This is a genomic window from Mesorhizobium sp. AR10 (assembly GCF_024746795.1).
Classification (GTDB): domain Bacteria; phylum Pseudomonadota; class Alphaproteobacteria; order Rhizobiales; family Rhizobiaceae; genus Mesorhizobium.
In genome coordinates this window covers 4,045,136-4,100,813 of the sequence record NZ_CP080524.1, presented here as the reverse complement: position 1 = coordinate 4,100,813, position 55,678 = coordinate 4,045,136, and the positions used below count along the sequence as shown (strand labels likewise).

Annotated in this window: 54 protein-coding genes and 2 pseudogenes (2 of these 56 cut by a window edge); 17 read left to right on the top strand and 39 right to left on the bottom strand. The window is 61.9% G+C overall.

Features of this window, described 5'->3' with window-relative positions; all coding sequences use genetic code 11:
• The 7 genes from LHFGNBLO_RS23410 to LHFGNBLO_RS23380 form a co-directional block, all read left to right on the top strand.
• On the top strand, positions 1–924 hold the 3' portion of the coding sequence (locus LHFGNBLO_RS23410) for a septal ring lytic transglycosylase RlpA family protein (protein WP_258601684.1). 318 nt of this gene lie to the left of the window's left edge; the window shows 924 of its 1,242 coding nt (coding positions 319–1,242); the start codon falls outside the window, past its left edge; its stop codon occupies positions 922–924.
• Positions 925–1,036: 112 nt separating this feature from the next.
• The gene (locus tag LHFGNBLO_RS23405; RefSeq protein WP_258601683.1) at positions 1,037–2,203 is read left to right on the top strand and encodes a D-alanyl-D-alanine carboxypeptidase family protein; all 1,167 of its coding nucleotides are present in this window, start codon (positions 1,037–1,039) and stop codon (positions 2,201–2,203) included.
• A 68-nt stretch (positions 2,204–2,271) separates the two neighbouring features.
• A complete protein-coding gene (gene tmk / locus LHFGNBLO_RS23400) occupies positions 2,272–2,946 on the top strand; it encodes a dTMP kinase (RefSeq protein ID WP_258609859.1) in 675 nt (224 codons plus the stop codon).
• The gene (locus tag LHFGNBLO_RS23395) at positions 2,943–3,998 is read left to right on the top strand and encodes a DNA polymerase III subunit delta' (RefSeq protein WP_258601682.1); all 1,056 of its coding nucleotides are present in this window, start codon (positions 2,943–2,945) and stop codon (positions 3,996–3,998) included. The genes tmk and LHFGNBLO_RS23395 overlap by 4 nt, the downstream gene beginning before the upstream one ends.
• A 139-nt stretch (positions 3,999–4,137) precedes the next feature.
• A complete protein-coding gene (gene metG, locus LHFGNBLO_RS23390; RefSeq protein ID WP_258601681.1) occupies positions 4,138–5,688 on the top strand; it encodes a methionine--tRNA ligase in 1,551 nt (516 codons plus the stop codon).
• Positions 5,688–6,482, top strand: a complete 795-nt coding sequence (locus LHFGNBLO_RS23385) for a TatD family hydrolase (RefSeq protein WP_258601680.1) — start codon at positions 5,688–5,690, stop codon at positions 6,480–6,482. Before metG ends, LHFGNBLO_RS23385 begins: the two co-directional genes overlap by 1 nt.
• Positions 6,483–6,485: 3 nt before the next feature.
• Positions 6,486–7,304: an MBL fold metallo-hydrolase gene (locus LHFGNBLO_RS23380; RefSeq protein WP_258601679.1), complete on the top strand. Its 819-nt coding sequence runs from the start codon at positions 6,486–6,488 to the stop codon at positions 7,302–7,304.
• On the opposite strand, the gene LHFGNBLO_RS23375 is transcribed toward LHFGNBLO_RS23380, so the two are convergent.
• Complete coding sequence (locus LHFGNBLO_RS23375) at positions 7,296–8,078, bottom strand: GNAT family N-acetyltransferase (protein WP_258601678.1); 783 nt, start codon at positions 8,076–8,078, stop codon at positions 7,296–7,298. The two genes, LHFGNBLO_RS23380 and LHFGNBLO_RS23375, sit on opposite strands and share 9 nt — an antisense overlap.
• 297 nt (positions 8,079–8,375) lie before the next feature.
• Positions 8,376–8,864, bottom strand: a complete 489-nt coding sequence (locus tag LHFGNBLO_RS23370) for a RidA family protein (protein ID WP_258601677.1) — start codon at positions 8,862–8,864, stop codon at positions 8,376–8,378.
• Positions 8,865–9,058: 194 nt separating this feature from the next.
• Here LHFGNBLO_RS23370 and LHFGNBLO_RS23365 point away from each other — a divergent pair, with 194 nt between their 5' ends.
• Positions 9,059–9,754, top strand: coding sequence for a TetR/AcrR family transcriptional regulator (locus LHFGNBLO_RS23365; protein ID WP_258601676.1), 696 nt, complete (start codon positions 9,059–9,061; stop codon positions 9,752–9,754).
• 159 nt (positions 9,755–9,913) lie between these two features.
• Here LHFGNBLO_RS23365 and LHFGNBLO_RS23360 read toward each other — a convergent pair whose 3' ends face one another.
• From LHFGNBLO_RS23360 to LHFGNBLO_RS23335, 6 genes are all read right to left on the bottom strand, one after another.
• Positions 9,914–10,597 (bottom strand): Type 1 glutamine amidotransferase-like domain-containing protein, encoded by a 684-nt coding sequence (locus LHFGNBLO_RS23360; RefSeq protein ID WP_413774729.1) that lies wholly within the window; start codon positions 10,595–10,597, stop codon positions 9,914–9,916.
• 77 nt (positions 10,598–10,674) lie between these two features.
• The gene (locus LHFGNBLO_RS23355; protein ID WP_258601674.1) at positions 10,675–11,862 is read right to left on the bottom strand and encodes a M20 aminoacylase family protein; all 1,188 of its coding nucleotides are present in this window, start codon (positions 11,860–11,862) and stop codon (positions 10,675–10,677) included.
• Positions 11,863–11,897: 35 nt separating this feature from the next.
• Positions 11,898–12,680, bottom strand: coding sequence for an amino acid ABC transporter ATP-binding protein (locus tag LHFGNBLO_RS23350; protein WP_258601673.1), 783 nt, complete (start codon positions 12,678–12,680; stop codon positions 11,898–11,900).
• Positions 12,677–13,624 carry an amino acid ABC transporter permease gene (locus LHFGNBLO_RS23345; RefSeq protein WP_413774642.1) on the bottom strand — a complete coding sequence of 316 codons (948 nt, stop codon included), beginning with the start codon at positions 13,622–13,624 and terminating at the stop codon, positions 12,677–12,679. The genes LHFGNBLO_RS23350 and LHFGNBLO_RS23345 overlap by 4 nt, the downstream gene beginning before the upstream one ends.
• Before the next feature lie 7 nt (positions 13,625–13,631).
• Positions 13,632–14,501, bottom strand: a complete 870-nt coding sequence (locus tag LHFGNBLO_RS23340) for an ABC transporter substrate-binding protein (protein WP_258601672.1) — start codon at positions 14,499–14,501, stop codon at positions 13,632–13,634.
• Between the two features lie 79 nt (positions 14,502–14,580).
• Positions 14,581–15,555, bottom strand: a complete 975-nt coding sequence (locus tag LHFGNBLO_RS23335) for a nitrate ABC transporter substrate-binding protein (protein ID WP_258601671.1) — start codon at positions 15,553–15,555, stop codon at positions 14,581–14,583.
• A gap of 99 nt (positions 15,556–15,654) precedes the next feature.
• Here LHFGNBLO_RS23335 and LHFGNBLO_RS23330 point away from each other — a divergent pair, with 99 nt between their 5' ends.
• From LHFGNBLO_RS23330 to mazG, 3 genes are all read left to right on the top strand, one after another.
• Positions 15,655–16,992 carry a PLP-dependent aminotransferase family protein gene (locus LHFGNBLO_RS23330; protein ID WP_258609857.1) on the top strand — a complete coding sequence of 446 codons (1,338 nt, stop codon included), beginning with the start codon at positions 15,655–15,657 and terminating at the stop codon, positions 16,990–16,992.
• Positions 16,993–17,098: 106 nt separating this feature from the next.
• Entirely contained in the window at positions 17,099–18,283 is a 1,185-nt protein-coding gene (locus LHFGNBLO_RS23325) for an aromatic amino acid transaminase (RefSeq protein WP_258601670.1), read from the top strand.
• An 88-nt stretch (positions 18,284–18,371) separates the two neighbouring features.
• Positions 18,372–19,196 (top strand): nucleoside triphosphate pyrophosphohydrolase, encoded by an 825-nt coding sequence (gene mazG, locus LHFGNBLO_RS23320; protein WP_258601669.1) that lies wholly within the window; start codon positions 18,372–18,374, stop codon positions 19,194–19,196.
• A gap of 6 nt (positions 19,197–19,202) precedes the next feature.
• On the opposite strand, the gene hflX is transcribed toward mazG, so the two are convergent.
• The 8 genes from hflX to dusB all read right to left on the bottom strand — a co-directional run bounded on the left by hflX (position 19,203) and on the right by dusB (position 29,345).
• Positions 19,203–20,594, bottom strand: a complete 1,392-nt coding sequence (hflX, locus tag LHFGNBLO_RS23315) for a GTPase HflX (protein WP_258601668.1) — start codon at positions 20,592–20,594, stop codon at positions 19,203–19,205.
• Positions 20,595–20,840: an RNA chaperone Hfq gene (gene hfq / locus LHFGNBLO_RS23310; protein ID WP_006202172.1), complete on the bottom strand. Its 246-nt coding sequence runs from the start codon at positions 20,838–20,840 to the stop codon at positions 20,595–20,597.
• Between the two features lie 145 nt (positions 20,841–20,985).
• On the bottom strand, positions 20,986–21,846 hold the full coding sequence (locus LHFGNBLO_RS23305) for a D-amino-acid transaminase (RefSeq protein ID WP_258601667.1): 861 nt from the start codon (positions 21,844–21,846) through the stop codon (positions 20,986–20,988).
• 90 nt (positions 21,847–21,936) lie between these two features.
• Positions 21,937–23,298: a sigma-54-dependent transcriptional regulator gene (locus LHFGNBLO_RS23300; RefSeq protein WP_258601666.1), complete on the bottom strand. Its 1,362-nt coding sequence runs from the start codon at positions 23,296–23,298 to the stop codon at positions 21,937–21,939.
• Entirely contained in the window at positions 23,288–25,579 is a 2,292-nt protein-coding gene (locus LHFGNBLO_RS23295) for a sensor histidine kinase NtrY-like (RefSeq protein ID WP_258601665.1), read from the bottom strand. Before LHFGNBLO_RS23295 ends, LHFGNBLO_RS23300 begins: the two co-directional genes overlap by 11 nt.
• A 144-nt stretch (positions 25,580–25,723) precedes the next feature.
• Positions 25,724–27,181: a nitrogen regulation protein NR(I) gene (gene ntrC, locus LHFGNBLO_RS23290; RefSeq protein ID WP_258601664.1), complete on the bottom strand. Its 1,458-nt coding sequence runs from the start codon at positions 27,179–27,181 to the stop codon at positions 25,724–25,726.
• On the bottom strand, positions 27,178–28,323 hold the full coding sequence (locus LHFGNBLO_RS23285; RefSeq protein ID WP_258601663.1) for a two-component system sensor histidine kinase NtrB: 1,146 nt from the start codon (positions 28,321–28,323) through the stop codon (positions 27,178–27,180). Before LHFGNBLO_RS23285 ends, ntrC begins: the two co-directional genes overlap by 4 nt.
• Complete coding sequence (dusB, locus tag LHFGNBLO_RS23280; RefSeq protein ID WP_258601662.1) at positions 28,320–29,345, bottom strand: tRNA dihydrouridine synthase DusB; 1,026 nt, start codon at positions 29,343–29,345, stop codon at positions 28,320–28,322. The genes LHFGNBLO_RS23285 and dusB overlap by 4 nt, the downstream gene beginning before the upstream one ends.
• Positions 29,346–29,484: 139 nt before the next feature.
• Between dusB and LHFGNBLO_RS23275 the strand changes: the two genes are divergently transcribed.
• Together LHFGNBLO_RS23275 and LHFGNBLO_RS23270 are read left to right on the top strand one after the other, a co-directional pair.
• Entirely contained in the window at positions 29,485–30,711 is a 1,227-nt protein-coding gene (locus LHFGNBLO_RS23275; protein ID WP_258601661.1) for a bifunctional 2-C-methyl-D-erythritol 4-phosphate cytidylyltransferase/2-C-methyl-D-erythritol 2,4-cyclodiphosphate synthase, read from the top strand.
• Positions 30,708–31,217, top strand: coding sequence for a CinA family protein (locus tag LHFGNBLO_RS23270; protein WP_258601660.1), 510 nt, complete (start codon positions 30,708–30,710; stop codon positions 31,215–31,217). Before LHFGNBLO_RS23275 ends, LHFGNBLO_RS23270 begins: the two co-directional genes overlap by 4 nt.
• Here the strand turns inward: LHFGNBLO_RS23270 and LHFGNBLO_RS23265 are convergent.
• From LHFGNBLO_RS23265 to LHFGNBLO_RS23185, 17 genes are all read right to left on the bottom strand, one after another.
• The gene (locus LHFGNBLO_RS23265) at positions 31,193–31,651 is read right to left on the bottom strand and encodes a type II toxin-antitoxin system RatA family toxin (protein WP_258601659.1); all 459 of its coding nucleotides are present in this window, start codon (positions 31,649–31,651) and stop codon (positions 31,193–31,195) included. The genes LHFGNBLO_RS23270 and LHFGNBLO_RS23265 overlap by 25 nt on opposite strands.
• A 12-nt stretch (positions 31,652–31,663) precedes the next feature.
• The gene (gene lipA / locus LHFGNBLO_RS23260; protein WP_258601658.1) at positions 31,664–32,629 is read right to left on the bottom strand and encodes a lipoyl synthase; all 966 of its coding nucleotides are present in this window, start codon (positions 32,627–32,629) and stop codon (positions 31,664–31,666) included.
• Between the two features lie 137 nt (positions 32,630–32,766).
• Positions 32,767–33,024, bottom strand: coding sequence for a GlsB/YeaQ/YmgE family stress response membrane protein (locus LHFGNBLO_RS23255; RefSeq protein ID WP_258601657.1), 258 nt, complete (start codon positions 33,022–33,024; stop codon positions 32,767–32,769).
• A 102-nt stretch (positions 33,025–33,126) separates the two neighbouring features.
• The gene (gene lpdA, locus LHFGNBLO_RS23250; protein WP_258601656.1) at positions 33,127–34,572 is read right to left on the bottom strand and encodes a dihydrolipoyl dehydrogenase; all 1,446 of its coding nucleotides are present in this window, start codon (positions 34,570–34,572) and stop codon (positions 33,127–33,129) included.
• A gap of 19 nt (positions 34,573–34,591) precedes the next feature.
• Complete coding sequence (locus LHFGNBLO_RS23245) at positions 34,592–35,230, bottom strand: SGNH/GDSL hydrolase family protein (protein ID WP_258601655.1); 639 nt, start codon at positions 35,228–35,230, stop codon at positions 34,592–34,594.
• A complete protein-coding gene (locus tag LHFGNBLO_RS23240) occupies positions 35,227–35,643 on the bottom strand; it encodes a hypothetical protein (RefSeq protein ID WP_258601654.1) in 417 nt (138 codons plus the stop codon). The genes LHFGNBLO_RS23245 and LHFGNBLO_RS23240 overlap by 4 nt, the downstream gene beginning before the upstream one ends.
• A 14-nt stretch (positions 35,644–35,657) precedes the next feature.
• On the bottom strand, positions 35,658–37,037 hold the full coding sequence (locus LHFGNBLO_RS23235; protein WP_258601653.1) for a pyruvate dehydrogenase complex dihydrolipoamide acetyltransferase: 1,380 nt from the start codon (positions 37,035–37,037) through the stop codon (positions 35,658–35,660).
• Positions 37,038–37,058: 21 nt separating this feature from the next.
• Positions 37,059–38,444, bottom strand: a complete 1,386-nt coding sequence (locus tag LHFGNBLO_RS23230; protein ID WP_258601652.1) for a pyruvate dehydrogenase complex E1 component subunit beta — start codon at positions 38,442–38,444, stop codon at positions 37,059–37,061.
• A 15-nt stretch (positions 38,445–38,459) separates the two neighbouring features.
• Positions 38,460–39,491 (bottom strand): pyruvate dehydrogenase (acetyl-transferring) E1 component subunit alpha, encoded by a 1,032-nt coding sequence (pdhA, locus tag LHFGNBLO_RS23225; RefSeq protein ID WP_258601651.1) that lies wholly within the window; start codon positions 39,489–39,491, stop codon positions 38,460–38,462.
• A 195-nt stretch (positions 39,492–39,686) separates the two neighbouring features.
• Positions 39,687–40,010 carry an FtsB family cell division protein gene (locus tag LHFGNBLO_RS23220; RefSeq protein ID WP_258601650.1) on the bottom strand — a complete coding sequence of 108 codons (324 nt, stop codon included), beginning with the start codon at positions 40,008–40,010 and terminating at the stop codon, positions 39,687–39,689.
• 135 nt (positions 40,011–40,145) lie between these two features.
• Entirely contained in the window at positions 40,146–41,420 is a 1,275-nt protein-coding gene (gene eno / locus LHFGNBLO_RS23215; RefSeq protein ID WP_258601649.1) for a phosphopyruvate hydratase, read from the bottom strand.
• A 393-nt stretch (positions 41,421–41,813) separates the two neighbouring features.
• Positions 41,814–42,179, bottom strand: coding sequence for a PRC-barrel domain-containing protein (locus LHFGNBLO_RS23210; RefSeq protein ID WP_258601648.1), 366 nt, complete (start codon positions 42,177–42,179; stop codon positions 41,814–41,816).
• An 85-nt stretch (positions 42,180–42,264) separates the two neighbouring features.
• On the bottom strand, positions 42,265–42,468 hold the full coding sequence (locus tag LHFGNBLO_RS23205; RefSeq protein ID WP_258601647.1) for a dodecin family protein: 204 nt from the start codon (positions 42,466–42,468) through the stop codon (positions 42,265–42,267).
• 158 nt (positions 42,469–42,626) lie between these two features.
• Entirely contained in the window at positions 42,627–43,463 is an 837-nt protein-coding gene (kdsA, locus tag LHFGNBLO_RS23200; RefSeq protein WP_258601646.1) for a 3-deoxy-8-phosphooctulonate synthase, read from the bottom strand.
• Positions 43,460–44,338, bottom strand: a complete 879-nt coding sequence (locus LHFGNBLO_RS23195; RefSeq protein WP_258601645.1) for a VOC family protein — start codon at positions 44,336–44,338, stop codon at positions 43,460–43,462. Before LHFGNBLO_RS23195 ends, kdsA begins: the two co-directional genes overlap by 4 nt.
• Before the next feature lie 160 nt (positions 44,339–44,498).
• Complete coding sequence (locus tag LHFGNBLO_RS23190; RefSeq protein ID WP_258601644.1) at positions 44,499–44,789, bottom strand: Dabb family protein; 291 nt, start codon at positions 44,787–44,789, stop codon at positions 44,499–44,501.
• 118 nt (positions 44,790–44,907) lie between these two features.
• Positions 44,908–45,042 (bottom strand): hypothetical protein, encoded by a 135-nt coding sequence (locus tag LHFGNBLO_RS23185; protein WP_258601643.1) that lies wholly within the window; start codon positions 45,040–45,042, stop codon positions 44,908–44,910.
• Positions 45,043–45,413: 371 nt separating this feature from the next.
• Here LHFGNBLO_RS23185 and LHFGNBLO_RS23180 point away from each other — a divergent pair, with 371 nt between their 5' ends.
• Positions 45,414–46,679 (top strand): SAM-dependent methyltransferase, encoded by a 1,266-nt coding sequence (locus LHFGNBLO_RS23180; protein WP_258601642.1) that lies wholly within the window; start codon positions 45,414–45,416, stop codon positions 46,677–46,679.
• A gap of 130 nt (positions 46,680–46,809) precedes the next feature.
• Here the strand turns inward: LHFGNBLO_RS23180 and LHFGNBLO_RS23175 are convergent.
• Positions 46,810–48,790: pseudogene (locus tag LHFGNBLO_RS23175) on the bottom strand (bifunctional 2',3'-cyclic-nucleotide 2'-phosphodiesterase/3'-nucleotidase).
• Positions 48,791–48,937: 147 nt separating this feature from the next.
• Complete coding sequence (locus tag LHFGNBLO_RS23170) at positions 48,938–50,203, bottom strand: NAD(P)/FAD-dependent oxidoreductase (protein WP_258601641.1); 1,266 nt, start codon at positions 50,201–50,203, stop codon at positions 48,938–48,940.
• A 175-nt stretch (positions 50,204–50,378) separates the two neighbouring features.
• Here LHFGNBLO_RS23170 and LHFGNBLO_RS23165 point away from each other — a divergent pair, with 175 nt between their 5' ends.
• The gene (locus LHFGNBLO_RS23165) at positions 50,379–51,038 is read left to right on the top strand and encodes a 5-formyltetrahydrofolate cyclo-ligase (RefSeq protein ID WP_258601640.1); all 660 of its coding nucleotides are present in this window, start codon (positions 50,379–50,381) and stop codon (positions 51,036–51,038) included.
• On the opposite strand, the gene LHFGNBLO_RS23160 is transcribed toward LHFGNBLO_RS23165, so the two are convergent.
• Positions 51,035–51,508, bottom strand: coding sequence for an Lrp/AsnC family transcriptional regulator (locus tag LHFGNBLO_RS23160; protein WP_127851891.1), 474 nt, complete (start codon positions 51,506–51,508; stop codon positions 51,035–51,037). The genes LHFGNBLO_RS23165 and LHFGNBLO_RS23160 overlap by 4 nt on opposite strands.
• A gap of 156 nt (positions 51,509–51,664) precedes the next feature.
• Here LHFGNBLO_RS23160 and ald point away from each other — a divergent pair, with 156 nt between their 5' ends.
• Together ald and LHFGNBLO_RS23150 are read left to right on the top strand one after the other, a co-directional pair.
• Complete coding sequence (ald, locus tag LHFGNBLO_RS23155; protein ID WP_258601639.1) at positions 51,665–52,780, top strand: alanine dehydrogenase; 1,116 nt, start codon at positions 51,665–51,667, stop codon at positions 52,778–52,780.
• Between the two features lie 211 nt (positions 52,781–52,991).
• On the top strand, positions 52,992–54,278 hold the full coding sequence (locus LHFGNBLO_RS23150; protein ID WP_258601638.1) for an outer membrane protein: 1,287 nt from the start codon (positions 52,992–52,994) through the stop codon (positions 54,276–54,278).
• 230 nt (positions 54,279–54,508) lie between these two features.
• Here LHFGNBLO_RS23150 and LHFGNBLO_RS23145 read toward each other — a convergent pair whose 3' ends face one another.
• From LHFGNBLO_RS23145 to LHFGNBLO_RS23135, 3 genes and pseudogenes are all read right to left on the bottom strand, one after another.
• Complete coding sequence (locus LHFGNBLO_RS23145) at positions 54,509–54,976, bottom strand: DUF1203 domain-containing protein (RefSeq protein ID WP_258601637.1); 468 nt, start codon at positions 54,974–54,976, stop codon at positions 54,509–54,511.
• Between the two features lie 78 nt (positions 54,977–55,054).
• Positions 55,055–55,189, bottom strand: a pseudogene (locus LHFGNBLO_RS23140) (4-hydroxy-tetrahydrodipicolinate reductase); the annotation flags it as partial.
• Positions 55,190–55,267: 78 nt separating this feature from the next.
• On the bottom strand, positions 55,268–55,678 hold the 3' portion of the coding sequence (locus tag LHFGNBLO_RS23135; protein WP_258601636.1) for an OmpA family protein. 147 nt of this gene lie beyond the right edge of the window; 411 of the gene's 558 nt are visible here — the last part of the coding sequence; its start codon lies off the right edge, out of view; its stop codon occupies positions 55,268–55,270.

Sequence of the window (55,678 nt, the reverse complement as noted above, 5' to 3'; positions counted from 1 at the left end):
GACGCCTTCCACGGCCGGCTGACCGCCAATGGCGAAGTCTACGACATGACGCACCTGACGGCCGCACATCCGACGATGCCGCTGCCAAGCTACGCGCGGGTCACCAATCTCAACACCGGCAGTTCGGTCATCGTGCGGGTCAACGATCGCGGTCCCTATCATGATGGCCGCATCATCGACGTGTCCAAGCGCGCCGCCGAAATGCTCGACTATGCCAACATCGGCACGGCTCGGGTGAAGGTCGAATATGTCGGCCGCGCACCGCTCGACGGCAATGACGACCAGTATCTGATGGCCTCCTATCATCCCGGCAACAGGGCGCCGGATCCGTCGGACGGCCTGCCTAGCGGTGTCATGATCGCCATGAATGGACCGTCGCCGAGCCTGCCGGTGGTCGCCACAGCCGTAGCGTTTCCCGGTCAGTTGACGGACTCCGGACAAGGATTCGAAGCCCAGCCCGCCATGTCGGCGCAGGCGCCGGCTTTTGGCGATATCGTGCTGCCGGATTTCGGCCCGATCGTGCCGGAGCGTCCGGAAATCGGCCTGCCGCGCCAATCGCCGTTTGCCGTGGCGTCGCTCTCTTATGCGGACGACCGCGTGCACCGCGCTTCCGACGTGTTCGCCGCGCTGGGTGGCGACGGCATGTCGCCCGCCGACGTCCTGCAGTCATGGAAGCGGCAAGCACCGTCGGCTGGTTCGCCGACGGAGTACGTCGCGGCGGGGTCATTCGAGGATGCAGCCGAGGCCAAGCGGGTGGCGGCTGAGCTTTCCGGCTTCGGCAAGACCGAGATCCAGCGCTCCGCGCTCGACGGCAAGGACTGGTACTCGGTCAACCTGTATCCCGACGGTCATGGCAGCCTGGACGACCTGCTGCAGGCGGCATGGTCGCATGGCGCACCGGACGCGCTCGTGGTGCGCAACTGATCCGGCAATGCCGAAAGCCTGCCAGCTTCCCGATCGGCGGTTGATCCGCCGGGAAAAAGCCTGATAGCTTTGCAAAGGTTGGCATCACGCCGGCTAACGGGTCGAACCTCTCATGCGATTTCGCATTTTCCAGCCTCTTGCCGGGCTTTTGGGTCTTGGTCTGTTGCTGTTGTCATTGGCCCCGGTCAACGCGCAGCTCTTCGAGACCAAGGCCGCGCAGGCCTTCATGATCGACGCCGAGACCGGCACGGTGCTGTTTGCCAAGGATGCTGACAAATCGATCCCTCCGGCGTCGATGGCCAAGCTGATGACCATGGAGGTGGTTTTCAATGCCATCAAGTCCGGGCGCCTGAAGCTCGACGATACATTCGTGGTTAGCGAGAACGCCTGGCGCAAGGGCGGCGCTCCCTCGGGGACATCGACGATGTTCGCGAAACTCAAGTCCTCCATCCGGGTCGAGGACCTGATCCAGGGCGTGACGGTGCAGGCTGCCAATGATGGCTGCATGGTGATCGCAGAAGGCATGGCCGGATCGGACGAGAATTTCGCGGTGCAGATGACAGAACGCGCCCGCCAGATCGGCCTGCAGAAATCGACCTTCGTAAACTCGACCGGCCTGCCGGCCGACGGCCAGCAGACGACCGTTCGCGAACTTACGCTGCTCGCCCTGCACATCTGGCGCGATTACCCCGATCTCTACCGCTACTACGGCTTGAAGGATTTTACCTGGAACAAGATCTCGCAGAGGAATCGCAACCCGCTGCTGACAATGGATGTCGGCGCCGACGGCTTGGCGGTCGGCATGAGCGAGGCAGCCGGTTTCGGCATCATCGGCACGGTCAACCAGAATGGCACCCGGGTGATCGCGGCGTTGAGCGGACTGGCAAGCGATCGCGAGCGCGCCGAGGAAGCGCGAAAGCTGCTCGACTGGGGTGTGCGCTCCTTCGAGAAGACCGAGATTTTCGCCAGGGACGAAGTGGTCGGCGAGGCCCAGGTTTTCGGTGGCGCCAAATCCGGCGTGGCGCTGAGGGCAAAGGGGCCGGTGGACATTTTTCTACTCATCACCAACCGCGACAAGCTGACGGCGAAGATCGTCTATGAAGGACCGGTTGCCGCACCGATCGAGGAGGGGCAACCGGTGGGCACCCTGCGCGTCTGGATCGGCGATACGCTGAGCCAGGAAACACCGCTTTTTGCGGCCGAGTCGGTGGGCGTGGGCACGCTGCCGCAACGTGCCTTCGATGCCGCCAGGGAACTGGCCGTCGGCTGGCTGCGTTAGCAGCGGCGTAGACCTTTTCTCGAGCCCGGACTATTACAGTCGCGCAAAGCATGGACAAAGGTTTTCGATTGGCGCGCGGATTTTTCATCACCTTCGAAGGCGGCGAAGGAGCAGGCAAGTCGACGCAGATCGAGCGGCTGGCCAGGAAGATGCGCGCCAAGAAATACGATGTCCTGGTCACACGCGAACCGGGCGGCTCGCCGGGCGCGGAGGCGGTCAGGCATGTCCTGCTTTCCGGCGCCGCCGAACCGTTCGGCCCCAAAATGGAGGCACTGCTTTTCGCCGCGGCGCGCTCCGATCATGTCGAGCAGGTCATCCGGCCGGCGGTCGAGCGCGGCTCCATCGTGCTTTGCGACCGCTTCATGGATTCCTCGCGCGTCTATCAGGGCGTCACCGGCGGTCTCGATCCAGCGTTCATGGATGCGCTTGAGCAGGTCGCCATCAACGGCATGGTGCCCGACATGACGCTGATCTTCGATATCGACCCGGCTGAGGGCCTGAGGCGCGCCACCGCGCGGCGTGGCACCGACACAGGCCCCGACCGCTTCGAAAAGGAAACCCTTGATATCCACCAGCGCCGCCGCGAGGCCTTTCTGGTGATCGCCGCGGCCGAGCCGGAGCGCTGCATCGTCGTCGATGCCTCCGCCGATCCCGATGCAGTGGAGAATATCGTCACATCAGCCGTGTTCGCCGCCCTGGAGACAATGACGCCCGCACATGAGAGACAGGCGGCGCCGGCATGATCTTCGAACGCATCGCCCCTGAGCAGCACGACACGCTGGACGGCGTGCCGGAGCCGTCGGAAACGCCCCGTCTGGTCGGCCATTTGCAGGTGGCCAACATGCTCGCAGCCGCCTACCGTTCCGGCAAGCTGCCGCATGCGCTGATCTTTGCCGGGCCGGTCGGCATCGGCAAGGCAACGCTCGCCTTTCACCTGGCGCATCATCTGTTGAAGCATCCGGCGTTCGAACAGGCGCCGGAGGTCTTTGCCGTTCCCGATCCTGCCTCGTCGCTGTTTCGCCAGATCGCCATCGGCGCGCATCCTTCGGTGCTGCATCTGACACGGCCGGCGAATGACAAGACGAAGAGCTTCAAGACGGTCGTCACCGTCGACGAGATCCGCAAGGTCAGCCGTTTCCTGTCGCTGACCTCGCATGATGGCAGCTATCGCGTGGTGATCGTCGACCCGGCTGACGACATGAACACCAACGCTGCCAATGCCTTGCTGAAGAATCTTGAGGAGCCGCCGGCACGCACTTTGTTCATCCTCATCGTCCATGCACCAGGCAGCCTGCTGCCGACGATCCGTTCTCGCTGCCAGATGGTGCGGCTGGCTCCGCTTGGCGCCGAGGACCTGATGACCGTGCTGGAAGGCGTCGAACCGCCGCCACCTGAGGATCCAGCAGCGCGCGCGGCACTGGCCGAGCGGGCAGGGGGCAGCGCACGCAACGCGATCCTGTTGACGCAGTATGGCGGACTGGAAATCGCCGGCACCCTCGACGCCCTGGTGGCGGCGAGAAAGAGCGATGTCGCCGGCGCCTATCGCCTTGCCGAAGCGGTTGCCGGCCGCGACCAGGCGATCCAGTTCGACATCTTCAACCGCCGTGCGCTCGACCTGCTTTCGGCAGGCGCCAGCGAGGCAGCACTGGCTGGCGATCTGGCACGGGCGAAAACGCTTTCGGATACTTGGCACGAGGCCTTGAACGCTATATCTGAGACCGAGACCTACAATCTCGACAAGAAGCAGCACGCCTTGACCATGATCGACCGCCTGAATTCTGCAATGCGAATGTGACGGTTTCCTTGATGCATGCCGGGGCCCCAAAACCGGGGCCACTTTTGGGCGGCATGCATTGGCCTCGGGATGGCAATCGCTGTCTCGATGCGATATCCACCGCCACAACTGCCATTTCAGACTTCATGACGGTCCATTCATGTCACGCGAAAAATTCTATCTGACGACGCCGATTTTCTATCCGAACGGCAAGCCGCATATCGGCCACGCCTACACCGTTATCGCGAGCGATGCGCTGGCTCGCTTCCAGCGCCTGGACGGCAAGGACGTATTCTTCCTGTCCGGCACCGACGAACACGGCCTCAAGATGCAGCAGACGGCTGAGAAGGAAGGTATCACGCCTCTGGCGCTTGCCGACCGCAATTCAGCGATCTTCCGTTCGATGACCGAGGCGGTGGGTGGCTCGAATGACGAGTACATCCGCACGACGGAACCACGCCACTACGCGTCCTGCCAGGCGATCTGGAAGGCGATGGCCGCCAATGGCGACATCTATCTCGACCGCTATAGCGGCTGGTATTCGGTCCGCCAGGAAGCCTATTTCGACGAGGGCGAAACCACGGTCGGCGACGACGGCGTGCGGCGCGAACCGCTTGGCTCGCCTGTCGAATGGACCGAGGAAGAGAGCTATTTCTTCCGGCTGTCAGCCTATCAGGACAAATTGCTGGCACTTTATGAGAACCAGCCCGACTTCGTCGGCCCGGTCGAGCGCCGCAACGAGGTGCTCAGCTTCGTCAAGTCCGGACTGAAGGATCTGTCGATCTCGCGCACGACCTTCAAATGGGGCGTGCCGGTGCCCGGTGACGACAAGCATGTGATGTATGTCTGGGTCGATGCCTTGACCAACTACCTCACCGCCGCCGGCTATCCGGACACAAAGTCCGAGCAATGGCGCTACTGGCCGGCCACGCACATCATCGGCAAGGACATCGTCCGCTTCCATGCGGTCTACTGGCCGGCTTTCCTGATGTCCGCCGGCATCGAGCTGCCGAAGCGTGTCTTCGCCCACGGCTTCCTGTTCAACCGCGGCGAGAAGATGTCGAAGTCGGTCGGCAACGTCGTCGATCCGTTCGCCATGGTCGAGCACTACGGCCTCGATCAGGTGCGCTACTTCTTCCTGCGCGAAGTGCCGTTTGGCCAGGACGGCAGCTACAGCCATGATGCGATCGTCAACCGCACCAATGCCGACCTCGCCAACGACCTCGGCAATCTGGCGCAGCGCTCGCTGTCGATGATTACCAAGAACTGCGATGGCGTGGTGCCGAAGCGCGGCGCGCCAAGCGACGCCGACAAGGCGATCCTCGACCAGGCAATGGCAGCACTCGTCACCGCGCGCAAGACGATGGCCGAGCAAGGCATCCACCTAGCGCTGGCGGCGATCTTTGCCGTGGTGGCGGAAGCCAACCGCTATTTCGCCGCACAGGAGCCCTGGGCGTTGAAGAAGACCGATCCGGCGCGCATGGAAACGGTGCTGTGGACGACCGCCGAAGTGATCCGTCGGGTAGCGCTGTTGTGCCAGCCGTTCATTCCAAGCTCGGCGGCCAAGCTGCTCGACCTGCTGGCGGTGCCCGCTGACAATCGCGATTTCAGCCATGTCGCAGAAACCAGCGCACTGGTGCCCGGCACGGCTTTGCCGGCGCCGCAGCCGGTGTTCCCACGCTATGTCGAACAGCCGGACGCGAACGCCTGATGCTGGTCGACAGTCACTGCCATCTCGACTTCCCCGATTTCGCCGAGGAGCGGGCGGCCATCGTCGCCCGCGCTCTGGCCGCCGGTATCGGTCGCATGGTGACGATCTCGACACGCGTTAAGCGGTTTCAGCAAGTGATTGAGATCGCTGACTCTTTTGACGAAATCTATTGCTCGGTCGGCACCCATCCGCACAATGCCGCTGAAGAGCTGGATGTGACTGTTGCTGATCTTGTCCGCCTGTCCGCGCATCCCAAGGTGGTTGCGATCGGCGAAGCCGGGCTCGACTATTTCTATGACCACGCGCCGCGCGACGCGCAGGCACAAGGGTTTCGCACCCACATTGCCGCCGCGCGCGAGACCGGCCTGCCGCTGGTCATCCATTCGCGCGACGCCGACGACGACATGGCCGCGATCCTCGAGGAGGAAACAGGGAAGGGCGCCTTCCCCTTCATTCTGCACTGCTTTTCGTCGGGACGCAGGCTCGCCGAAGTGGGCGTGGCGCTCGGCGGCTATGTTTCCTTTTCCGGTATCCTGACCTTCAAGAACTCGGCCGAGCTGCGCGCCATTGCGGCCGATGTGCCGCCTGACCGGCTGCTGGTCGAAACCGACGCGCCGTATCTTGCGCCGATGCCGTTTCGCGGTAAGCGCAACGAGCCGGCCTATGTCGCGCATACCGCCAAGGTGCTGGCCGACACGATCGGCGTCAGCGAGGCCGAGATCGCGGCGGTCACGACGGATAATTTCTTCCGCCTGTTCCGGAAAATGCCCCGTCCGAACGCGCTGAGCGCCTGACGCATGAGCGACCGGCTGCGCCTCACCATTCTCGGCTGCGGCTCGTCGCCCGGCACGCCGCGCATCACCGGCGACTGGGGCAATTGCGATCCGTCCAATCCGAGGAACCGGCGCATGCGCACCGCGGTGCTCGTCGAGCGGATCGCGGCGAACGGTGGCCGCACCACCGTCGTCATCGACACTGGGCCGGATTTCCGCGAGCAAATGCTGATGGCGGCGGTCAAGCGCATCGACGCGGTCGTTTATACGCATCCGCATGCAGACCATATCCACGGCATCGACGATCTGCGCGGCTTCGTGCTCGAACAGCGCCAACTGATCGATATCCATGCCGATCAACCCACCATGCTGCGACTGCGCGAGGCGTTCGGCTATTGCTTCGAGACGCCGCAAGGCAGTTCTTATCCGCCCATCGTCAGTGCCCACATTATCGACCACGCCAAGCCCGTGGTGATCGAAGGCGAGGGCGGTGCCCTCGCCCTCGAGCCGCTGCCGCAGATTCACGGCGACATCATTTCGCTTGGTTTCCGCATCGGCGGTCTCGCCTATTGCCCCGATATAAGCGACTTTCCGGACGCCACCGTGGAGCGCCTGCGCGGGCTGGACGTGCTGGTCATCGATGCGCTCCAGTACAATACCCATCCGAGCCATCTGTCGCTCGGCCAGGCGCTTGGCTGGATCGAGAAACTGGCGTCGAAGAATGCCGTGCTGATTCACATGCACGTGCCGCTCGACTACGCCACGGTCATGGCAGAGACGCCGGACAACGTCGTGCCGGCCTATGACGGAATGGCAGTAGAAATCCCTTACGAATCAGCGTGATAGGAATGGTGCTTCATGAAGGCGTTCGGCCCTTTGGCCAAACATCAGCAGCGTTCCTATCCGCTCATAGCCCATCCGGGGATAGAGCAGCGCCCCGGCGTGGGTAGCGGTCAGTACCGAGCACCGCGACCCCTGTGCCCGATCGTCGCGCAGCATTTTCGACATCAGAGCCTGGCCGAGGCCGCGACGCCGGTGCGAAGGCTCGACATACATATCCGCGCACCACGTGGCGCCCACGGCGTCCACGCTACGCACGCGCCCGACGATAGCGTCGCCATTGATCGCCACATACTGGCGGAACGGCGCGCCGTCGCCGAGCAGATTGTCGGCGATCGGGCGCCTGCGCATGATCTTTCCCAACTGCGCCGCCCGTTCGGCTGTGCGCACGCGTTCGACCGAGGCAACCGCCGGCGGGCTTGGAATCTGGCGCAACCGATGGATGAAAAAGCCTTCCGTCCGAAGCAGCCGGTAGCCGAGAGCCTTGTATGCGGTTCGCGTCGGCCCATCCGGCTCGTCGTTCGCGACCACGACGGAAATGGCAAAGCCCCGCCGCGCATGCTGCCGTACGATAGCATCGGCTTCCTGAGCGGCAACGTCATGGACGACCCATTCCTCGCTGCGGTAGTCGCGAGAATTCTTGCGCTCGGCATCGCGCATCAGCCACAATGGCCCGACGCGGCTGGCCTCGTAAGGAAACGTGCGGCTCTTGCCGGTGCTGTAGCCGTGCACGAACACCTCGATTGCCGATTCAATCTCACGCTTTGCTGTCGTCATCCGGGCAGCGTAGCGTTGGCCATCTGCTCAAGGCAACACACATCGATCGTGCCAAGCCTATGAAAATCGGCAGCAATTTCCCGGTATCGGTCAAAGCATAAGTTCCATAATCTATCTTATGCGACTTTCGGATGTGGCGCCCACAGAGCTTCGCCGTGTTGAAAGCAATGCAGAATATCCGCGATCACAGGCTGAGCTTCGTCCAGGCGGCTGAGCCCTCGTGATTGTGAACGCGCGGCTATCTGCGGCGCGCTCGACGCATTTCAACTCAAGCGATCGGGCCAAGAGCGCCGCCCGCTATTCCAGAATGACGATGGCTTCGACCTCGAAGAGCATGGGGTCAATAGCAAGCTTGGGAACGGGAACCAGCGTCTGCGCCGGCAGCGCCTCGCCGAACATGTCCTTGACGTTCCTGGTCAACACCTCAAGCTTGGACATATCGTGGTCGACCACGAAGACCGTAAGCTTGGCGACCTGATCCGGCCTGGCCCCGATCCCTTCAAGCGCGGTGCGCAGGTTCGCATATGCCTGTTTCACCTGGACAGCGAAGTCGGGCGACAAGCCTCCCTTGCTGTCTTGACCGCCCTGCCCGGAGATGTAGGCCACGCGGGCTCCGGGGGGAGTGATCACCGCTGTGCTGTAGCCATTCGGCGACGGGTCGTAGAGGGTCTGTGGGTTGACGATGGTGAGCTTGAGATCATTCTCATTCGCTGTCGTCGCAGTGGGAACTGCCATGGTCATGATGATTAGTCCTCCGATAAGCAGATGCTTGATTGCGCGTGACATGATTTTCTCGGCTCCGCGGATTGCGATCGACGTACCCTCGCGATCGGCATGATTGAACTTGGCCCATATCAGTCATACGATGACTCATACGATGTACGAGTCATCGTATGGTACAACGTACTAGTCAAGCGGTCAGCATCGACATTCCTGACGGTGCCTGCCAAAATCGAGGTTCCGGCCAGCGAGGAAGACGGATGGCAGCCAAACGCAGCGGCGCCCGAAGCAAACGGTCTCAACGGACAAGGGAGTTGCCCCGGCCCGTGCAGGAGCCGCTCGGTGAACCGCCTCTCTCTCGGGAACGTATCGTGGCGACCGCGGTAGAACTGCTGGACGCTCAAGGGCTCGACGGATTGACGATGCGTCGGCTGGCCGATCGCCTCGGCTCGGGCGTGATGAGCCTATATTGGCACGTCGACAACAAAGAGGATGTCTTTGATCTGGCGCTCGACTCGGTGCTCGAATATCGCGGACCGCCGCAAACAGTTGAGTCTCAAGACTGGCGCGGAGAAGTCGTTCATATGCTCGAAGACTGGCGCGCCAGCATGCTGCGCCATCCTTGGTCGGCATCGCTGTTGCCGCGCCGGACGCTCGGCCCGAACATCATCAGTCGCCTGGAACTGCTGAGCAAGACCTTGTCCAGAGCCGGTGTAGCGGATGCCGATCTGAACGTCGCGATATGGTCGCTCTGGAACTATGTGATGGGCGCCACCATCAGCAGGGCGAGCTTCGATCTCTCTGACGACGACATGGCCGCCGCGCAGCAGCGCCTTACACGTCTCAGCGAACGCTACCCAACGATCGAACGCTCTCGTCTGCTGTTGGACAACGATTGGGATGGCGCCTTCCGCAAAGGCCTCGGCTTCGTGCTCGATGGCCTCGCCCCAAGATAAAGTTCCGGTTCGCGATGATGCCGCAATTGGGATGGGAAAATAAAAGCCGGGAGTTTGACTGGATCGCCCCGATCGGGCGCTCACGCCTGAGCCAGCAGGAGCGTCACTGTCACATTTCCATCATGCCGTGTCTCTGAATCACTTGAATGGCCGGCAGCGTCAAGGCCGAAGAGCCGCCAAAGCCGTCTCCCTGACCCGCTCGACAGATCCATTGGAAAGCCAAAATGGATCACCAATGCATTCGACGACACCATCTGCGACGACGACTCCGTCGCCGTCCGGACAAGCGATGATCGGCCTTGAATTCCAGGTGCTGTAAGCAAGCAAGTCCGGCAAGTAGCTCGGCTTCGCCTGCACATGGGGAAAGAACTCGAACGGCACGAGATCGAGCGCTGCGCTGTCCTTTGCGTCCTCCGGTCGCTTGTTGCTGAACAGCGCGTCCACAGCGATGGTCGGGGTCATCAAGATGGCGCCCGCACTCGTGCCGACGAGAAGGCCGCCATCGTTGGCCCAGTTGCGCAACCTGTCCAGCATGCCGCTGCGCCTGAGCCGGGCAAGAAAAGCGGCGGTGTTCCCGCCCGAAAGGTGGATTGCATCGCACGCCAGCAAGGCATCCCGCTCGGCGCTGTCGTGATCGCGGTCAAGGTCGTAAAAGATGTCGAGGTCGAGCCCCTGCCGGGCGTAGTAGGCTCGCTTCTCCGAGTAGAACCACAGATCCGGGTCTGGTCCGGACGGAACATATCCAATACGACGACCACGCTCGCGCATAAGCTTGGTCAAACGAATGTCGACCTTCTCGTTCGCTGAAATGACCTGGTCGCTGTAGAAGACCGCGTTGATCATAAGGAATTGTGGCGCGGCGCCAACCACGAGTAAACTGCCCTTCCCCATCCTGTCGCCAGCGATGCTGATCTCGGCACTCACCGCGCCGCCAGATACCTCTCAGCCAATCTTGCCCAAAGCGCTGCACCGACCGTAAGGTTCTTGTCGTTGAAGTCGTAGCGTGGGCTGTGCAGGATGGCGGAGTTTTCGCCATTGCCGAGCCGCAGGAAGCAGCCTGGCCTGTGTTCCAGAAAATAAGCAAAGTCCTCGCTGCCGGGAATCAAAGAGCATAGCGAAACCTTGTCTTCTCCGACCAATTCCCTGACCACGTCGGTGGCGAAAGCCGTCTCGGCTTCCGAGTTCACGACAACCGGATAGCCCTTTTCGTACTCAATCTCGGCGACCGCTCCATGGGCCTCCGCGATTGAGATTGCGAGTGCTTTGATCCGGCGTTCCAGCGTCTCGCGCACCTCCGGCGAAAAGGACCGGACACTAAGAGAAATCTCGGCCTGGTCGGGGATGACGTTTGACGCGGTGCCGCCATGGATCGTGCCGACCGTGATGACCGCCGTCTCCGTCGGGTTGACGTTTCGCGAAACGATAGTCTGCAGCGACATCACCAAATTGGCGACCGCCACGATCGGATCAATCGTCAGATGTGGGCGGGAGGCATGGCCACCGCGGCCCTTGATCAGGATCCTCACCGTGTCGCTGGCCGCCATCAGCGGGCCGGAGCGCATGAGGAATGCTCCCTCCGGCGCGCCCGGATGGTTGTGCAGGCCAAAGATGGCGTCGCAGGGAAATCGCTCGAACAGGCCATCGGCGATCATCTTCTGTGCACCGCTGCCCGCGCCGGCTTCTTCCGCCGGCTGAAAGATCAGATTTACCGTGCCGTCGAAATGCCGGGTCCTGGCGAGATATTCGGCAGCGCCGAGCAGCATCGCAGTGTGGCCGTCATGCCCGCAGGCGTGCATCTTGCCCGGCGACCGGCTGGCATAGGGCGCACCGGTCGCCTCGTCGATCGGCAACGCATCCATGTCCGCGCGGATGGCAATGCTGCGCGTGCCGGATCCATGATGTAGCCTGCCCACCACGCCCAGCCCGCCGACATTGCGCGTGACCTCGTAACCCCAGTCCTGCAGCCTTTCGGCAACGAAGGCAGCCGTTTGGTGCTCCTCGAACGACAATTCGGGATTGGCATGAAGGTGATGACGCGTCTGGCGAAGATCGGGCTCATGCGCCGCGAAATCCGCGATTTCGGCAAAGTGGTTCGAATCTCTGGTCATGATCTCTCGTACTGGCGGTAAGGCTGCGCGGAAATTCAGATGAAGCGGCTGAGGAAGCTGCGCGTCCGGGCATGTTGCGGATTCGAGAGCACCTCCTCGGGCGGTCCCGCCTCGACAACATGGCCGTCATCCATGAATACGACCCGGTCCGCAGCCTCGCGGGCGAAACCAATCTCATGCGTCACCACGATCATGGTCAAGCCTTGGCTCGCCAGATCGCGCATGGTTGCCAACACTTCGCCGACCAATTCGGGGTCCAGCGCCGAAGTCGGCTCGTCGAACAGCATCAGTTTCGGCCGGATGGCCAGCGCCCGGGCAATCGCTACACGCTGCTGCTGACCTCCGGACAACTGACGCGGATACGATTCCATTTTTTCGGAAAGGCCAACGCGGGCGAGCAATTCCTTGGCATACCGCAAGGCTTCGTGGCGATTTTGTCGATGCACCCCGACCGGTGCTTCAATGACGTTCTCGAGCGCCGTCATGTGCGGATAGAGATTGAACTGCTGGAACACCATGCCGATCTTGCGCCGCTGCGCGGCGATGGCGCGACCGTGCAGCTTGTCGAGCCGACCGTTGTGCAGCCTGTAGCCGATCTGCTCGCCGTCCACCTCGATAGAGCCACGGTCGATCGCCTCCAAATGGTTGATGCAGCGCAGGAAAGTCGACTTGCCCGACCCGGAAGGCCCGAGGATCGTGACGACTTCGCCGGACGCAACGTCGAGGTCTATGCCTTTCAGCACCTCGACATGACCGAAAGCCTTGTGGACGTTGCGCGCCCGGACGACTGGCGCGCTGGTTTCCGCTGATCCGCTCATTGGCTTTCCCCCTTGGAAGCCGCGGCAGTGCCAGCCTTCTTGCGCACAGCCATTTGCGAACCGCGATCCCCTCGCCCGTAGTGTCGCTCAATCATGCCCTGGCCGACATTCAGGACCGAGGTGATCAGCAGGTACCAGACGACGGCGACCATCAGCATCGGGATGACCTCGAAGGTGCGGTTGTAGATGGACTGCACCGAATAGAGGAGGTCGGCCATGGCAATGACGCTGACCAGCGATGTCGCCTTGATCATGCTGATCAGCTGGTTTCCCGTCGGTGGCACGATCGAGCGCATCGCTTGCGGGATGATGATGCGCCAAAGCGCCCGGGCCCTGGTCATTCCGAAGGCCTCGGCGGTTTCGGTCTGGCCCCTGTCTACGGACAACAGACCGCCGCGAATGATCTCGGCCATGTAGGCGGCCTCGTTCAGCGCAAGGCCCACGATCGCCGCGGTCAGGGGCGTGATCAAATCGTTTGTGTCCCAGCTTGCAAGCGTGGGGCCGAACGGGATGCTGATCGACAATTTTGGGAACAGCGTCGACAGATTATACCAGAAGATTAGTTGCACCAGGAGTGGTGTGCCCCGGAAGAACCAGATGAACAGCCCCGACAGCATTGAAGCCAGCCTGTCGTTCGACATCCGCGCGATCGCCAGCAGAAGCCCAAGCACGACGCCAATGGCCATAGCCACCACCGTCAGTCCCAACGTGACCGACAGACCCTGCATGACGGTCGGATCAAAGAAGTACTGGGCGACAACCGGCCAACCGAAATTTGGATTTGTGCCGACGATGTAGGCGAAGCCCGCCGCAATGGCGAACGTCAGGGTCCAGAGGACGAGACGATCCGTGCGGAATGGCTTGTGTGCCCGCTCGACGTCGCGCAAGGCGTCGTCCGGCGCGGCGGGCAGCCCCGCCGCATGCTGCATGGCAATGTCGCTCATCTCTTGCCTACTTGCCCTGATTGATGCCGGGCTCTTTGATCATGTTGTTGTCGAGCCCCCACTTCTTCATAACGGCTGCATATGTCCCGTTGTCCATGAGGACCTTGAATGCATCATGCAGGGCTCCGCCAAGCGGTGATCCTTTGGCTACGACAGCGCCCTGGAAGATGTCCTTGAACCCGTTGCTCTGACCGACGCCGGCCAGTTCGAGCTGTCCCTTCGCTTGCTGGACAAAATACGTCAGCGGCGCCTGGGACGAGAAAAACGCATCGGAGCGCTTCGAGCGGACGGCAAGGATCGACGTTGGCTGATCGGTGAATGACTGAACCTCGACGGCCTCTTTGCCACCGGCAACGCATTTCTCCGACTGCTCTTTGATCACCTTCTCGGCCGAACCGCCGGACATGACGGCGATCCGCTTGCCGCAAGCGGTGTCCAGCGACACGATGCCTTGCGGATTGCCCTTCTCGACGGCGAAGACGACATACTCGCGGACCCAGTCCACGAAGTCATTGGACTTCTGTCGATCCGGATAATCGCCCACGGGTCCGAAGGCGAATTGGTAGCGTCCGGAGTTGACGCCGCTCAGCAAGGCCGGCAGGCCAGCGACCGAAGCGTGTTCGATCTTGATCCCGAACAGTTGTCCCATCGCATCCGACAGGTCCGCCGTCGCGCCGGTCAATTCCGTGCCTGTCACGATCTCGTAGGGTGGGAACGAACCGTTGTTCACGGCCGTCATCGTGCCGGCCTTGCGGATTTCCTCCGGCAGCCGGGCGCGCAATTCTTCGTTGACCGTCTGCTTCGGCACGTCCTGCGCAGCCGCGGCCTGGCTCATCAGGGTAGCAAGAAGCGCTGCAAATACTGGTTTGGGGGTCATGGTGTTCTCCTCTGTTGGTGGCGTCCGGCCCGAAAAGTGGAACCCGGTTTCGGGAAGGATCATGTTCGAACTCTGGGCGTCATGCGGCCGTTCGTCGGCTCTTGGTTTCAAATGGGAAAAGCTCTTCTGGCGATAGCAGCCGGTCGGCAATGCCCTGCAGGTGGAGTTCCCTGGCAAAGTCTTCGATCATGGTCCGGTTCTCGGCCAGTCCGCTGTCGCTCCAGCCCTGCGGCAGAGCTCGCGCGCTTTGCAGCAATTCGTCGATGATCCAGGGGCTCGTTTCGGCATATTTCCGGCGCTTCTCGGTCCACAGGCGGTGGCTTGCGTCGATCAGCGCGCTCAATTCGTCCGGCAGCCACGGATGCCGCTCGACCACGTCCGCCTTGAGAGCGATGAGATGCATGCCCGGCACATAGCCTACGTCCCGGAAGTACTCGAGTTCGGCGGTTCTGAAGTCGCGCACAAGCTGGCGAAACTGCGACCCTGCCTGGAAATAGCCCTGCGGCATGAACGGCGTGAAAACCGCATCGAGTTCTCCCGTTTCGAGAAGCTCCATCATCGGCCGCTCGCCCGGTATGGCCTCGATGCGCCCTGGCCTTCCAAATCCGTCGAGCCGGTCGACGATCGGATGGTCGGATGTCAGCCTGCCGGCGAACCAGTATGCGTCTTCAACGCCCACGCCCTCATGTCTCAGTGCCGCGCGAGTCCAGGTGTTTCCCGAATCCCGCCAGCCTGTCAGCCCGATGCGCTTGCCGGCGAGTTGGCTCAGCTGCTCGAGCGGGCTTGCCGCCCGGGTGATGATGCAGCGATGGCGAAAGCCGCGCATGATAAAATTGGGGACACCCACCAGCGTGTCGTCGCCGGCAGCGCGCCGGGAGGCATAGCGGCTGAAGGACATTTCCGCCGCGTCGTAGACGGGATCGCCGCTGAGATCGCCGAGCAGTGTCGCGACGCGGTCGACCTTGACCTCGAGCCGCTCCGACGACACGTCCCCTAACAGAAGAGGGGTGAGAAAGTCCCAATCTCGGGCCGCGATCTTGATTGATATGGCCATCCGTAAAACTCGATATTGACGGGCTCTGATGTGGCTCCTATAAATGTTCGAATATTTCTGATCAAATGCTATTACGTTACTGAACATTTAAATTTGGCGATGGCACAAACTTACGATGCAAAGTGGTTTGCCGAGCGGCTGGGCAACCGAACGACGCGTGGAATCGCCCGCGAGACGAGTGCGCTTATCCGCAGCGGCGCGTTGCCGGTGGGATCGAAACTGCCGCCGGTTCGCGAGCTTGCCTTCGCCCTTGGGGTCAGCCCAGCCACGGTATCGGAGGCCTGGAGCGATTTGCGCCGGCACAAGATCATAGGGGGTCTGGGCCGCAACGGCGCATGGGTCATGGGTGACCGGTTCGCCGCGAGACCTCTGCGCCTCGCCAGTGGCGGAAACTACGGCCCTGGCGTGCTGAACTTGGCCTCTGCCGTGCCGGACCGAGCCTTGCTGCCCTCCCCGGAAGCCGCCCTGCGGCATGGAGCCCGAGCCGAAGAGCTGAACAGCTATGAGCGCGTTCGCATCCTGCCGGAGCTTGAGAAATCCATCCGACGGACCTGGCCGTATGCCGCGGCAGCTTTCCTGGCTACCAATGGCGGCTACAACGCGATCTATACATTGCTGCACGCGCTGCTGCGGCCCGGCCCGCCGGTGGCGATCGAGGATCCCACCGCGCTCCGGCTGCTCGACATCCTGGAGGATCTCGACGTCCCTATCATTCCGGTGGATTGCGATTCAGACGGCCCCTGCCCGGCTTCGCTCACCAAAGCGCTTGCCGAGAAGCCGGCCGCTTTCGTGTTCCAGCCGCGCATCCATGCCGTCACGGGCCATTGCATGTCGGCGGCACGGCTGGAGACGCTGGGCGATATCCTGGCCGGTTCAGATACGCTGATCATCGAGGACGACGGCGTCGCTGACATCAGCGACATACCCCGGATTTCCCTGGGCGGGCGCTTTCCGGATCGCGTTATCCATATCCTCTCCTACTCGAAGACACTTGGGCCAGACCTGCGTCTGGCGGTGCTGTCGAGCTCGGCGACGATTGTCGAACAAATCCAGTCCTATCGCAGTTTCAGTGCCGGTTGGACCAGCCGCATTCTGCAATCGGCGGCTGCGTGGCTGCTCAGCGACCCGTCGACGGCGGAGACGGTCGAACTGTCGCGGGGCATATATCGACACCGGCGGGAGCGGCTAGCCGAGGCACTCGCACGGCGCGGTGTAAATGTGGATCCGGGCTACGGGCTGAGTATCTACGTTCCGGTCGCTTCGGAATCCTATGCGATGGTAACATTGGCGGCACGCGGCATCGCGGTCACCCCAGGTGCTAAATTCTCGACCAAGCCAACCAGCGCCATCCGAGTGGCCACGGGGGTCCTGAACGATGAGCTGCTTGAGCATGTAGCCGACTCGATCGCGTTGGCGTGCCATCCTCAATCTGGTTAATGCATGTCGCCCTAAAAGTGGTCTCGGTTTTGGGACAGCCACATGAAACCTCTGGCGAAGCTCGACCGATTTGCGTATCACTCCGCCGCCAACGGAACCCACGCTGATGTTCGAAACTCTCCAGCCTGCCCCAGCCGACAAGATCCTTGCCCTGATCGGCCTCTACCGCGCTGATCCGCGCCCCGACAAGGTCGATCTTGGGGTCGGCGTCTATAAGGACCGCGACGGCAAGACACCGGTCATGCGCGCTGTGCGCGAGGCCGAAAAGCGCCTGCTGCAGAGCCAGGATACCAAGACCTATCTAGGCCTTGCCGGCGACACCGCCTTCAACACCGCAATGGCCAGGCTGGCCTTTGGCCCTGCCGCCGACCTGACGCGCATCCGTGCCGCACAGGCGCCCGGCGGCTCCGGCGCGCTGCGGCTGGTCGCCGAACTGCTGAAACGGACCCGCTCTGACGCAACGATCTGGCTGTCGGACCCGACTTGGCCCAACCACATGCCGGTGATGCGTGCCGCCGGCCTGCAGATACGCGAGTATCCCTATTTCGACGCAGCCTCCGGTGCGGTGCGTTTCGCCGACATGCTGGCAGCGCTGCGGACCGCAAAGAGCGGCGACGTCGTGCTGCTGCATGGTTGTTGCCACAACCCGACCGGCGCCAATCTGGATGCTGCGCAGTGGGCTGAAATCGCCGATCTTGTCGTCGAACGCGGCCTGTTGCCCTTTGTCGACATTGCCTATCAGGGCTTTGGCGAAGGCCTCGATGCCGACGCCGCCGGCTTGCGTCTCTTGGCGGCGAAAGTCCCGGAAATGGTTGTCGCCTCAAGCTGTTCGAAGAACTTTGCCGTCTATCGCGACCGCGTCGGCGCGGCGATGATCCTGGCCAAGGACGGCGCGCAGGCGGATGTGGCGATAAGCCAGATGCTGTCGGCGGCGCGCGCCATGTATTCGATGCCACCGGACCACGGTGCGGCCGCGGTGCGCATCGTGCTTGAAGACTCCACGTTGCGCGCCGACTGGGAAGCGGAACTCGAGGACATGCGCCTGCGCATGCTGCGGCTTCGCGTGGCGTTCGCCGACGCGCTGCGGCGGCAGTCCAATTCCGATCGCTTCGATTTCGTCGCCAGCCATCGCGGCATGTTTTCCCGACTTGGCCTGTCCGAGGCGCAAGTCGAGCGGCTGCGCGCCGAACATGGCGTCTACATGGTCGGTGACAGCCGTATCAACGTCGCCGGCTTGCCCGAGGACGGCATGGACGAACTCGCCAAAGCGATCGTGTCAGTACTGGACTGATAGAGCGGCCGTTCGCAACTGTGGACAAGGCGCTCTCGCCGGCTGACATCGTTGGCCGCGCGGCCGGCCGCGCGATAGCATTCGCGCCATGAAACCTTCGCAAGACATTTCCCGGCTGATCGAGATCATGGCAGCGCTGCGGGCGCCGAAATCAGGCTGCCCGTGGGACATCGAGCAGGACTTTTCGACCATCGCGCCCTACACGATCGAGGAAGCCTATGAGGTGGCCGATGCGATTGCGCGCGGCGATCTCGACGACCTGCGCGACGAGCTGGGCGACCTCCTGCTGCAGGTCGTCTACCATGCGCAAATGGCCGAGGAGACCGGTGAATTCGCTTTCGGCGACGTCGTCCAGGCCATCACCACAAAAATGATCCGCCGTCACCCGCACGTCTTCGGCGACGAACAGGCACGCAGCGCCGGCATGGCCAAGGGCATGTGGGAAAAGATCAAGGCGCAAGAGAAGGCGGAAAAGCGGAGTGCACGCCTCGCCCGCGGGCTCGATCCCGAAGACAACGGTAAGGGGTTTCTGGACAGCGTGCCGGTCGCCCTGCCCGCGCTGACCCGTGCGTTGAAACTTCAGGAGAAGGCAGCCCGCGTCGGCTTCGACTGGAGCGAGGCAGCACCGATCCTCGACAAGATCGAGGAAGAGATCAGCGAATTGCGCGAGGCGCTTGCCAAGGGTGACAGCGCACCGATCAAGGACGAGTTCGGCGACATGCTGTTTGCCATCGTCAATCTCGGCCGCCACCTCAAGCTCGATGCCGAAGCGGCACTCAGCGGCACCAATGAAAAGTTCCGGTCGCGGTTTCACTATGTCGAGCGGAAACTGGAAGCCTCCGGAAGCACACTCGAAAAGGCGAGATTGGACGAAATGGAAGCACTCTGGCAGCAAGCCAAGAGCGCGAAATAAAAGCTCTTACCCGTTGTTTTTACGGTGCAATCGGCTTTCGATCTCCTGCTTGGCGCTGTGCGTAGCCATGAGCGAAATGGTCGTGCTGCCATCCTCATTGTCGGCGCGCGAAACGATATCGCCATTGCGGTAAAGCCAATCGACGAGGCCGAATTGCGCCGGTTCTATCGTCACTGTCAGGGATTCCAGTTCACCCGACATCCGTGTCTCGATGATCGCCTTCAGCGCATCGATGCCCTCACCGGTAACTGCCGATATGGCGACCGGCGGCGCCTTTCTGCCGTCCGCGCCATCGGCGAGCAACCGCGCCCGGTTGCCTTCGTCGAGCCGGTCAATCTTGTTCCACACTTCAATGACGCGCTTGGTGTCACCGGCATCGACGCCGAGATCGGCGAGGATACGCTCGACATCCTCAGCCTGCGCCGAAGTGTCGGGATCGGAAATGTCGCGCAGGTGAATGACCAGATCGGCTTCGACCACTTCTTCGAGCGTTGCACGGAAGGCTGCAACCAGGTGCGTTGGCAGGTCCGAAATGAAGCCGACCGTGTCCGAAAGGATGATTGGTGTGCCGTGCGGCAGGCGCACGCGGCGCAGCGTCGGGTCGAGCGTGGCAAACAGCATGTCTTCCGCCAGCACCCCTGCGCCAGTCACTTTGTTGAACAGCGTCGACTTGCCGGCATTGGTATAGCCGACGATCGCCACCACTGGGAACGGCACCTTCTTGCGCTTGGCGCGGTGCAGGTCGCGCGTGCGACGCACGGTTTCCAGCTCATGCTTCAGCTTGATGATCTTGTCCTGCAGCACACGCCGATCCGACTCGATCTGCGTTTCGCCGGGACCACCGAGGAAGCCGGCGCCACCGCGCTGGCGCTCCAAGTGGGTCCAGCTGCGCACGAGGCGACCCTTCTGGTAGTTGAGATGGGCAAGCTCTACCTGCAGCGTGCCTTCCTTGGTCCGCGCGCGCTCGCCAAAGATCTCAAGGATCAGCCCGGTGCGGTCCAGCACCTTGGCATTCAGTTCCTTTTCGAGATTGCGCTGCTGCACCGGCGTCAGCGGATGGTCGACGATGACCACCTCCGCGTGCCCCTCTTTGACGATCTCGGCAAACTCCTCGACCTTGCCGCTGCCGAGCAAGGTTGCCGGGCGTGGATCGTTGACGGTCACCACCGCAGTGTGGATCAGATCAAGGTTGATGGCGCGCGCAAGGCCAACCGCTTCGTCATGGCGAGCCTCGGCCGAACGCATCAGCCGTGGACGGTTGGTCTCGTCGTCATTGCGCTGGTGGCGGGTAAGGACAGGCACAATGACAACGGCCCGGGTCGGGCCCTTGGCTTCCGTCCCGGGATGGTGGGTTGGTTTTCCGCGAACTGTAGCGTCCGCGTCTTTCTCACGTGCCAATCAGGCGCCCTGGCTTTCCTCACCATCGAACATCTGAACCGGCTGGCTCGGCATGATCGTGGAAATGGCGTGCTTGTAGACGAGCTGGGAATGGCCGTCACGCCGCAGCAGAACACAGAAATTGTCGAACGAAGTGACCACGCCGGTCAGCTTGACGCCGTTGATGAGGAAGATGGTGAGTGGGTTTTTGCTCTTGCGAACTGAATTCAGGAACAGGTCCTGAAGGTTTTGCGATCGTTCCGCCATTGTTCTTGTCTTTCGCCGATCCCCTTCGGATTGCACGCCAATGCGCCAAATTAACCAGCACATGTCAAGCGCGCAAACCCCCTCTTGCCGTCAGTAACGACAAGCAGAACGAGATATATTGAAGTTCATTCCACCTGTGCGGTTATCAGGCTGGACTTTTTTCCGCAATGTCAAAAAAGGCTTGGCGCAATGAAAGTGTAATGGAACCGGGATGGCCGTTGGCCACCGGCGCCCCATCGATTGCCACGACCGGCATGGCAATGGTCGTCGCCGAGCTGACGAAAGCCTCTCGCGCGGCCTTGGCCTCGGTGACCGAAAATCCGCGCTCCTCGATCTTCAGGCCGAGCTTGGCGGCCACCTCGAACAGCGTCGTGCGGGTGATGCCGCGCAGGATGCCGTGCTCGGCCGGCCGCGTCACCAGAACGCCATCCCCGGTGATGATCCAGGCGTTCGACGAGCCGCCTTCCTTGACGGTGCCGTCGGTATCGACGAACCAGGCTTCCTGGGCACCGGCTTCCTTGGCCTTCTGCTTGGCCAGCACGTTGGGCAGCAATCCGACGCTCTTGATGTCGACCCGATCCCAGCGATTCTCCGGCACGGTGATAACCTTGATCCCGGTCTCCGCCCGCTTCGCGGCGGCAGCCGGATCGGCCTTTTTGGCCGTAATCACCAGGGACGACAGGGTATCCGCCGGGAACACAAAGTCACGGCTGGCAACGCCGCGCGTCACCTGGACATAGACCAGGCCGTTGGTGACATGGTTGCGTCGCACCACCTCGCGCAGGAGAAGCGGCAAGACCCCCTTCGTGACCGGCCAGTCGATCGACAACTCGGTCAGCGACCGATTCAACCGGGCGAGATGGCGCGGCATGTCGACGATGAACCCGCGGGCCACCTCGCAGACCTCGTAGACGCCGTCGGCGAACTGATAGCCACGGTCCTCGATATGCACGGCAGCGTCGGCGTGAGCGACATAGCGCCCGTTCACATAGGCAATGCGCGGCATGAGAAGCCCTCGAGAAAAGTCCCGGCCTTCTTAGGCGATTCCGCCGCTGCCGTAACCGACAAATGCGTGGGCCACGGCCAGTCCGGTCGGTCAGACGCCTAACGACTTCAATTTGCGGTGAAGTGCCGAACGCTCCATGCCGATGAACTCGGCCGTCTTCGAGATGTTGCCGCCAAAACGGTTGATCTGGGCGATCAGATAGTCCTTCTCGAACTGTTCGCGCGCCTCGCGCAGCGGCAGCGCCATGATGTGCTGGTCCGACTGGTTTGGCGTACGCGGCATGACATCGCCGATCTCGGACGGCAAAAGGTCGGCGGTGATCGGCGCATCGATATCGTCGCCGCGCGCCAGGATCATCAGTCGCTCGACATTGTTGCGCAACTGGCGGACGTTGCCGGGCCAGTTGTGTGCCTGCAGCACCGCCAGCGCATCGTCGCCGATGCGACGTGGCCGGATACCGGCCTGACGCGCGATCTGCTTCATGAAATTGTCAACGAGATAGGGGATGTCCTCGCGCCGCTCGGCCAACCCCGGCACCATTACCGGAACCACCGCCAGGCGGTGATAGAGGTCCTCGCGGAAACGTCCATCGGCGATCATCGCTTCCAGGTTCTGCGAGGTCGATGAGATGATGCGGACATCGACCTTGACCCGCTTGGTGCCCCCTACCCGCTCGAATTGCTGTTCGACCAGCACGCGCAGGATCTTGTTCTGCGTCTCGCGCGGCATGTCGGCCACTTCGTCGATGTAGAGAATACCGCGATGCGCTTCTTCGAGCGCGCCGACCTTGCGTTCGGTGCCGTTGGATTCGGTGCCGAACAGCTCGATTTCCATGCGCTCGGGCGTGATGTTGGCGGCACTCAGCGTCACGAATGGTGCGCCTTTGCGCGCCGACAGTGTGTGGATGGCGCGCGCCGCCAGTTCCTTGCCCGAACCGGAAGGGCCGATGATCATGACGCGGCTGTTGGTCGGCGCGACGCGCTCGATGGTCTGGCGCAACTGGCTCATCGCCGACGACATGCCGATCAGGTCGAAGGTTTCGCCGCTGCGCAGCTTGAGATCCGAAACCTCGCGTTTCAGTTTCGAGGTTTCGAGCGCACGCTCGGCAATGAGGATCAGCCTGTCGGCCTTGAACGGCTTCTCGATGAAGTCATAGGCGCCGCGGCGAATGGCGGACACCGCCGTTTCGATGTTGCCGTGGCCGGAGATCATCACCACCGGCAGGGCCGGATGCATCGTCTTGATCTCGTCCAGCAACGCCAGGCCGTCAAGACGCGAGCCCTGCAGCCAGATGTCGAGGAAAATCAGCCTTGGCGCGCGGTCGGCGATCGCCGCCAGCGCACTGTCGGCATCGAATGCCGTGCGGGTTTCGTGGCCTTCGTCGCTCAGAATACCGGCGACAAGTTCACGGATGTCTTCCTCGTCATCGACGATGAGAATGTCAGACGCCATTACCGACCTTTTCAGTTTCTCTTTCGTGTTCCGTCTTGCCGTCGCCGCGCGACGGCGCGGTGGCAGAGGCGGCAGGCGGCAGGATGATGCTGATCATCGCGCCGCGGCCGTCGTGGAAATCCGGTGGCGCGTCATGCAGTTCGAGCCGTCCGCCATGGTCCTCTACGATCTTCTTGACGATAGCGAGGCCGAGCCCCGTGCCCTTCTCGCGTGTCGTCATATAGGGCTCGAGCAGCCGTTGGCGATTCTCGCGCGGCAAACCTTTGCCATTGTCGATGACATCGATTCTGATCGCACCATTCTGCCGTCCGGCTTGAATCCGGATTATGCCGTGCGGGCGGTCTTTTGCATCAAGTCCGTCAATGGCCTCGGCCGCGTTCTTGATGACGTTGCCGAAAGCCTGCGCCATCAGGCGGCTGTCGAACGTGCCCTTGAGCGGCTCGTTGCCGAAGACGCGTTCGAAAGCGATGTCGGCGCGGCTCACTTCGACCAGGAACGAAGCCTCGCGCAGCGATTCGCGCAGGTCGATGGCCTTCATCTCGGGCTTCGGCATGCGGGCGAAAGCGGAGAACTCGTCGACCATGCGACCGATGTCCTCCACCTGCCGGATGATGGTGTCGGTGCACTGATCGAAAATCTCGCGGTCCTCGGTGATGACCTTGCCGAAGCGGCGTTTGATGCGCTCGGCCGAAAGCTGGATCGGCGTCAGCGGGTTCTTGATCTCGTGGGCGATACGGCGCGCCACGTCCGCCCAAGCGGAAGAGCGCTGCGCCTGGACCAGGTCGGTGATGTCGTCGACTGTCACCACATAGGATTTTTCCTCGGAGCCGTCGTCGCCGGCCTCGATCGTGATCTGCACGTTGAACGTCCGCTCCGCACCGGCGCGGTAGAAGGTCACCTGCTCGCGGTAGACGGGCTTGCCTGACTTGCGGCCGATCTCGAACACGCGGCCTACATGCGGCAGCACGGCGGAAAGGTTCTGCCCGAGTGCTGCGGTGGCGGATATGGCCAGCATCGTTTCGGCCGACCGGTTGACGATGGTGACGATGCCGTAGGGATCGACACCGATGACGCCGGCGGTGACGCCGGCAAGCACCGCTTCCGAAAAACGCCGCCGCTCGTCGATCAGGTCCTTGGCCGACAGGATCTCGTTGCGCTGCGATTTCAGCTCCAGCAGCATCTTGTTGAACGTATCGCCGAGCGACGCGACATCGCCGTCGGAAGGCCGAACCGGTACGGCGACGTCGAGATTGCCGGTCGCGACCTCGTCGGCAGCACCAATAAGCTGGCGAATGGGCCGCACCAGCCGGTCGGCGACCGCGATGCCCGTCCAGATGGCGGACAGGATGATGATCAGCGTCAGCGACAAATAGGGAAGCGCGAAGGCCACCTGGGAGGTGCGGCGATTGTCTTCGAGACCCCGATATTCGTCGGTGTTGGATCTGACGATCTGCCTCGCCTTGATCACTTCGGGATCGACGAGGCGAATGGTGTAGAGGTAGAGCCCTTCGATCTCGCGGAGCTTGACGATGGCGCCCATGATGTTGCGCGTTTTCGGCTCGATCAGCACCGGCTTGCCATCGGCGGCACTGGCCACGGCGCCTTCCGGCGGCTCCGGCATGGCGAAATCCGTATCGGTCTTGGCGCTCATGACGAAAGAACCGTCCGGCTTGATCAGTGCTGCATGCGCCAGCGACCGGCCCACGGCTTCCTTGTTCATCAGATCGAGGAAACCGGTTCGATCGAGGCCGTAGAGCGTGCGTGACGCGTCGAGATCATAGGCCATCGACAGCGTCGTTCCCTGCAGATTGCGGGCGTTTTCCTGCACATAGGCATCCGCGATCGACAGTGATGAATTGACGATCGTCTTGGTGCGGATCTCGAACCAGCGGTCGAGGCCGATATCGAGCGTGATCGATGCGATGATGGCCACCATGATCGCGGGAATGGCGGCGACCAGCGCAAACATCGCCACGATGCGCACATGCAGCCGCGACGCCGCCTTGCCGTGCCGGCGCGCCATCAGAATGCGATGCACTTCGCGGCTGACCAGTGCGATCAGGAACAGAACGAACGCAGCGTTGAGCGCGATGAGCGCCAGCGTCGTCTGCTCGTTGGGTATGATCGGTGTGGCGCCGACAAGAATCGCGAAGGAGATCGCCGCCGTAACCAGCGCCCCGGCAATGGCGACCACACCAGGCAGCGCAAGCAGCCGGCGCCCGTCCCTTGGGCCAGGTTTGCTGAAAAGCGGTTCGTTCAGTGTCGGAGCCTGCGAAGCCATGTTGCCGTCTGGAGCCAATGATTGCGTCGGATGTATGCAATGCATTGTGGCGATTATGCAACAAGTGTGGCCGAGACGGAAATCTTTCGGCGATTGGTCCCCGGAAAAGGGCGCGTGTACACCCTTTTCACCAGATTTATGGGTTCACGACCGTGACGACTTGTAGACGTTGACGCCGAGTTCGCGAATCTTCTTGCGCAGCGTGTTGCGGTTCAAACCCAGCAGTTCCGCGGCTTTGATCTGGTTGCCGCGCGTCGCCGTCATCGAGGCCAGAACCAGCGGATATTCGACCTCGGACAAAATACGCTGATAGAGACCGGCCGGCGGCAGTTCGCCGGCAAACGAGGTGAAATAGCGCTGCAGGAAGTGCTCCACGGCCTGGCCGATGGACAGATCGTCCGGAATGAGGTTGCCGCCGCCCGGAACGACCGGCCTCTCGCCTGTCTTGAGCTCGGCTTCGATGATCTCGGGAGAAATCTCGTCCTGGGAGTAGAGTGCGGCGAGCCTGCGGATAAGATTTTCGAGTTCGCGCACATTGCCCGGCCAGGGGTAGCGCTTCATCAGTTCGATGCCGCCGGTGGAGATGCGCTTGGTCTGCAGGCCTTCACTGGCGCCAAGCTTGAAGAAGTGCCGGACGAGATCCGGAATGTCCTCGGATCGCTCGCGCAGCCCCGGCAGCCTGAGCGGCACAACATTCAGGCGATAGAAAAGATCCTCGCGGAAAAGCCCTTGGTTGATCAGCGTGCGCAGGTCCTTGTTGGTGGCAGCCACAATGCGCACATCCGTCTTGATCGGCGTGCGCCCGCCAACCGTGGTGTATTCGCCCTGCTGCAGGACGCGCAGCAGCCGCGTCTGCGCTTCCATCGGCATGTCGCCGATCTCGTCGAGGAACAGCGTACCGCCTTCGGCCTGCTCGAAACGGCCAGTGGAGCGGTTCTGCGCGCCGGTGAAGGCCCCCTTCTCGTGCCCGAACAGTTCCGATTCGATCAGATCGCGCGGGATCGCCGCCATGTTGATCGCCACGAAGGGGCCGCCACGGCGACGGCCGTATTCGTGCAACGCACGTGCCACCAGTTCCTTGCCAGTACCCGACTCGCCGCTGATCATCACCGTCAGGTCGGTCTGCATCATGCGCGCCAGCATGCGGTAGATGTCCTGCATGGCGGCCGAGCGGCCGACCAGCGGCATCGTCTCCGGCTGCTCGGCCGGCCCTGCGTCGATCTTCGGCCGTCTCGGCTCGGAGAGCGCCCGGTTGACGATGTTGAGAAGCTCGGTCAGGTCGAACGGCTTGGGCAAATACTCGTAGGCGCCGGTTTCGGAGGCGCGAATCGCGGTCATGAAGGTGTTCTGGGCGCTCATGACGATGACCGGCAATTCCGGCCGTGCCTTCTTGATCCGCGGCAGCATGTCGAACGCATTCTCGTCCGGCATGACCACGTCGGTGATCACCAGATCACCCTCGCCCGCCGCCACCCAGCGCCACAGCGTCGAGGCATTGGAGGTCACCCGCACCTCGTGGCCGACACGCGAAAGCGCCTGGTTGAGAACGGTGCGGATGGCCGCATCGTCATCGGCGACGAGAATATTGCCGCGAACCGTCATTTGCGGTCTCCTTCGCCATCGTCATCAGCTGCGTCGAACGGTGTTTCTTTCCAGGCCGGCATCAGGATGCGGAAGGTGGTTCCGCGCGGCATCGATTCGCATTCGATGATGCCGCCATGCTCGCCGACGATTTTCGCAACCAGTGCCAGACCGAGTCCCGAGCCATTGGGCTTGGTGGTGATGAAGGGGTCGAACAGGATCGGCAGGATGTCTTCGGACACACCCGAACCGTTGTCGCGCACGCAGAATTCCAGCGGTAGCGAGACACGGTCCTGCGTTCCCGGAACGGAAACACGGATGCCCGGCCTGAACGCGGTCGACAGGATGATCTCGCCTTGTGGGTCGCCGCCAATCGCCTCGGCGGCATTCTTGACCAAATTCAGAAACACCTGGATGAGTTGGTCGCGATTGGCAAAGACCGGAGGCAACGATGGATCATAATCCTCCAATATCTTGATCCGCTTGGCAAAACCGTTCTTGGCGATCGCCTTCACATGATCGAGCACGACATGGATGTTGACCGGGTAGCGGTCGATCGGCCGCTCGTCGGAAAACACCTCCATGCGATCGACCAGCGAGACGATGCGGTCGGTCTCGTCGGTGATGAGCCGGGTCAGCGCCCGATCCTCGTCGGAAGCCGACAGTTCGAGCAACTGGGCAGCCCCGCGTATGCCGGACAGCGGGTTCTTGATCTCATGCGCCAGCATGGCGGCAAGGCCGGTGACCGAGCGCGCCGCACCACGATGTGTCATCTGCCGGTCGATCTTGTCGGCCATCGACCGTTCCTGGAACATCACCACGACAGAGCCCGGAAATTCCGGCACCGGCGCGACATAGAGGTCGACGACCTTCTCGATGCCAAGCCGCGGCGAGGACACATCCACCCGGTATTCGTTGACCGGCGCCCGGCGCTCGCGCACCTGATCGACAAGCGTCAGTAGCGGACTGCCGAACGGAATGAGCTTGGACAGCGTATTGCGGGCGAGCATGGTCGCGCTCGAGCGAAAAAAGTCCTCGGCATCGGCATTGGCATAGGTGATGAACCCGTCCGTATCGACCATGATCACCGGGCGGCGGATGGTGTTGAGCACGATATGGGCGGCTTCCGCCTTGTCTGTGCTCTGTGTGACGTTGGCGTTCATGCCGCGCTCCGTAGGTTTGCTTCGGCAGCGCTTGAAAACACCTCGCGCAGCACCGCAATGACACGTGCCGGCTCGAATGAGGTGAGAATGGCCTTGCGCCGATCATCGGCGACGCCGGTAGCGTGACGGTCGAGATACCAGCCAAGATGCTTGCGCGCCTGGCGCAGCCCGCTTTCGACGCCATAGAGCGCCAGCATGTCCTCGTAGTGGGAGATGACGTAGTCGGCCAGGGCTTGCGGGCTTGCGGGCACGCCGGATGCTGCTTCCCCTGCTGCCGTCGCCGCGATGCTGCCTGCCGTCCACGGCGCGCCATAATGCGCGCGGCCGATCATCACCGCATCGGCGCCCGACTGGTCGAGGATATCGGTTGCCTCTGCCGGCGAGCCGACATCGCCATTGGCAACGACCGGGATCGACACGGCGTCCTTGATGCGGGCGATGGCGCGCCAGTCGGCCTTGCCCTGGTAGAACTGGCAGCGCGTGCGGCCATGCACCGTCACCATCCTGACGCCGGCCTGCTCGGCGCGGCGCGCCAGCATCGGCGCGTTGAGCGCGCTCTCGTCCCAGCCGAGTCGCATCTTGACCGTGACCGGCACCGCGACGGCGCCGACCACCGCCTCGATCAGCGACAGCGCGTGATCGAGATCGCGCATCAGCGCCGAGCCGGCATAGCCGCCCGTCACCTTCTTGGCCGGGCAGCCCATGTTGATGTCGATGATGTCGGCACCCTCGCCCGCAGCGATTCTTGCGCCCTCGGCCATATGCGCCGCCTCGCGGCCGGCAAGCTGAACCATATGGACCGGCAATCCGGAGTGACGGATGCGCAAGTCGCAGCCGGCCCTGCCCTTGGCAAGTTCGCCGCTCGCCACCATCTCGGACACGACCAGTCCAGCGCCATGCGCATAGGCGCGCTGCCGGAAGGGCTCGTCGGTTATCCCCGACATCGGCGCGAGAAAGACGCGATTGCGAATTCTCACGCCGCCCACGTCCAGCGGAGAAGCCAATTTGGTCAAATCAGGCATGCACAAAAACCAAGCATGTTCAATTGCTGCACATTCTCTAGCCAGAATGGCAGCAATGTGCAACGCGGAATGACGCCACATTAAGGCGCATTTGGGAAAATGCTGGCCTTCGACGATTGCCCCGACTAAGCGTCTCGACATGACAGATGCAAGCGAAAAGCAGGCTTCGAGGGACGACAGGGTTGGCGTGGTCATCGTCGCCGCCGGCCGCGGCGCGCGCGCGGGACAGGCCGATGGACCGAAACAGTACCAAAGCATCGGCGGCCGCGCCGTCATTGCGCGCACGCTGGACATGTTTCTGGCGCATCCGAGAACCGGCCCAGTCGTTGTCGCCATCCACGCGGACGACCGCGAGCTTTTCCGGCGGGCGGCAGGCGCGAATGCCGACCGAGTCATCGCCGTGATCGGCGGCGCGTCGAGGCAGGCCTCGGTTAGGCTCGGCCTGCTGGCATTGAGGGAACATGCGCCGAGCCGGGTTCTCGTCCATGACGCCGTGCGCCCGTTCGTCGACGCCGGATTGATAGAGCGCACGATCGAAGCCATAGCCGAGCGTCAGGGAGCGCTGCCAGCTCTGCCCGTCGCCGACACGCTGAAGCGAGAGTCGACCGCCGGCATGATCGAAGAGACGGTCTCCAGGAACGGGCTTCATGCCGCCCAGACGCCGCAGGGCTTTCCATTCTGGCCGATCCTGGCCGCGCACGAAAAAGCCCATCATCTGGGCAAGACGGATTTCACCGACGACGCCGCGATCGCCGAATGGGCGCATATTCCGGTGAAAATCGTTCAGGGATCACCGGACAATGTCAAACTGACCTGGGCAAGGGATATCGCGATGGCGGATCAGCGGCTTTCCGGCGAGCAGCCGCGTTTTCCCGACATCCGCACCGGCAATGGCTACGACGTCCATGCTTTCGAGCCTGGCGACCACGTCACTTTATGTGGCGTCTCGATTCCGCACGGCAAGAAACTGTCCGGCCATTCCGATGCCGATGTCGGTCTCCATGCCTTGACCGACGCATTGCTCGCCACCTGCGGCGCCGGCGACATCGGCACGCATTTCCCGCCCTCCGATCCGCAATGGAAGGGCGCGGCCTCGCGGATCTTCGTCGAGCACGCGGCCAGGCTGGTGCGCGAGCGCGGCGGCCGCATCGCCAACGCCGATATCACGCTGATCTGCGAGGCGCCCCGCGTCGGGCCGCATCGCGAGGCGATGACCGAAACCCTTTCGGCAATGCTTGGAATTTCCCGCGACCGCATCTCGATCAAGGCGACAACCAACGAGAAACTCGGCTTTGTCGGTCGCGAGGAAGGCATAGCAGCGATCGCCACCGCCAGCGTCGTGTTTCCGGGCGAAGTCCCCGCATGAGCAACGCCGAGCTCGCAAACGCCATGCTCCTGGCATGCCAGCAACGCGGTATCATGCTGGCAACGGCCGAAAGCTGTACCGGTGGTATGATCATCGCCGCGCTCACCGACATCGCCGGCTCATCCGCCGTCGTCGATCGCGGTTTCATCACCTATTCCAACGAGGCCAAGATGGAGATGCTCGGCGTATCCGCCGCCACACTCGACGCGCATGGTGCCGTCTCGCGCGAAACGGTGCTGGAGATGGCGGCCGGCGCGCTGGCACACTCGCGCGCGAGCCTCTCTCTAGCCGTTACCGGCATTGCCGGTCCAGGCGGCGGGTCGGCCGACAAGCCGGTCGGTCTTGTCTGGTTCGGCCTTGCCCTGGCCGGCCAGCCGGTTGTCGCCGAGCGCCAGCTGTTTGGTCACAAGGGTCGCGAATTCATCCGCCACGAAACGGTGAGGCATGCGCTGCAACTCGGTCTGCGCGCACTCGGCGACCCTCACGAGACCGGTGTCGTTCCGTAGATGATGTCGGCGCGTTTCTCGAAAGCCTCGGCAAACATGCGGAAGGCGCGGTCGAACATGGTTCCCATCACCGCGCCCAGGATGCGGCTCTTGAACTCGTAGTCGATGAAGAAGCGGACGGTACAGCCGCCATCGGCCGGCTCGAAGCGCCAGACATTGCTCAGATATTTGAACGGGCCGTCGATGTATTTGACGTCGATGGCGTTCTCGTCAGGCTTCAAAAGCACCTGCGTGGTAAAGGTCTCACGGATCGCCTTGTAGCCGACGCTCATATCGGCGACGAGCATGGTGCGTCCATCACGCTCCTTGCGCGAGCGAACCGTCAGCGCCTCGCAAAGCGGCAGGAATTGCGGATAGGTCTCGACATCCGCGACCAGCGCGAACATCTGCTCCGGCGTGTGGGAAACCCGGCGATTGGCTTCAAATTTCGGCATGAAAACAGGGCGTTAGGATGATTTCTTGAGCAGAGCTTCACGCGCCGCACGCAACCTGGCGAAATCGTCGCCGGCGTGATGCGACGAGCGCGTCAGCGGGCTCGACGCCACCAGCAAAAAACCCTTGGTCCGGCCGATCGTCTCGAAGGATTTGAACTCCTCCGGCGTGATGAAGCGGATCACCGGATGATGCTTCTTCGACGGCTGCAGATACTGGCCGATGGTCATGAAGTCGACATTGGCCGAGCGCAGATCGTCCATCAACTGCAGGATCTCGTTCCGCTCTTCGCCAAGCCCGACCATGATGCCGGATTTGGTGAAGATCGACGGATCGAGCTCCTTCACCCGCTGCAGCAGCCGGATCGAGTGGAAATAGCGCGCGCCCGGCCGAACCGTCAGGTAGTTCGATGGCACAGTCTCCAGATTGTGGTTGAAGACGTCCGGCTTGGCCGCCACCACGATCTCCAACGCGCCTTCCTTGCGCAGGAAGTCGGGCGTCAGGATTTCGATGGTGGTCAAAGGCGTTGCCGCCCGGATCGCACGGATAACCTCAGCGAAATGCTGCGCGCCGCCATCGGCAAGATCGTCGCGGTCGACGGAGGTGATGACGACATGGGTCAGGCCCATCTGCCTGACAGCGTGCGCGACACGCGCCGGCTCGTCGGCATCAAGCGCCGTCGGGATGCCGGTGGCGACGTTGCAGAAGGCGCAGGCGCGCGTGCAGATCTCGCCCATGATCATGAACGTGGCGTGCTTCTTCTCCCAGCACTCGCCGATATTCGGGCAACCGGCCTCCTCGCACACCGTCACCAGCTTGTGCGACTTCACGATCTCGCGCGTTTCGGCGTAGCCCTTCGACATCGGCGCCTTGACGCGGATCCAGTCAGGCTTGCGCAGCACCTCCTGATCGGGCTTGTGCGCCTTTTCAGGGTGCCGCAGGCGCGGCGCGTTGGCGATCGTGTCGAGGACGGTGACCATCTTAAACCCGGTTCATTCGCGATCGCCTTTCCGGCATTCGCTTTTCACAAGTCATCTAGGACTTTTCGCTGCAAAGAAAAAGGCCGTTGCAGCGCATGCCGCAACAGCCTTTTTCGCATAGCAGGAGTTGATACGGATTAACGGCGCACCATGCGTGCGACCGCGATCAGCAGGCAGGCACCGATAAAGCCGGTGATCAGATAGGCGATCCAGCCGACGCCGAAGACACCGATGTTGAGTGCCTGCAGGATGGCATTCAGCACGATCGCACCGACAATGCCGAGAACGATGTTCATCAAGATGCCGGTGTTGCTCTTCATGAACATCTCGGCGAACCAGCCTGCCAGCCCTCCGATGATGATGGCTGCGATCCAGCCCACGCCATTCACGTCCATATGCCCACTCCTCTGGTGACGGGTGAAAATGCATTCGGAAACGAATTACCTTGCCGTTGAGTTCCCTAGGCTCCTGCGTGTGAGTCTCAGGCGGCCAATTTATCATGCGTTCAGCGCGCGGCCATAGGCGTCGAGCACGCTTTCCTTCATCATCTCGGACAGGGTCGGGTGCGGGAAGATCGTGTGCATCAGCTCTTCTTCTGTCGTTTCCAGGTTCATCGCCACCACAAACCCCTGGATCAGCTCGGTCACTTCGGCGCCGACCATATGCGCGCCAAGCAGCTGCCCGGTCTTCTTGTCGAAGATGGTTTTGATAAAACCCTGGTCCTCGCCCAACGCGATCGCCTTGCCGTTGGCGCCGAACTGAAAGCGGCCGACACGGATGTCCTTGCCATCGGCCTTCGCCTTGGCTTCGGTCAACCCGACCGAGGCGACCTGCGGGTTGCAGTAGGTGCAGCCCGGGATCTTCAGCTTGTCGGTGGCGTGAACGCCCGGCAAATTGGCGATCTTTTCGACGCACACCACACCCTCATGCTCGGCCTTGTGGGCGAGCATCGGGGGTCCGGCAACATCGCCGATCGCATAGATGCCCGGCACATTGGTCTTGCCGTAACCATCGACGACGACGCAGCCACGCTCGGTCTTGACGCCGAGCGTTTCCAGCCCGAGGTTCTCGATATTGCCCTGCACGCCGACCGCCGAGATCATCCGGTCGGCGGTGATCTTCTCAACCTTGCCGTCCTTCATCTCGATATGCGCGGTCACCGAGTTGGCGCCCTTCTCGACCTTGGTCACCTTGGCTTCGAGAACGATCTTCATGCCTTGCTTCTCGAACTGCTTTTGCGCGAACTTCGAGACCTCGGCGTCCTCGACCGGCATCACCGCCGGCAGCAGTTCGACCACCGTCACCTCCGCACCCATGGTGCGGTAGAACGAAGCGAATTCGATGCCGATGGCGCCAGAGCCCATCACCAGCAGCGATTTCGGCATCTCCTTTGGCACCATCGCCTCGAAATAGGTCCAGATCAGTTTGCCATCCGGCTCGATACCGGGCAGCGCCCGCGGCCTGGCGCCAGTGGCGAGAATAATGTGCTTGGCGCTGTAGGTGCCCTCGCCCTTGACGCCTTTCGGCACCGGCGGCTGCGGCTCCATCGGCTTCTTGGCCGTCTTGGAGACGACGATCTCTCCTGGCTTGGAGAGCTTGGCTTCGCCCCAGATCACGTCGACCTTGTTCTTCTTCATCAGGAAGGCGACGCCGCCGTTCAGCCGCAACGAGACTTTTCGCGAACGGTCGACCACGGCGGCGGTGTCGACACTGACCTTGCCGTCGATCTTCAGCCCATAGTCCTTCAGATGATCCGAATAGTGCATGATCTCGGCCGAGCGCAGCAGCGCCTTGGTCGGGATGCAGCCCCAGTTGAGACAGATGCCGCCGAGATGTTCGCGTTCGACGATCGCCGTCTTGAAGCCGAGCTGGGCGGAACGCACCGCCGTGACATAGCCGCCGGGACCGGAGCCGACAATGATGACGTCGTAGGATTCAGCCACGGGTTTTCTCCCTGATTCTCTAAAGTTCCAGCATCACGCGCACGAGCGGCAACAGCGCCTGACCAATCTTTCGTGTGTTTTCCGCGTCGAGATGGACACCGTCGAGCGGCGTGGTCATCGCCACCGTGCCGGCATCGAAGAAGCCGCAGCCGGCCTCGTCGGCAAGAGCCGAATATTGCGGCGCCAGCCGCTTTGACGCTTCATCGCCGCCGGCAAACATTTCCTTGAACTCGGCATTGTCCGTCCGGCTGACCGCAGGTGGCGCGACGATGAGGATCTGCGGCGCGGCCCAGTCGAACGGGTAGTCGTGGCCCCGCACGATGTCGATCAGGCGCTGGATGCCCTGCTTGGCGGCGACCGGATTGCCGTGGATCCACGGCTTCATGTCGTTGGCGCCAAGCAAGATGATGATCAGGTCGATCGGCGCATGTGTCATAAGGATCGTCGGCAACAGCCTTGCGCCGTTGCGGTCGGCACTGGCCAGATGATCGTCGAAGGCCGTGGTGCGGCCGTTCAGGCCTTCGGCAATGACTTCCACGCCACCGCCCAGCGCCGCTTGCAGCACGCTCGGCCAGCGATCCTCCAGCGGGTGGCGGCCGAGGCTCGCCGCATCATAACCCCAGGTCAGCGAATCGCCGTAGCAGAGGATCGTCTTCATGCACCCGCCTCTGCCTTGTTCAGCCCGCGCCTCACGCGCCATCCTACGAACAGCCACTGCACCAGCACCGTGGCGATGCCGGGCAAAGCCAAGCCGGCGACGACGGGAAGATCGCCCGACCACTGGGCTTTGGCCGGAGGCTGCGAGAAGGTCCACGCAATCAGGCCGATCCCGACCAGCACGAAGAACGCAACTCCAACAAGCGCCGCCAAGTTTATCGCTCTTTGCGGGTCCGACACAAACTGCGCGATGAAAAACACGACCGTCGCTACCAGAGTGACGAGAGCCGACACCATGAAGACAAGGATGAATTCCATGTCGGCGTTGGTGGCGATTGCGAGCCACTGCGCGACCAGCCCACCGGCCAAACCGGAAAGGATGAAGGCGAAAAGGCTGGTGAAGAATTTCCGCACCGCCTTCGCCTTTCCTAGACCAGCATACCCATCGGGTTTTCGACCAGCCGCTTGAAGGCGACGAGCAGTTCGGCGCCGAGCGCACCATCGACGGCACGGTGATCGGTCGACAGTGTCACCGACATCACGGTGGCGACCTTGATCTCGCCGTTCTTGACCACCGCACGCTGCTCGCCCGCACCCACCGCTAGGATCGTCGCATGCGGCGGGTTGATGACGGCGGCAAAATCCTTGATGCCGAACATGCCGAGGTTGGACACCGCCGTGGTGCCGCCCTGATACTCTTCCGGCTTCAGCTTGCGGCTGCGCGCGCGGCTGGCAAGGTCCTTCATCTCGTTGGAAATGACCGACAGCGTCTTTTCGTCGGCATGGCGGATGATCGGCGTGATCAGTCCGCCTGGGATCGACACGGCAACGCCGACATCGGCATGCTTGTGCTTGACCATGGCGCTGTCGGTCCAGGAGGCGTTGGCATCCGGCACCGCCATCAGTGCCATCGCCATCGCCTTGATGACCATGTCGTTGACCGACAGCTTATAGGCCGGCGCCTCGCCCTTTTCGGTCTTCTTCACCGGGGCCGCGGCATTGAGCTGCGTGCGCAGCGCCAGCAGCGTATCGAGCTCGCAGTCGAGCGTCAGGTAGAAATGCGGAATGGTGGTCTTGGCCTCGATCAGCCGCCGCGCAATGGTCTTGCGCATGTTGTCGTGCGGGACGAGCTCGTAGGAGCCTTCGGCGAACAGCTTCAGCACCTGCTCGTCCGACATCGCCTTGGGTGCAGGTGCCGCAGCAGCCGGAGCGCCCGCGGGAGCCGCTTTCGTGGCCGGTGCAGCCTTGGCGCCACCACCGGCGATCGCCGCCTCTACATCGGCCTTGACGACGCGGCCGTGGGGGCCGGAGCCTTTCATCGCCGAGACATCGACACCAGCATCCTTGGCGATGCGACGGGCCAGTGGCGAGGCGAAGGTGCGCTCGCCGCTTGCATGACCGTTGGCGGCCGGAGCCGCTTCTGCCTTGGGCGCTGGTGCAGCTGCAGGCTCCGATTTCGCCACTTCAGCCTTTGCTGCTTCGGCCTTGGGAGCTTCAGCCTTCGGAGCCTCGGCCTTTGCCGGCGCTGCACTACCGCCGCTTTTGGCGACAGCCCCTGTATCCTCGCCCTCAGCCGCCAGCACGGCGATCAGCGCATTGACCTTGACGCCTTCGGTGCCGGCCGGAACAACCAGCTTGGCGACGGTGCCTTCGTCAACGGCCTCGACTTCCATCGTTGCCTTGTCGGTCTCGATCTCGGCGATCACATCGCCCGGCGAAACCTTGTCGCCCTCCTTGACGAGCCATTTGGAGAGATTGCCCTCCTCCATCGTGGGCGACAGGGCCGGCATGGTGATGTTGATCGGCATCTTTTTCTCCTCCCGCCCGGCTCAGCGATACGTGACGGCTTTGACCGCTTCGACGACCTCGCCGATATTGGGCAGCGCCAGTTTTTCGAGGTTCGCCGCATAGGGCATCGGTACGTCCTTGCCGGCAATGGTGATGACCGGGGCGTCAAGGAAATCGAAGGCGCGCTGCGACACCTGGTTGGCGATATGGTCGCCGACCGAGCTCTGCGGATAGCCTTCTTCAACCACCACCAGACGGTTGGTTTTTTTCACCGAGGCGATGACCGTGTCGAGGTCGAGCGGGCGGATGGTCCTGAGGTCGATGATCTCGACATCGATGCCCATGCCGCGCAACTCGGCTTCCGCCTTGATCGCGTAGGTCATGCCGATGCCGAAGGAGACGATGGTGACATCCTTCCCCGTCTTGTGGACACGCGCCTTGCCTATCGGCAGCACGAAATCGCCCATCTTCGGCACGTCGAAGGACTGGCCGTAGAGGATTTCGTTCTCGAGGAAGATGACCGGGTTCGGGTCGCGGATCGCCGCCTTGAGCAGTCCTTTGGCGTCGGCAGCCGTATACGGCATCACCACTTTCAGGCCGGGGATATGGCTGTACCAGGCGGCGTAGCACTGCGAATGCTGGGCCGCGACGCGGGCGGCCGCACCGTTTGGTCCACGGAAGACGATCGGCGCGCCCATCTGGCCGCCGGACATATAGAGCGTCTTGGCGGCGGAGTTGATGATCTGGTCGATCGCCTGCATGGCGAAGTTGAAGGTCATGAACTCGACGATCGGCTTCAGGCCGGCCATCGCCGCACCAACGCCGACGCCGGCAAAACCATGCTCGGTGATCGGCGTGTCGACGACGCGCCGTGGTCCGAATTCCTGCAGCAGGCCTTGCGTGATCTTGTAGGCGCCCTGGTACTCGGCGACTTCCTCGCCCATGACGAACACGTCGCCGTCGCGGCGCATTTCCTCGGCCATCGCGTCGCGCAAGGCTTCGCGCACCGTGGTCGAAACCATCTCGGTGCCAGCAGGGATATCGGGATCAGCGGCGATTTCGGCCCTCGGAGCCGCCGCCACGGGCGCCGCAACCTCGCTCTTGACCGCAGCAGGCGCTGGCGCGGCGGTCTCAGCCTTGGCGGGCTCTTCGCCGATGCCTTCGCCAGCCTTGTCGATGTCTTCGCCCTCAACCGCGAGCACGGCGATCACCGCGTTGACCTTGACACCTTCGGTGCCGGCGGGAACCACGATCTTGGCGAGCGTGCCTTCGTCGACGGCTTCGACTTCCATCGTCGCCTTGTCGGTTTCGATCTCGGCGATCACATCACCGGCAACAACCTTGTCGCCTTCATTCTTCAACCACTTGGAAAGATTGCCCTCTTCCATGGTCGGCGAGAGAGCGGGCATGAGAATTTCGATCGGCATGTCCTTGCCCTCCCGTTACAATACGATGTCGGTCCAGAGTTCGGACGGATCCGGCTCTGCGTCGTTCTGGGCAAATTCGGCGGCGTCGGCGACGATGTCGCGGACCTCCTTGTCGATGGTCTTGAGTTCGTCCTCGCTCGCCCACTTCTTTGCGATCAGGCGTGCCTTGACCTGCTCGATCGGGTCGTGGTCGGAGCGCATCTTCTGCACTTCTTCCTTCGAGCGGTACTTTGCCGGATCGGACATCGAATGGCCGCGGTAGCGGTAGGTCTGCATTTCAAGGATCAGCGGCCCGTTGCCGGCGCGGCACCATTCAGTAGCGACATCGCCCGCGGCCTTGACCGCGCGCACGTCCATGCCGTCGACCTGGATGCCGGGAATCTTGAACGAGGCGCCACGGTGCGAAAAGTCGGTCTCGGCCGACGAGCGCGAAACCGAAGTGCCCATGGCGTAGCGGTTGTTCTCGATGATGTAGATCACCGGCAGCTTCCACAGCGAGGCCATGTTGAAGCTTTCATAGACCTGGCCCTGGTTGGCGGCGCCATCGCCGAAATAGGTCAGCGACACATTGTTGTTGTCGCGGTAGCGGTTGGCGAAGGCCAGCCCGGTGCCGAGCGACACTTGCGCGCCGACGATGCCGTGGCCGCCGTAAAAATGCTTCTCCTTGGAGAACATGTGCATGGAGCCGCCCTTGCCCCGTGACAAGCCGCCGCGACGCCCGGTCAACTCGGCCATGACGCCGCGCGGCGACAGCTCCATCGCCAGCATGTGGCCATGGTCGCGATAGGCGGTGATCATCTGGTCGCCGTCGATCAGCGCCATCTTCATGCCGGTGACGACCGCTTCCTGGCCGATATAGAGGTGGCAGAAGCCGCCGATGAAGCCCATGCCGTAGAGCTGGCCGGCCTTTTCCTCGAAGCGGCGGATGAGCAACATGTGCCGGTAGGCGGCAAGCTCCTCGTCCTTGGTGAAATCAGCGGGCTTGGGGGCGGAAAGCCCGGACGTTTTTGTGGATTTGGCAGGCGCTTTTCTGGCGGCGGTGGCCATGCATCACTCCCTGTTGGCGTCTCTTTGCGGACACTGGAGCAAGATGAAATCTGCTCCGGGGGAGATCAGTTCTCCCCACCGATTTGAAGGAGGCTAACACGCGAGAAAGCGTTGCGCCATGCTGAAAAATGCATGGCTGTCATGCGTCTAAGCGATTAAAATCGTTAGAAATATCAACGATTAACTCGAATCGGGTTATTTCGCTGCAGCCGGCAACATGATGGTGATTTCGTCGGCCTGGGACAGATTGAGCGCCTTGCGCGCCTGCTCGTCGAGCATATCCTTCTCCAGCGTGCCCTCATGCATTAGCTGGACGCGTCGCTCCAGATCGACCCGGCGGGCCTTGATGGCATCGAGCTTGCCCTGCAGGTCGACGGACTGCGCTTCCAGCTGATATTTGGAATAGATGCCGAACTCGCCGTGATAGGCGTGGAAACCGAAATAGGCCAGAAACGCCACGCAGAGCGAGGGAATGATCAGCCGGCCGGTGTTTCTCTGCTTGTGCTGGCGTGTCCACATGATCCCAATCCTCTACCCTCCCTTTCTCGCCCGATTGTGCTTAATGGACGGTTACGGACGACGGGATTTGGTAGGGGCTGAAACGAAAAAGGGCGGGATTGTTCCCGCCCTCGTCATGCCTGATATTTTTTGGGATCAGCTTTTTACAACCGACTTGCCGGCATAGAGCGCCTGCTTGCCGAGCTCTTCCTCGATGCGGATGAGCTGGTTGTACTTGGCCATGCGGTCGGAGCGCGACAGCGACCCGGTCTTGATCTGCCCGCAATTGGTGGCGACGGCGAGATCGGCGATGGTCGAATCCTCGGTTTCGCCCGAGCGGTGCGACATCACCGCCGTGTAGCCGGCCTTGTGTGCTGTCTCGACGGCATCGAGCGTTTCGGTCAGCGAGCCGATCTGGTTGACCTTGACCAGGATCGAATTGGCGACGCCCATGCGGATGCCGTCGCGCAACCGCGCCGTGTTGGTGACGAACAGATCGTCGCCGACCAGCTGGGTCTTCTTGCCGATCAGGTCGGTGAGGTACTTCCAGCCCTCCCAGTCGTCCTCGGCCAGCCCGTCCTCGATCGAAATGATCGGATAGTCGGCGGCGAGCTTGGCCAGGTACTTGGCCTGCGCCTTCGGATCGCGGGTCTTCTTCTCGCCTTCGTAGACGTAGTTGCCGTCCTTGAAGAACTCGGTCGCCGCGCAGTCGAGGCCGAGCGCAACCTCCTCGCCCGGCTTGAAGCCGGCCTGCGCGATCGATTCCATGATGAAATCGAGTGCCGCGGGCGCGCTTTTCAGATTGGGAGCAAAGCCGCCTTCGTCGCCGACATTGGTGTTGTGGCCGGCTTCCTTCAGCTTCTTGCGCAGCGTATGGAAGATTTCCGAGCCCCAGCGCACACCCTCGCGCAGCGTCGGCGCGCCGATCGGCATGATCATGAATTCCTGAAAATCGATCGGGTTGTCGGCATGCGCGCCGCCGTTGATGATGTTCATCATCGGCACGGGAAGCACATGCGCCTTGGTGCCGCCGACATAGCGGTAGAGCGGCAAGCCGGCGGCTTCCGCCGCAGCCTTTGCCACAGCCAGCGAGACGCCGAGGATGGCGTTGGCGCCGAGCCGGCTCTTGTTGGGCGTGCCGTCGAGCTCGATCATGGTCTGGTCGATATGGATCTGGTTTTCGGCTTCCATGCCGCCGATGGCCTCGAACAGCTCGCCGTTGACGGCCTCGACGGCCCCGAGAACCCCCTTGCCGAGGTAGCGGGCGCCGCCATCGCGCAGTTCGACCGCCTCATGGGCACCGGTCGAGGCGCCGGAGGGCACTGCCGCGCGGCCCATCGAGCCGTCTTCTAGCACGACGTCGACCTCGACGGTCGGATTGCCACGGCTGTCCAGGATTTCACGCCCGACAATGTCGATGATGGCGGTCATTGCGATGTCCCCGATTGATCTGACGAAGCGTTCGCGCCCCTCTTAGCCAAAGCGCTGCAAAAGGCAATCGGGCCGCTCGCAAATAGTGCCGCTGCCTCGATTCACGAAGCGCAAATTTCTGTCATCATAAGTCATGCACGGCAAACTTGTTTCTGGTCTATGATTCTCCCGCGCGGGGCGAAACCGGAGGAGTTTCGCCATGTCCCAGTTAAGCGGTATCGTGAGTTTGTTCCTGATTGCGGCGGCGTTCCTGACGTCGTGCGACAATCAGCAGCCTCAGCAGGGCGCAACGCAATTGTCGACCCTTCACACAGCGGAGTAGATCTCCCGCATATGAAAAGGCCCCCGGTTCTCGGGGGCCTTTTTGATTCCGGCTGGGGTTGGGCCAGCCGGTCAATGCCAGTAAGGATCGACCTTGTAATAGTCGTAGGATGCGTCGCGTGCCGTCTCGCCGTCTGCGCCCGCCAGCTCATTGATCGAATAGGCGGGAGCTGCCTGCAGCTGCTCCTTGGAGAACGGCACGACATAGCCGGCCTTGTCCTCGTCATAGTCGAGACTCGCCCATGGAATGGCGTGATATTTTTCGCCAATGCCAAGGAACCCGCCAAAACCGATCACCGCGAACATGATGCCGTTCGAGGTCTTGTCGAGCATAATGTCCTGGATGGCGCCGATGCTCTTGCCTTCGGTGTTGTAGACGGATGTGCCGATGACCCGCGAAGCGGCAATGGCTTCGGTGTGTCCTGTCTGGGTTGTCATGGTGTGCTCCTCTTTGTCGTTGACACTATGCATTGACAATGAGGGGCGCGAACGAAGGTTCCAGACTTTCTGCAACGCCGATCGTCTACTCTGCGAGGATGAAAGTGACCTTCATGTTGACGCGGTAGGCGGCGATCTTGCCGTCCTCGACGACGATCTTCTGGTCCTGGATCCAGGCGCCTTCGACGTTCTTCAGGGTCTTTGCAGAACGCGCAATTCCCTTCTCGATGGCGTCCTGAAAGCTTTTCTTGGATGACGATGTGATCTCGGTGACGCGGGCGACAGACATGGCTTCCTCCTGCCAAGACGCTTAGTTGCGAGGACAAGCGTACAGCCGGCTTTTGCCGACCACAAGCCAGGCAGCCCGGCAGCCATCGTCACGCTTCATGGGCGGCAATGGCCAAAAGGCGCAATCCGCGGCAGGCCAGCACGACGACCGAGGCGGCCCTAGTGACCCTTCGCCACCCGGTCGAATGCCATCAGCCTTTCCAGAAGTGCTGGCATGTCTTTCAACGGCACCATGTTCGGGCCATCGGAAGAGGTTGAGTTGTCCGGATCCTGATGTGTCTCGATGAAAACGCCGGCGACACCGACAGCAACCGCTGCCCGCGCCAGCGTCTCGACGAAACGGCGCTCACCGCCAGAGGAGCCGCCCTGCCCGCCAGGCTGCTGAACGGAATGCGTGGCGTCGAAGATCACCGGCGCGCCGATCTCTGCCATGATCGGCAAGGCGCGCATATCTGAAACCAGCGTGTTGTAGCCGAAAGATGCGCCACGCTCGGTGACCAGCACATTGGCGTTGCCGGAATCCGTGATCTTGGCGACGACGTTCTTCATGTCCCAGGGAGCGAGGAACTGGCCCTTTTTCACATTGATCACCTTGCCCGTTTTCGCAGCGGCGACGAGCATATCGGTCTGGCGCGAAAGGAAGGCCGGTATCTGCAAAATATCGACGTGCGGTGCAACGATCGTGCACTGCTCCTCGGTGTGGACATCGGTCAGTACGGGGAGTGAAAACGCCTTGCGCAAATCGTCGAACACCGGCAGTGCGGCATCAAGCCCAGCCCCGCGAGTGGCCGACAGCGAAGTGCGGTTGGCCTTGTCGTAGCTGGTCTTGTAAACGAGCCCGATGCCGAGCTTGCCCGTCAGTTCCTTCAGCGCGCCTGCCATGTCGAAGGCGTGCTGGCGCGATTCCAGCTGGCACGGGCCGGCAATGAGCGTCAAAGGCGCGGCGTTGCCGAAGACGACATTGCCGACGGTTACGGACGAATTGGGTTTGCTCATCTTGTCTCCCGGAAAATGAAACCTGTGCCCTGTCCGGGCGCCGGCTGCACGACAATATCATTGCCGCGTATGTCGTGTTCGATGGAACCGGCTGCAAGCAGCTTTGCAACGACGCCGGCGCTGCGGGCTGAAAAGACCACCCCAGCAAAGAGTAGTTTTGACGGCGCGCCGGCGGGAATACCGAAGCGCGCTGCAAAGTCTGCCGGGTCGAGCACGGTCAAGGTTGCATTCGGCAAGTCAAACGCTGTGCCGCTTCCCTCCTCGGTGTTCGCCGCGATCGAAATCAATCGGCGTTGGTCGGCAGGGGCCGCGCTGACGGCCACCACTTCGACGATGCCGGTTGCGCCATTGGCATGGGCTTGCAAAGCGGTGCGGTCGATATCAGGCGCATTGATCCGCTCGCAGGCGAACAGGAATGCATCCGTTGCCCCGCTATCGGAAGCGAAAGCCAGTTTGAACGATGCCGTATCGCTCTTTCCCATCGCATCGGTGAAGGCACGCGAAAAGCTCAGCACGTCGCCCGCCGAAAGGCCGGCTTGGACGTAGCGCCTGTGGTCGGCGTCGGCATTGCCTGTACCCAGAACCACCGCGGAAAACCCCTCATTGCCGCGTGTCTCGCGATAGACGCGATCGCGCGCGACAAAGACATTGCCCTCGGCGATCGCATCAGTTGCAGTTTCCTCGTTCCCGACCGCCAGCGGTTCGAGATAGGTGCCGTCAGCGAGGAAGACGCAGCAGTTTTCCGTGCCGAAGGGATGGACGCCGGTCGGCGCCACGACAAAGCCCAGCGAGGTCAGCCGCGCCCGCGCCACATCGAGGCTCGCGGTCGGCAGCACCAGATGGTCAAGCGGATGAGCCGGCATTGTCTTGGTCATGCCGGCGCGGTTTGCATCATTCCGGAAATTGGTTCAAGAGCGTCGACCGTCGGAAAAATCGTGGCTCAAATGCATATCGCCCAAAAAGTGCGCAGCGGTTTTGGGACAACGACATGCATAAACAAAGACTTTGAAGCCGTTTCAACACGACGCGCTTCAGTCAGGCGGCCGACACGACATCGGCCGAATAGCGCAATTCGCGTAACGGTTTGACCTGGCTGGTCGTCTGGGCATAGAGCGGGTGGGCCTTGTAGGCGGCAAGAGCAGCGTCATCCTTGAATTCGGCATAGACGACCACGTCGATCGCGTCCGACAGCGGGTCGACCTTGGTGTTGAGCGTCACTTCGAAGAGGCTGGAATGCGGGATGTTGGCCAATGCCAGCAAGCCCGTGCGGACGGCCTCGACATCTTCCTTGCGCCGCGCGCTGAAGAAAACGATATGCCGGATCAATCCTGTCTCCTTGATTGGTTTGCCGCCGTGTTTTGTGTCAGCAGAGCCGTCGCGTCAATCGGCAACGATGTCGCGCCAGCGCCAATGAAAAAGGCGACCTGCAAGCGGAAGCGGAAACCTAGACCATGCCGGTGACATAGCGCACGACGCGCGTCACCTCCCTGACTGTGTTGTCGAGATAGCGGCCCTGATTGTAGAGGCCGTCCCAGATCAGGAAGAAGGTGACGGCGCAGATGACGACAACATAACGCATGGTTAAAACTATCGCATGTGGGAGGCCGCAACCATAGCGATTCCGAAGCTGGCCGGCGCCGCCCTCCGAAATCCCTTTCGCTTTGGCGATCGACTTGCGAGCGGTAAGCCAACGCCGAAGTCATTGGCACAGCCTGGCTTTTAGCTTGCCTCTTGAAGTTCCCGCTAATGACGTGGAAGATTGTGGCGGGAATTCACTGGGAGGCTCGAAGCTCCGGTTAAAGGGTGCGTGTTTTCGTTCGAGCCCGCCTGCTCCCGACCCGGTCAGCACCGGCATCAGGGCGCGGCGGTAGAACCTGGCGAATGAACTGCGAGAGGGTGTGGCCGCCGGCGGATTTTTGCGTTGGCGCCGCAGAAGTCCAGGGACGTGAAATGGCAGAACACAAGGGTGTTGCATCGGGCGGCATTGCGTTGGGCGACGCGATCAAGCTCGACGAACTGAATTTCGCCGAGATCGTCAAAGGCCTGCCGGCCAAGGCACGCATGGTTTTGTCGGCGGCGATGAACCTGCCGCGCGGCTCGCTGAAGGTGAGAATGCCGGACGGTCGTGCCGTTCTCGTTGGCGGCAAAGGTCCTGGTCCAGACGCCGAACTGGTGCTCAAGAACTGGCGCTTGCCTGGCCGCGCCTTTGCCGGCGGCACCATCGGCGTTGCCGAATCCTACATGGACGGCGATTGGGAAAGCCCTGACGTGACCAGCTTTCTGGAACTGTTCGTCGTCAACTCGGCCATCGGCGAACGCGTCGCCGGCGGCGCCAGCTGGCTGATCGGCACCGTCCAGCGCATCCGCCATTGGTTCAATGAGAACACCCGCACCGGTTCGAAACGCAACATTTCGGCGCATTACGATCTTGGCAACGCCTTCTACAAGGAATGGCTCGATCCAAGCATGACCTATTCGTCGGCTCTCTATGCGACCGGCGCCAATGATCTGGAAAGCGCTCAGGCCGCCAAATATCGCGCGCTGGCCAAGGACACCGGCATCGGCAGGAAAGACCATGTGCTGGAAATCGGCTGCGGCTGGGGTGGCTTTGCCGAATTTGCGGCGCGCGAAATCGGCTGCCGTGTCACCGGGCTGACGATCAGCCGCGAGCAGCATGATTTCGCCAAGGCGCGCATCCAGAAGGCCGGGCTTGCCGACAAGGTCGACATCAAGTTGCAGGATTATCGCGATGAGACAGGCACTTACGACCGTATCGCCTCGATCGAGATGTTCGAGGCGGTCGGCGAAAAATACTGGCCTGTGTTCTTCGGCAAGATGAAGGCTTGCCTGAAGCCCGGCGGCACCGCCGGCTTGCAGATCATCACCATCAACGAGAATGCCTACGACACCTATCGCGCCCGGCCGGATTTTATCCAGCGCTATGTTTTCCCGGGCGGCATGCTGCCGACGCCGTCGATCCTGAAATCGCTCGGCAAGGACCATGGCCTCGCCCATCTGCGCGAGCGCGTCTTCCCCGACGACTATGCCCGCACGCTCGCCGAATGGCGTCAGCGCTTCTGGGGCTCCTGGGAAAAGATCGTCCCGCTCGGCTTTGACGACCGCTTCAAGAAGCTCTGGGAGTTTTACCTGCATTATTGCGAAGCCGGCTTTAGAGCCAGCTACATCGATGTCCGCCAGGTGGTCTACAAGGCGTAGGGCATGTCGCCCAAAAGTGCGTAGCGGTTTTGGGATAACGACATGCCTAAAAACAAGCGATCTCGACGCGAGGCAGCCCGGCAATGCTGCCCCGCCTCCCGCGCCGTCGCGAGGGTGTTACGGACCTATTTCAGAGTAGGATGCGGTACTTCGCAAACCCAGCTTCGCCCTCGCCCGCCGGTTCGATCTTCAGCGATTTGACCTGCGCAATGAAATCCTTCGCCTTGGCGCCGGTCTCGAACACGACGCTGGTTCCGGGCAATGGCGCAAACGACCAGTTATCGTCCGCCGACGGATTGATCGTGCCCTCGCTGATGATGTAGCGCACGATCACGTCGCGGTTGGTATCCGGCGCCTCGTAGATGATCTTCGAGGCATTGATTTCAGGGAAATTGCCGCCGCCACCGGCGCGGTAATTGTTGGTCGCGACGACGAATTTCTGCTTGGGATCGATTGGTTTGCGATCGAACATCAGATCGACGATGCGGTTTGAGCCGGCATTCGCCAGCCCACCCTTGGAATCGTATTTGGCCGGCTGCGACAGGTCGATCCTGTAGCTGACGCCATCGATGACGTCGAAATTGTAGGACGGGAAATCGGTATTGATGAGCGCCTGGTCGGCCTTGTCGGGCTCGATCCGGTTGAAGATGCCGGCCGACATTTCCAGCCAGTCTTTCACCTCGGCCCCAGTGATTTCGACGGCGCGCACGGTGTTCGGATAGAGATAGAGGTCGGCGACATTCTTGATGGCCACATCGCCCACCGGCACGTCGGTATAGTAGTCGGCGCCGTTGCGCCCGCCCGCCTTGAATGGAGCCGCCGCCGACAGCAGCGGCACATCCTTCCATTGCGTATTCTCAAGGATATCCTTGAGATACCAGGTCTGTGCCTGGCTGACGATCTGAACCGATGGATCGTCGGCGACCAGCGCGAAGTAGGAATAGAGCGGCGCCGAGGTTTTGCCGACGGGACGGCGCACATAGGCAAGCGTCGCTTCGTGGTCTTCTTTCAGCGCGTCGACGATGCGCTGGTCATCTTCGACCGTCGGCTTGTTCGCCTTGTCAACCCGCTCAAAGATCGGCCGTGCCTCCGAGGTCGCCGAGACGACCTTCCATTTCGACCCGTCGCGCTCCAGCATCAGGTCGATCAGGCCCATATGCGAGCCCCAGAAGCCGCCCATCACCGCAGGCTTGCCTTGCAGCGTGCCCTTTTGAGTATCGACGGCCTCGAGCGACTGAAAGTCCTTCTTGCCGGGAAAGACCAGATGCTGGTGGCCGGTGAAGACGGCGTCGATGCCCTCAACCCCTGCGACGAAGAACGAGGCGTTCTCCATCATGTCACCCTGCTTGATATCGATGCCGGAGTGGGAAAGGGCAATGACGATGTCGGCGCCCTCCTCCTTCATCTGCGGCACCCACGCCTTGGCCGCTTCGACGATGTCGCGGGTCTTGACGTTGCCCTCGAGATTTTTCAGGTCCCAGACCATGATCTGCGGCGGCACGAAGCCGATGATGCCGATCTTGATCGGCTGCTCGGCGCCCGATCCGTCTTTGATCTTCTTTTCGAGGATGACGTAGGGCTTGAGATAGAGCTTGTCGTCGCGCGGGTTCGCGGCGAGTTCGGTGCCGCGGATCAGGTTGGCGCAGACGAAGGGAAAATTGGCGCCGGCCAGCACCTTGTCGAGGAACGACAGGCCGTAGTTGAATTCATGGTTGCCGAGCGTCGAGCATTCGTAACCGAGCAGGTTCATGCCCTACATGATCGGATGAAGGTCGCCCTCCTTCATGCCCTTCTCATAGGCGATGTAGTCGCCCATCGGGTTGCCTTGAAGAAGGTCACCATTGTCGATCAACATCGCGTTGGTGGCCTGCTTGCGCACCGCCGCGATCAGCGAAGGCCGTCCGCGACAGTCCCATCGTGTCGTTCGCTTTGTCGGCGTAGTAATCGTAAGGCAGAACATTCACATGGATGTCGGTCGTTTCCATGATCCTGAGATGTGCCTGGTTTGCTTGCGCGCGGGCCGAAAACGGGTGGAGCAGGATCAGCGCCCCGCTGGCGGCGGCGCCCGCAAGCAGCGAGCGGCGAGAGACGGGGTGGAGCAGTTGTGACATTGTTCTTTCCTTCTCAACGACGTGCCCTGCCCCGAAGCAAAAGCTTGGCGCCGAAATCTTCCCAAGTCCATCGGGAAGTCAGGTCCACAGGGAGTGCAGTCGATCAAGAAGAGGTGACGTGCCAATGAACGCCGACGGCGAAAAACGTCAGCCCTTGTCGTCGTCGCCCTGGGTGATCAGCCGCGCGCTGCGCTGACCCGTCGCATAGATCCATAGCCAGCTCAGCGAAACCGCAAGCCGGTTGCGAAAGCCGATCAGGAAATAGATGTGCGCCAGGCCCCACAGCCACCAGGCCGGCCACCCGGTGAGCTTAATCCAGCCGAAATCGATCGCCGCGGCGCGCTTGCCGATGGTCGCCAGGTCGCCGTCATGCTTGTAGCGGAAGGGGCGCGGGGTCGTGTCGCCAGCAAGCCGGGCCTTGACTGTCGCGGCGACATGCCAGCCAGCCTGTTTGGCGGCAGGCGCGACACCGGGCACCGGCCGCCCGTCCGGCCGCAGCACATGTGCAGCGTCGCCGATGACGAAAATCTCCGGGCTCCCCGGCACTGTCAGATCGGGCTCGACCAGCACCCTGCCCGCCCGGTCAGCTGCCGCTCCCAGCCATTCGGCGGCCGGTGAAGCGGCGACGCCTGCCGCCCACAGGATTGTCCTGGCCGGCAGCGTTGTGTCGCCAAACACGACACCTTCTGCGTCGCAGCGTGTCACGGCGCGACCGAGCTCCACCTCGACGCCAAGCCGCTCGAGCGCCTTCCGGGCGTAGTCGGAGAGCTGAGGCGCAAAATTGGCAAGGATGCGGTCGCCGGCCTCGATCAATACCACGCGCGTGTTGCGCGTATCGATGTTGCGGAATTCGCCGCGCAGCGTTTCGTGCGCCAGTTCGATGATGGTGCCAGCCAATTCGACGCCGGTCGGACCACCACCGACGATCGCCAGCGTCAGCAGTGCCTGGCGCCTGGCCGGATCGGTTTCCCGCTCGGCCTGCTCGAAGGCAAGCAGAATGCGACGCCGCACGGCAGTTGCATCCTCCAGCGTCTTCAGCCCCGGAGCAAACGGCTCCCATTCGTCATGGCCGAAGTAAGCATGGCGGGCGCCGGTGGCCAGCACCAGCGTGTCATAGGCGATCGCATTGCCATCATCGAACAGCACGCGTTTGCCGGTGCGGTCGACACCGCTGACATTGGCGAGCAGCGTCGTCACATCCTTGCGCTTGCGCAAGAGATGACGGATCGGCCACGCGACCTCCGAGGTCGCCAACGCCGTGGTCGCCACCTGATAGAGCAGCGGCTGGAAGAGATGATGGTTGCGCTTGTCGATCATAGTAATGCGCACCGGCGCGCCGCCGAGCGCGCGGGTGAATTCGAGGCCGCCGAAACCTGCGCCGACGACGACGACATGATGGCTGGCTTCATTCATCTCATTCACCCCTTAGCGAGCAAATTCACGCACTCTGACATAGGTATTTTTGTGCACCGCAGCAATATCCAGGCTTCGACGACTGCCGGGGAGTCGCCGTTCGATGTCGTGAATGCACATGCCGCACATCATGGCCGGGTATAGCCTCGCGGAAACAGCATACCGCGAGTGAAGTATGGCGAACGATCGTGACGACGAAGCTCCGGCACAGTACTCTTCGCCGCCTTGTTTTATGCACGAACTCGATCCGGAATTCCGCATGCCTCTGTCCGACTGGACCGACGTAAGGCGATGGCGCAAGGCTGAGCGCGAGCGGCTGATCGCAGCCCGCCTGGCCGTTTCCGCTGACGCTCGGACATCCATGTCGCATCGCATCGCCGAGGGTCTTGATGCGGTGATCGGCAACATCGCCGGCCGCATGGTCAGCCTCTACTGGCCGTTCCGTGGCGAGCCGGACCTGCGGTCCTGGATGGCTTCCATCAACGAACGCGGCGGCCGCACGGCATTGCCGGTCGTCATCGAGAAGGGTCAGCCACTGATCTTCCGTGCCTACGTGCCGGGCGACCGGTTGGAAAAGGGCGTCTGGAACATTCCGATACCGGCTGAAGGCGACCCGGTTCTGCCCGACATCGTCATTTCGCCGATCGTCGGTATCGATCCCGGGCAGTATCGCCTTGGCTATGGCGGCGGCTTCTTCGACCGCACGCTGGCGGCGATGCCGTTCAAGCCGCTGGTCATCGGTGTCGGCTACGAACTGCAGCGCATCGCCACCATTTATCCGCAGCCGCACGACATCCCGATGGATCGGGTGGTCACGGAGGCTTCCAAAGCCTAGGCGAGTTCCGGCTTCATCCCCATTGCCGTCCGGTCGACGATCTCGCGCAAGGCAAAGGACGAGTTGATCTTCGTCACATGCGGCATGGCCGACAGCCACTCCTTGTGGATGCGTTCATAGTCGACGAGATCCTTCGCTGCGATGCGCAGGATATAGTCGTATTCGCCCGACATCAGGTGGCAGGACAGGACATTCGGGCAGCGCTTTATCGCTGCCTCGAAATCCGACAGCGTCTTCTCGAATTGCCCCGACAGCGATATATGCACGATTGCCGTCATCTGGTGGCCAAGTGCTGCATTGGAAAGCCGGGCATGATAGCCGCGGATGGTTCCGGACTTTTCCAGATTGTCCAGCCGCCGTGAACAGGCCGACTGGGAGAGGCCAACCTTCTCGGCAAGAGCTGCATTGGGTATCCGGCCATCCTTCTGCAATGTCTCGAGAATGGCGATATCGATCCTGTCGAGCGGCATTTTTCGGGATTCCTGCGACAATATGTCAATTTGGCGCAACGATTATCGAATCGCGCCCTCCCGCGCAAGCGCATTCGCAAACACTTGCGCAACGATTCGTGGTTCACTGGATGTAGACAGGGAACGAGCCCCTAAGGGCCGGATCAGGAGAAAAAGATGCGCGTCGGCTGCCCCCGGGAAATCAAGAACCACGAATACCGCGTCGGCCTCACGCCTGGCTCGGTCCGCGAATATGTCGCTCACGGTCATGAAGTGCTGGTCGAGACCGGGGCCGGGGCCGGCATCGGCGCCGACGACAACGCCTACCGCGCTACCGGCGCCACCATCGCCAAGACGGCCGCTGACGTGTTTGCCAAGTCAGACATGATCGTCAAGGTCAAGGAACCGCAGCCCAATGAATGGGTTCAGCTGCGTGGCGGCCAGATCCTCTACACCTATCTCCATCTCGCTCCCGATCCGGAGCAGACCAAGGGCCTGCTGGCTTCCGGCGTCACCGCAATCGCCTACGAGACCGTCACCGACGATCGCGGCGGTCTGCCGTTGCTGGCGCCAATGTCGGAAGTTGCCGGGCGTCTGTCGATCCAGGCCGGCGCTACGGCGCTGCAAAAGGCCAATGGCGGCCGTGGTGTGCTGCTCGGCGGCGTGCCCGGCGTGCTGCCCGGCAAGGTCACCGTGCTAGGTGGCGGTGTCGTCGGCCTGCATGCCGCCAGGATGGCGGTTGGCCTCGGCGCCGACGTCACCATCATCGACCGTTCCATCCCGCGCCTGCGCCAACTCGACGACATCTTTGGCGGCCGCGTCCACACCCGCTATTCGACCGTCGAGGCGCTCGAAGAGGAATGTTTTTCGGCCGACATCGTCATCGGCGCCGTGCTGATCCCCGGTGCTGCCGCGCCGAAACTCGTTTCGCGCGAAATGCTGTCCGGCATGAAAAAGGGCGCCGTTCTCGTCGATGTCGCCATCGATCAGGGCGGTTGCTTCGAGACCTCGCATGCCACCACCCATGCCGAGCCGACCTACGAGGTCGACGGCGTCATCCACTATTGCGTTGCCAACATGCCGGGCGCGGTGCCGGTCACTTCGGCTCATGCCCTCAACAACGCAACGCTGCATTACGGCCTGCAGCTCGCCGACAAGGGCTTGAACGCGCTGGTTGACGACCACCACCTGCGCAACGGTCTCAATGTACACAAGGGCAAGATCACCAATCGCGCGGTCGCCGAGGCGCTCGGCTATGAGCTGGTCGAGCCGAAGGCGGTCCTGGCGGCCTGATACACCCAGAAAAAGTCAACCTCCCGTTTCGCCCGCCGGTTCGTTCCGGCGGGCTTTTTCTTGTGCGATTCCAACGACCTGTTGTCATGGCCAACACTCAATCGCTATTGAATCCCCCGCCAGTTCGCCTACCACTGTGACATTTATGTCATTCTTAAATTAGACCTCTCTGCTAAGACACGCGCGGGTTGTTTTAGGGGTTAAGGGGCTAATGTTCATGCGAACTTCTGCAAAATCTATTCTTCTCAGCGCCGTTTCGATCGTGGCGCTGGCGTCTACCGCGCTTGCGGCGGATGTAGTTGCTCCCGTAGAATCGTCTGGGTTCAACTGGAGCGGCGTTTATGTCGGCTTCGGTGTCGGCGCCGGCGCCAACGTGCATGAGCTGGGCAGCGACTTCATTCCCGGCCTGTCGTTGAACGGCATTGGTGGCGAAGGCGTCTACGGCGAAGCAACGGTTGGGTATGACTATATGGTTTCGCCGCGCTTCCTGCTCGGCGGCCTGCTCGACGCGCATTTCGGCAACATCGAAACCACCTTGGATGTGGTCGGGTTGAACGCCTCGATCCAGGAAACTTACGGCTTTGATGCCGGCTTGCGCGCGGGTTATCTCTTCACACCGAATACGCTGGGCTATGTCCTCGGCGGCTATTCTTGGCAGAAGTACAAACTCGACACCAATGCAGGCTTTGACCTCGATTGGGATCAGAGCGGCTATTTCCTGGGGGCGGGCGTCGAGACGGCCATCAACAGCAATTGGACGATCAAGACCGAATATCGTTACACCCGCTTTGGCACGGCGAACATCCTCTCCGACCTCGGTGTTCCGGACGGCGTCCTTAACACAGACACGTCGAGGCACACGTTCCAGGTCGCAGCCAACTATCGTTTCGGCGCCCAGAACGGCAGTGCCGCTTCTTTTGAAACACCCGCCTACAACTGGACCGGCTTCTACATTGGTGGCGCTGGCGGTGCAGGCGCTTCGGTGCATCAGTTCAATATTCCCGGCCTGGAGTTCAACGGTCTTGGTGGCGAGGGCGTCTTTGGTGAACTGAACGCTGGCTACGATCATGATTTCGGCAGCTGGGTTGCAGGTGTGATGGTCGATGCCCGATATTCGGGCATGACCTCGGAACTGGAACTCTTTGGCGGGTCGATCAATCTGGATACCGACTACGGTTTCGATGTCCTTGGCCGCGTTGGTATGAAGGTCAACGAATCGACCCTTGCGTATGTGCTCGGCGGCTACAGCTGGCAGCATTTCGATTTGAATGCCTCCGCGCCGATTGGCGATATCCTCGATTGGGGTTCGAGCGGCTTCTCTGTGGGTGGTGGTCTCGAAACGGCAGTGTCCAGCAACATGACCGTCGGGCTCGAATATCGCTATTCGCAGTTCGCTAAGAAGGATTTTTCTGCGGATATCGGGGCCCCTGACGATTTCCTCACGTCCACGCCTTCCTTCCACACCGTGCGCATCGGCGCGAAGTACAAATTCAACTAAAGCCGCTCCGGCAACGATCAAAGCCCGTCGGTCAATTCCGGCGGGCTTTTTCTTTGCGCGGAGAATGCGGGCAACAAAAAAGCGGAGCCAAAGCCCCGCTTCCTCGGTATCGAGATTTCCGCCGGTTCATCCGCGGTCGGCAAATCGATCGACCATCATCTTCTAACGCGACAATGCGACGGCAGTACGACAGCTGTGGTCCGCGTGACAGACGGTACCGCCTCGAACCTTCAGGCGCGCTCGATCCTGCATTGATAGCAATTGTTGCGCGCCGAGCGGACGTGGACATAGGCGATGTCGTCGCGCTCGAACAAGGCCCCTGCCCGCGCCGCGATAGCCTGTGTCGGGATGACCCCGCCACTGCCATAGACAATGCGGTCGTCCTTGCCATAGCCGCGCACGATATAGTCGCTGCTTTCGAGCATTTCGGGAATCATTTCCCCCCCGGCGGTGCGTTCGCATTCCTCGGCATGCAGGAAGATCGGCCCGGTCTCGGCATAAGGCTGAAGCTCAGGAAACGGCCGATAAGCCAGGACGAGATAGGCATCGCCGGCAGCGACATTCCTGAGGCAGTGACGGCATGGCACACCATCGCCGTCCGATATCTGCCGCTCCGGCGTCCGGCCATAGGCGTCGGGAGCGCCGCGCTGCAGGGCTCTCACATCCTCGGTCGGCAAGGCTTTGAACTGGATGGTCATGGCGCAATCTCCGCTGTCGTTGACCGGAAATTATGCGCTCGAGCCGGTGCCTCCCACCCGATTCCTGCCAAGTATCAGTCAGTCCATCAGCGCGTCACTCCGCACCAGTCCGGTGATCTCCTGCACCCGCCGGACGGCGAGCAATGTGCCAGCCACGTAAGGAGCAGCCGACGAGCCAGCGTCATGGCGGATGGTCAGCCGCTCAGAGCCCAACTCATTCAAGCCGGGCTCTTTTTGCGGGATGATCCAGACCGCAAGTCGAGCGGTGAAATCGTCAAGATTTCGAATAACTTACCTGACGAAATCGTCGAAGCGGCGCAGTGTCACCCGGCGATTGCGCCAGTTCTCGTTCTGCGTCTGCACCAGCAGGAACTCCTCGCCATAGCCGACGGTTTCCAGCGCATAGCCCGGCACACCGAATTCGCGCACCAGCGTCCGTTTCAGCGAGGCGGCGCGCTGCTCGGACAAGATCTGGTTCGACTGGAAGGAGCCGACCGCGTCGGTATGGCCCTCGATCAGCACGCGGGCGCCGGGGTTGCGCCGCAGGATGCGGTCAAGCGCGTCGGCGATGTTTTCGATCTTGCCGTATTGCGACTCCGAAATGGCCGCCGAGCCGAAAGCAAAATTGATCGACTGGATATCGATCGAACGCGCCATACGGCGCAGATCCGGCCGTCGCTTGAATTCGCGGATGGTGACGCG

Coding starts and splice junctions, on each gene's coding strand:
- LHFGNBLO_RS23210 (WP_258601648.1), bottom strand. CDS start 42,179: ATGACAACCCAGACAGGACACACCGAAGCCATTGCCGCTTCGCGGGTC.
- LHFGNBLO_RS23150 (WP_258601638.1), top strand. CDS start 52,992: ATGTTCATGCGAACTTCTGCAAAATCTATTCTTCTCAGCGCCGTTTCG.
- LHFGNBLO_RS23385 (WP_258601680.1), top strand. CDS start 5,688: ATGCTGGTCGACAGTCACTGCCATCTCGACTTCCCCGATTTCGCCGAG.
- LHFGNBLO_RS23305 (WP_258601667.1), bottom strand. CDS start 21,846: ATGCCGCGCATTGCCTATGTGAACGGGCGCTATGTCGCTCACGCCGAC.
- LHFGNBLO_RS23355 (WP_258601674.1), bottom strand. CDS start 11,862: ATGACCAGAGATTCGAACCACTTTGCCGAAATCGCGGATTTCGCGGCG.
- LHFGNBLO_RS23195 (WP_258601645.1), bottom strand. CDS start 44,338: ATGACCAAGACAATGCCGGCTCATCCGCTTGACCATCTGGTGCTGCCG.
- LHFGNBLO_RS23270 (WP_258601660.1), top strand. CDS start 30,708: ATGAGCAACGCCGAGCTCGCAAACGCCATGCTCCTGGCATGCCAGCAA.
- LHFGNBLO_RS23170 (WP_258601641.1), bottom strand. CDS start 50,203: ATGAATGAAGCCAGCCATCATGTCGTCGTCGTCGGCGCAGGTTTCGGC.
- LHFGNBLO_RS23365 (WP_258601676.1), top strand. CDS start 9,059: ATGGCAGCCAAACGCAGCGGCGCCCGAAGCAAACGGTCTCAACGGACA.
- LHFGNBLO_RS23330 (WP_258609857.1), top strand. CDS start 15,655: ATGGCACAAACTTACGATGCAAAGTGGTTTGCCGAGCGGCTGGGCAAC.
- mazG (WP_258601669.1), top strand. CDS start 18,372: ATGAAACCTTCGCAAGACATTTCCCGGCTGATCGAGATCATGGCAGCG.
- LHFGNBLO_RS23185 (WP_258601643.1), bottom strand. CDS start 45,042: ATGCGTTATGTTGTCGTCATCTGCGCCGTCACCTTCTTCCTGATCTGG.
- ald (WP_258601639.1), top strand. CDS start 51,665: ATGCGCGTCGGCTGCCCCCGGGAAATCAAGAACCACGAATACCGCGTC.
- LHFGNBLO_RS23165 (WP_258601640.1), top strand. CDS start 50,379: ATGGCGAACGATCGTGACGACGAAGCTCCGGCACAGTACTCTTCGCCG.
- LHFGNBLO_RS23160 (WP_127851891.1), bottom strand. CDS start 51,508: ATGCCGCTCGACAGGATCGATATCGCCATTCTCGAGACATTGCAGAAG.
- LHFGNBLO_RS23325 (WP_258601670.1), top strand. CDS start 17,099: ATGTTCGAAACTCTCCAGCCTGCCCCAGCCGACAAGATCCTTGCCCTG.
- LHFGNBLO_RS23300 (WP_258601666.1), bottom strand. CDS start 23,298: ATGGCGTCTGACATTCTCATCGTCGATGACGAGGAAGACATCCGTGAA.
- LHFGNBLO_RS23335 (WP_258601671.1), bottom strand. CDS start 15,555: ATGGCCATATCAATCAAGATCGCGGCCCGAGATTGGGACTTTCTCACC.
- ntrC (WP_258601664.1), bottom strand. CDS start 27,181: ATGACGGTTCGCGGCAATATTCTCGTCGCCGATGACGATGCGGCCATC.
- LHFGNBLO_RS23245 (WP_258601655.1), bottom strand. CDS start 35,230: ATGAAGACGATCCTCTGCTACGGCGATTCGCTGACCTGGGGTTATGAT.
- LHFGNBLO_RS23235 (WP_258601653.1), bottom strand. CDS start 37,037: ATGCCGATCAACATCACCATGCCGGCCCTGTCGCCCACGATGGAGGAG.
- LHFGNBLO_RS23350 (WP_258601673.1), bottom strand. CDS start 12,680: ATGAGCGGATCAGCGGAAACCAGCGCGCCAGTCGTCCGGGCGCGCAAC.
- lipA (WP_258601658.1), bottom strand. CDS start 32,629: ATGGTCACCGTCCTCGACACGATCGCCAACGCGCCGCGCCTGCGGCAC.
- pdhA (WP_258601651.1), bottom strand. CDS start 39,491: ATGGCCACCGCCGCCAGAAAAGCGCCTGCCAAATCCACAAAAACGTCC.
- LHFGNBLO_RS23230 (WP_258601652.1), bottom strand. CDS start 38,444: ATGCCGATCGAAATTCTCATGCCCGCTCTCTCGCCGACCATGGAAGAG.
- LHFGNBLO_RS23220 (WP_258601650.1), bottom strand. CDS start 40,010: ATGTGGACACGCCAGCACAAGCAGAGAAACACCGGCCGGCTGATCATT.
- LHFGNBLO_RS23405 (WP_258601683.1), top strand. CDS start 1,037: ATGCGATTTCGCATTTTCCAGCCTCTTGCCGGGCTTTTGGGTCTTGGT.
- LHFGNBLO_RS23375 (WP_258601678.1), bottom strand. CDS start 8,078: ATGACGACAGCAAAGCGTGAGATTGAATCGGCAATCGAGGTGTTCGTG.
- LHFGNBLO_RS23145 (WP_258601637.1), bottom strand. CDS start 54,976: ATGACCATCCAGTTCAAAGCCTTGCCGACCGAGGATGTGAGAGCCCTG.
- LHFGNBLO_RS23295 (WP_258601665.1), bottom strand. CDS start 25,579: ATGGCTTCGCAGGCTCCGACACTGAACGAACCGCTTTTCAGCAAACCT.
- LHFGNBLO_RS23370 (WP_258601677.1), bottom strand. CDS start 8,864: ATGTCACGCGCAATCAAGCATCTGCTTATCGGAGGACTAATCATCATG.
- LHFGNBLO_RS23255 (WP_258601657.1), bottom strand. CDS start 33,024: ATGGACGTGAATGGCGTGGGCTGGATCGCAGCCATCATCATCGGAGGG.
- metG (WP_258601681.1), top strand. CDS start 4,138: ATGTCACGCGAAAAATTCTATCTGACGACGCCGATTTTCTATCCGAAC.
- LHFGNBLO_RS23395 (WP_258601682.1), top strand. CDS start 2,943: ATGATCTTCGAACGCATCGCCCCTGAGCAGCACGACACGCTGGACGGC.
- LHFGNBLO_RS23340 (WP_258601672.1), bottom strand. CDS start 14,501: ATGACCCCCAAACCAGTATTTGCAGCGCTTCTTGCTACCCTGATGAGC.
- LHFGNBLO_RS23360 (WP_413774729.1), bottom strand. CDS start 10,597: ATGATCAACGCGGTCTTCTACAGCGACCAGGTCATTTCAGCGAACGAG.
- dusB (WP_258601662.1), bottom strand. CDS start 29,345: ATGCCTGATTTGACCAAATTGGCTTCTCCGCTGGACGTGGGCGGCGTG.
- LHFGNBLO_RS23265 (WP_258601659.1), bottom strand. CDS start 31,651: ATGCCGAAATTTGAAGCCAATCGCCGGGTTTCCCACACGCCGGAGCAG.
- kdsA (WP_258601646.1), bottom strand. CDS start 43,463: ATGAGCAAACCCAATTCGTCCGTAACCGTCGGCAATGTCGTCTTCGGC.
- LHFGNBLO_RS23380 (WP_258601679.1), top strand. CDS start 6,486: ATGAGCGACCGGCTGCGCCTCACCATTCTCGGCTGCGGCTCGTCGCCC.
- LHFGNBLO_RS23180 (WP_258601642.1), top strand. CDS start 45,414: ATGGCAGAACACAAGGGTGTTGCATCGGGCGGCATTGCGTTGGGCGAC.
- LHFGNBLO_RS23205 (WP_258601647.1), bottom strand. CDS start 42,468: ATGTCTGTCGCCCGCGTCACCGAGATCACATCGTCATCCAAGAAAAGC.
- LHFGNBLO_RS23275 (WP_258601661.1), top strand. CDS start 29,485: ATGACAGATGCAAGCGAAAAGCAGGCTTCGAGGGACGACAGGGTTGGC.
- LHFGNBLO_RS23285 (WP_258601663.1), bottom strand. CDS start 28,323: ATGAACGCCAACGTCACACAGAGCACAGACAAGGCGGAAGCCGCCCAT.
- hfq (WP_006202172.1), bottom strand. CDS start 20,840: ATGGCGGAACGATCGCAAAACCTTCAGGACCTGTTCCTGAATTCAGTT.
- LHFGNBLO_RS23345 (WP_413774642.1), bottom strand. CDS start 13,624: ATGAGCGACATTGCCATGCAGCATGCGGCGGGGCTGCCCGCCGCGCCG.
- eno (WP_258601649.1), bottom strand. CDS start 41,420: ATGACCGCCATCATCGACATTGTCGGGCGTGAAATCCTGGACAGCCGT.